This window comes from Streptomyces pacificus (genome assembly GCF_011766325.1).
Classification (GTDB): domain Bacteria; phylum Actinomycetota; class Actinomycetes; order Streptomycetales; family Streptomycetaceae; genus Streptomyces; species Streptomyces pacificus.
On the sequence record NZ_BLLG01000004.1, the window covers coordinates 288,357 to 346,027 of the forward strand.

The 57,671-nt window shown below is 71.7% G+C and carries 36 protein-coding genes and 1 pseudogene (2 of these 37 cut by a window edge); 21 read left to right on the forward strand and 16 right to left on the reverse strand.

The features are described from left to right. The 3 genes from glgX to SCWH03_RS08765 form a co-directional block, all read left to right on the forward strand. Positions 1–1,235, forward strand: the 3' portion of a protein-coding gene (glgX, locus tag SCWH03_RS08755) for a glycogen debranching protein GlgX (RefSeq protein WP_173263591.1). Its footprint begins 1,069 nt before the window's first position; the window shows 1,235 of its 2,304 coding nt (coding positions 1,070–2,304); its start codon lies off the left edge, out of view; its stop codon occupies positions 1,233–1,235. 438 nt (positions 1,236–1,673) lie between these two features. Further along, positions 1,674–3,623 carry an ABC transporter ATP-binding protein gene (locus SCWH03_RS08760; RefSeq protein WP_173263592.1) on the forward strand — a complete coding sequence of 650 codons (1,950 nt, stop codon included), beginning with the start codon at positions 1,674–1,676 and terminating at the stop codon, positions 3,621–3,623. Continuing rightward, a complete protein-coding gene (locus tag SCWH03_RS08765; protein ID WP_173263593.1) occupies positions 3,620–5,707 on the forward strand; it encodes an ABC transporter ATP-binding protein in 2,088 nt (695 codons plus the stop codon). The genes SCWH03_RS08760 and SCWH03_RS08765 overlap by 4 nt, the downstream gene beginning before the upstream one ends. Before the next feature lie 92 nt (positions 5,708–5,799). Here SCWH03_RS08765 and SCWH03_RS08770 read toward each other — a convergent pair whose 3' ends face one another. Continuing rightward, positions 5,800–5,985, reverse strand: coding sequence for a hypothetical protein (locus tag SCWH03_RS08770; RefSeq protein WP_216854724.1), 186 nt, complete (start codon positions 5,983–5,985; stop codon positions 5,800–5,802). A 532-nt stretch (positions 5,986–6,517) separates the two neighbouring features. On the opposite strand from SCWH03_RS08770, the gene SCWH03_RS08775 reads away from it, so the two are divergent. Then, positions 6,518–8,539 (forward strand): M4 family metallopeptidase, encoded by a 2,022-nt coding sequence (locus SCWH03_RS08775; protein ID WP_173263594.1) that lies wholly within the window; start codon positions 6,518–6,520, stop codon positions 8,537–8,539. Positions 8,540–8,773: 234 nt separating this feature from the next. On the opposite strand, the gene glgP is transcribed toward SCWH03_RS08775, so the two are convergent. After that, positions 8,774–11,500, reverse strand: coding sequence for an alpha-glucan family phosphorylase (gene glgP, locus SCWH03_RS08780; RefSeq protein WP_173263595.1), 2,727 nt, complete (start codon positions 11,498–11,500; stop codon positions 8,774–8,776). A gap of 925 nt (positions 11,501–12,425) precedes the next feature. On the opposite strand from glgP, the gene SCWH03_RS08785 reads away from it, so the two are divergent. From SCWH03_RS08785 to glgB, 4 genes are all read left to right on the forward strand, one after another. After that, positions 12,426–14,411 (forward strand): alpha-1,4-glucan--maltose-1-phosphate maltosyltransferase, encoded by a 1,986-nt coding sequence (locus tag SCWH03_RS08785; RefSeq protein WP_173263772.1) that lies wholly within the window; start codon positions 12,426–12,428, stop codon positions 14,409–14,411. Beyond that, on the forward strand, positions 14,408–16,183 hold the full coding sequence (treS, locus tag SCWH03_RS08790) for a maltose alpha-D-glucosyltransferase (protein WP_173263596.1): 1,776 nt from the start codon (positions 14,408–14,410) through the stop codon (positions 16,181–16,183). Before SCWH03_RS08785 ends, treS begins: the two co-directional genes overlap by 4 nt. Before the next feature lie 225 nt (positions 16,184–16,408). Continuing rightward, positions 16,409–17,821, forward strand: coding sequence for a maltokinase N-terminal cap-like domain-containing protein (locus SCWH03_RS08795; protein ID WP_173263597.1), 1,413 nt, complete (start codon positions 16,409–16,411; stop codon positions 17,819–17,821). A 126-nt stretch (positions 17,822–17,947) separates the two neighbouring features. Beyond that, a complete protein-coding gene (gene glgB, locus SCWH03_RS08800; protein WP_173263598.1) occupies positions 17,948–20,158 on the forward strand; it encodes a 1,4-alpha-glucan branching enzyme in 2,211 nt (736 codons plus the stop codon). Here the strand turns inward: glgB and SCWH03_RS08805 are convergent. From SCWH03_RS08805 to SCWH03_RS08820, 4 genes are all read right to left on the reverse strand, one after another. Then, entirely contained in the window at positions 20,145–22,427 is a 2,283-nt protein-coding gene (locus SCWH03_RS08805; protein ID WP_173263773.1) for a HelD family protein, read from the reverse strand. The two genes, glgB and SCWH03_RS08805, sit on opposite strands and share 14 nt — an antisense overlap. Before the next feature lie 252 nt (positions 22,428–22,679). Next, positions 22,680–23,369 (reverse strand): restriction endonuclease, encoded by a 690-nt coding sequence (locus tag SCWH03_RS08810; protein ID WP_173263599.1) that lies wholly within the window; start codon positions 23,367–23,369, stop codon positions 22,680–22,682. Positions 23,370–23,445: 76 nt separating this feature from the next. Next, positions 23,446–23,655: a hypothetical protein gene (locus SCWH03_RS08815; protein WP_173263600.1), complete on the reverse strand. Its 210-nt coding sequence runs from the start codon at positions 23,653–23,655 to the stop codon at positions 23,446–23,448. Between the two features lie 437 nt (positions 23,656–24,092). Further along, positions 24,093–25,466, reverse strand: coding sequence for a cation:dicarboxylate symporter family transporter (locus tag SCWH03_RS08820; RefSeq protein ID WP_173263601.1), 1,374 nt, complete (start codon positions 25,464–25,466; stop codon positions 24,093–24,095). A gap of 128 nt (positions 25,467–25,594) precedes the next feature. On the opposite strand from SCWH03_RS08820, the pseudogene SCWH03_RS08825 reads away from it, so the two are divergent. The 3 genes and pseudogenes from SCWH03_RS08825 to SCWH03_RS08835 form a co-directional block, all read left to right on the forward strand. Then, positions 25,595–26,010: pseudogene (locus SCWH03_RS08825) on the forward strand (histidine kinase); the annotation flags it as partial. Positions 26,011–26,313: 303 nt separating this feature from the next. Then, positions 26,314–26,922 carry a helix-turn-helix domain-containing protein gene (locus tag SCWH03_RS08830; protein WP_173263774.1) on the forward strand — a complete coding sequence of 203 codons (609 nt, stop codon included), beginning with the start codon at positions 26,314–26,316 and terminating at the stop codon, positions 26,920–26,922. Between the two features lie 175 nt (positions 26,923–27,097). Then, positions 27,098–27,889 carry an HAD family acid phosphatase gene (locus tag SCWH03_RS08835; RefSeq protein WP_173263602.1) on the forward strand — a complete coding sequence of 264 codons (792 nt, stop codon included), beginning with the start codon at positions 27,098–27,100 and terminating at the stop codon, positions 27,887–27,889. A gap of 74 nt (positions 27,890–27,963) precedes the next feature. Here the strand turns inward: SCWH03_RS08835 and SCWH03_RS08840 are convergent, their stop codons facing one another. Then, on the reverse strand, positions 27,964–28,989 hold the full coding sequence (locus SCWH03_RS08840; protein ID WP_173263603.1) for an ATP-dependent 6-phosphofructokinase: 1,026 nt from the start codon (positions 28,987–28,989) through the stop codon (positions 27,964–27,966). Positions 28,990–29,335: 346 nt separating this feature from the next. Here SCWH03_RS08840 and pta point away from each other — a divergent pair, with 346 nt between their 5' ends. The 3 genes from pta to pyk all read left to right on the forward strand — a co-directional run bounded on the left by pta (position 29,336) and on the right by pyk (position 34,267). Then, positions 29,336–31,417, forward strand: a complete 2,082-nt coding sequence (pta, locus tag SCWH03_RS08845) for a phosphate acetyltransferase (RefSeq protein WP_173263604.1) — start codon at positions 29,336–29,338, stop codon at positions 31,415–31,417. After that, entirely contained in the window at positions 31,414–32,700 is a 1,287-nt protein-coding gene (locus SCWH03_RS08850) for an acetate kinase (RefSeq protein WP_173263605.1), read from the forward strand. Before pta ends, SCWH03_RS08850 begins: the two co-directional genes overlap by 4 nt. 133 nt (positions 32,701–32,833) lie before the next feature. Further along, positions 32,834–34,267 carry a pyruvate kinase gene (gene pyk / locus SCWH03_RS08855; RefSeq protein WP_173263606.1) on the forward strand — a complete coding sequence of 478 codons (1,434 nt, stop codon included), beginning with the start codon at positions 32,834–32,836 and terminating at the stop codon, positions 34,265–34,267. A gap of 281 nt (positions 34,268–34,548) precedes the next feature. Here the strand turns inward: pyk and SCWH03_RS08860 are convergent, their stop codons facing one another. From SCWH03_RS08860 to SCWH03_RS08875, 4 genes are all read right to left on the reverse strand, one after another. Next, complete coding sequence (locus tag SCWH03_RS08860; RefSeq protein ID WP_173263607.1) at positions 34,549–35,973, reverse strand: hypothetical protein; 1,425 nt, start codon at positions 35,971–35,973, stop codon at positions 34,549–34,551. After that, the gene (locus tag SCWH03_RS08865; RefSeq protein WP_173263608.1) at positions 35,963–36,514 is read right to left on the reverse strand and encodes a DUF6114 domain-containing protein; all 552 of its coding nucleotides are present in this window, start codon (positions 36,512–36,514) and stop codon (positions 35,963–35,965) included. Before SCWH03_RS08865 ends, SCWH03_RS08860 begins: the two co-directional genes overlap by 11 nt. A gap of 93 nt (positions 36,515–36,607) precedes the next feature. After that, complete coding sequence (locus SCWH03_RS08870; RefSeq protein WP_173263609.1) at positions 36,608–37,264, reverse strand: DUF6230 family protein; 657 nt, start codon at positions 37,262–37,264, stop codon at positions 36,608–36,610. 741 nt (positions 37,265–38,005) lie between these two features. Then, positions 38,006–38,974 (reverse strand): tetratricopeptide repeat protein, encoded by a 969-nt coding sequence (locus tag SCWH03_RS08875; protein WP_173263610.1) that lies wholly within the window; start codon positions 38,972–38,974, stop codon positions 38,006–38,008. A 215-nt stretch (positions 38,975–39,189) separates the two neighbouring features. On the opposite strand from SCWH03_RS08875, the gene SCWH03_RS08880 reads away from it, so the two are divergent. Beyond that, positions 39,190–39,828: a TetR/AcrR family transcriptional regulator gene (locus tag SCWH03_RS08880; protein WP_173263775.1), complete on the forward strand. Its 639-nt coding sequence runs from the start codon at positions 39,190–39,192 to the stop codon at positions 39,826–39,828. 43 nt (positions 39,829–39,871) lie between these two features. On the opposite strand, the gene SCWH03_RS08885 is transcribed toward SCWH03_RS08880, so the two are convergent. Together SCWH03_RS08885 and SCWH03_RS08890 are read right to left on the reverse strand one after the other, a co-directional pair. After that, positions 39,872–41,230, reverse strand: a complete 1,359-nt coding sequence (locus tag SCWH03_RS08885; protein ID WP_173263611.1) for an MFS transporter — start codon at positions 41,228–41,230, stop codon at positions 39,872–39,874. Continuing rightward, complete coding sequence (locus SCWH03_RS08890; protein WP_173263612.1) at positions 41,227–41,580, reverse strand: hypothetical protein; 354 nt, start codon at positions 41,578–41,580, stop codon at positions 41,227–41,229. The genes SCWH03_RS08885 and SCWH03_RS08890 overlap by 4 nt, the downstream gene beginning before the upstream one ends. A gap of 945 nt (positions 41,581–42,525) precedes the next feature. Here SCWH03_RS08890 and SCWH03_RS08895 point away from each other — a divergent pair. The 6 genes from SCWH03_RS08895 to SCWH03_RS08920 are packed head-to-tail and all read left to right on the forward strand — an operon-like array spanning position 42,526 to position 54,388. Further along, positions 42,526–48,591: a type I polyketide synthase gene (locus tag SCWH03_RS08895; RefSeq protein ID WP_173263613.1), complete on the forward strand. Its 6,066-nt coding sequence runs from the start codon at positions 42,526–42,528 to the stop codon at positions 48,589–48,591. Next, positions 48,588–50,408, forward strand: coding sequence for a non-ribosomal peptide synthetase (locus tag SCWH03_RS08900; protein WP_173263614.1), 1,821 nt, complete (start codon positions 48,588–48,590; stop codon positions 50,406–50,408). The genes SCWH03_RS08895 and SCWH03_RS08900 overlap by 4 nt, the downstream gene beginning before the upstream one ends. A 33-nt stretch (positions 50,409–50,441) precedes the next feature. Continuing rightward, a complete protein-coding gene (locus SCWH03_RS08905; RefSeq protein WP_173263615.1) occupies positions 50,442–52,226 on the forward strand; it encodes a beta-ketoacyl synthase N-terminal-like domain-containing protein in 1,785 nt (594 codons plus the stop codon). After that, positions 52,223–53,464 (forward strand): cytochrome P450, encoded by a 1,242-nt coding sequence (locus tag SCWH03_RS08910; protein ID WP_216854725.1) that lies wholly within the window; start codon positions 52,223–52,225, stop codon positions 53,462–53,464. Before SCWH03_RS08905 ends, SCWH03_RS08910 begins: the two co-directional genes overlap by 4 nt. Then, positions 53,461–53,661, forward strand: coding sequence for an MbtH family protein (locus SCWH03_RS08915; protein WP_173263617.1), 201 nt, complete (start codon positions 53,461–53,463; stop codon positions 53,659–53,661). The genes SCWH03_RS08910 and SCWH03_RS08915 overlap by 4 nt, the downstream gene beginning before the upstream one ends. Positions 53,662–53,692: 31 nt before the next feature. Then, on the forward strand, positions 53,693–54,388 hold the full coding sequence (locus SCWH03_RS08920; RefSeq protein WP_173263618.1) for a formyltransferase family protein: 696 nt from the start codon (positions 53,693–53,695) through the stop codon (positions 54,386–54,388). Positions 54,389–54,713: 325 nt separating this feature from the next. On the opposite strand, the gene SCWH03_RS08925 is transcribed toward SCWH03_RS08920, so the two are convergent. The 3 genes from SCWH03_RS08925 to SCWH03_RS08935 form a co-directional block, all read right to left on the reverse strand. Beyond that, positions 54,714–55,526, reverse strand: coding sequence for an amidohydrolase family protein (locus tag SCWH03_RS08925; protein WP_173263619.1), 813 nt, complete (start codon positions 55,524–55,526; stop codon positions 54,714–54,716). Between the two features lie 198 nt (positions 55,527–55,724). After that, positions 55,725–57,425, reverse strand: coding sequence for a coenzyme B12-dependent isobutyryl-CoA mutase large subunit (gene icmA, locus SCWH03_RS08930; RefSeq protein WP_173263620.1), 1,701 nt, complete (start codon positions 57,423–57,425; stop codon positions 55,725–55,727). 123 nt (positions 57,426–57,548) lie between these two features. Beyond that, positions 57,549–57,671: the 3' end of a DUF3817 domain-containing protein gene (locus SCWH03_RS08935; protein ID WP_173263621.1), read on the reverse strand. 204 nt of this gene lie beyond the right edge of the window; 123 of the gene's 327 nt are visible here — the last part of the coding sequence; its start codon lies beyond the right edge, outside the window; its stop codon occupies positions 57,549–57,551.

Below are 57,671 nucleotides of genomic sequence, written 5' to 3' on the forward strand. Positions count from 1 at the left end.
GGCCCGGCGACGCGCGCCGCTACGCCGACTACACCGGCTGCGGCAACACGCTGCACGTGGTCCAGCCCCAGGTGCTGCGGCTCATCACCGACTCGCTGCGCTACTGGGTCACGGAGATGGGCGTCGACGGCTTCCGCTTCGACCTGGCGGCGGCGCTCGCCCGCTCGATGCACGACGTCGACATGCTGTCCCCGTTCCTCGCCGTGATCGCCCAGGACCCGGTGCTGCGCCGGGTGAAGCTGATCGCCGAACCGTGGGACATCGGCAACGGCGGCTACCAGGTGGGCGCCTTCCCCCCGCTGTGGACGGAGTGGAACGACCGCTACCGGAACGCCGTGCGGGACTTCTGGCGCGGTGCGCTGCCCGATCTGCGGGACCTGGGCTACCGGGTGTCCGGCTCCAGCGACCTCTACGCCTGGGGCGGCCGGCGCCCGTACGCTTCCGTCAACTTCGTCACCGCCCACGACGGCTTCACCCTGCGCGACCTGGTCAGCTACGAACGCAAGCACAACGAGGCGAACGGCGAGGGCAACCGGGACGGCACCGACGACAACCGCGCCTGGAACTGCGGCGCTGAGGGCGAGACCGACGACCCCGAGGTCAACGCCCTTCGCCGGCGGCAGGTCCGCAATCTGCTCACCACCCTGCTGCTGTCCACCGGCGTGCCGATGCTGGTGGCCGGCGACGAGATGGGCCGTACCCAGGGCGGCAACAACAACGCCTACTGCCAGGACAACGAGACCGGCTGGCTCGACTGGTCGCTGCCGGGGCAGCCGGGGCCGGGCGGGCTGCTGGCCCTCACCTCCCGGCTGCTGGCGCTGCGCGGCGCGCACCCGGTGCTGCGGCGCCGGGCGTTCTTCTCCGGCCGGCCCCAGGCATCCGACGGCCTGCGCGATCTGGCCTGGTTCACCGCACACGGGTCGGAGATGACCGAGCAGGACTGGTACGCCCCCTCCGCCACGCTGGCGCTGTTCCTGTCGGGCCGGGACATCCCCGGCCGGGACGCCCGGGGCGCGCAGGTCACCGACGACAGCTTTCTGACGATCCTGCACGCCGCGGGCCTGCCGACGGCCTTCCGGCTGCCGGGGCCGCCGTGGGCGGAGGAGTACGAACTGGTCGTGGACACCTCGCTGGAGGAGCAGTCGGTCGCGCCGGGGACGGTGTACCGGGGCGGGGAGCGGGTGACGGTGCCCGCGCGTTCGGTGCTGCTGCTGCGCGTGCGTGACGGGTGCTGAGTTCCGGTCGCGGGCCGGCCGTCGGACGCCCCCGCCCGTGCCGGCCGGGCCTGTCCGGGGCGGTGGTCGGCCCGTCTCCCGGCCGCTCGCGTGCCGTCCGCCGCTCGCGTGCCGTCCGCCGATCAGCCGTACCGTCCCGACGCCCGCCGTATCCTCCGCGACCCGTACCGCCCGGCCACCAGGCCACCAGGCCACCCGGCTGCCCGGCTACCCGGCTACCCGGCTGCCCGGCTACCCGGCTACCCGGCTACCCGGCTACCCGGCTACCCGGCTACGACAAGCCCGCCTCACAGCCGGCCCACCGCGCAACCCGCCCCGCCCGCCCCCTCACGACCAGCCCGTCCCAGGGCCCTTCCGCCCGGTCCGGGGCCGCGGACCGGACGGCGGCGGGAAAAACTCGGTGGGCCCTGTCAGTGGTGAACCGTAGGCTCGCTCCTGATGTCCACCACAGCTGACGCCACCGGGCCCGAACGATCCGCCGTACGCTCCCTGCTGCGGCTCTGGCCGTATGTACGCCCGGTCAGGGCCCGGCTGTTCACGGCGGCGGCCGTCGCGACCGTCGCCTCCTGCCTGAGCCTGGTCATCCCCCTGGTCCTGAAGTGGATGGTGGACGGTCCGGTCGCCGACCGGGACGTGGGCGGGGTGTGGCTGGGGGCCCTGTACCTGCTGCTGCTCGGTGTCGTGGAGGCGGCGCTGTTCGGCTTCCGGCGCTGGCTGGTGGCGCGCCCGCTGGCCGGTGTAGAGGCGGCGATGCGGGCGGATCTCTTCCGGCACCTCCAGCGGCTGCCCGTGGCCTTCCACGACCGGTGGGCGTCGGGGCAGCTGCTGTCGCGCGGGACGACGGATCTGATGCTGGTACGGCTCTTCCTGGCGTTCCCGCTGACGTTCCTGCTCGTCAACGGGGTGACGATCATCGTCGGCGCGGGAATCCTGCTGGCCCAGCAGTGGACGCTCGGTCTGGTCCTGCTGGCGCCGGTCGCCCCCCTGGTGTTCGCCGTCGCCCGGTTCGAGGTGCGCTACTCGTCCCAGGCGCGGGCGGCGCAGGACCAGGTGGGCGACCTGACCACCGTCGTGGAGGAGAGCGTCCTCGGCATCCGGGTCATCAAGGGTTTCGGACGCCACCGCAGCCAGGCCGCCGCCTTCCGTGCGCTGTCCGAGCGGCTCCGGGGGACCGAACTCGTCAAGGCCCGGCTCCTCGCCGGGATCTTCGGCGTCATCATGACCGTCCCCGAGTTGGCCATCGGCGCCGCGCTGGTGCTCGGCACGATCCAGGTGGCGGACGGCACCCTGTCGGCCGGCACGCTCGTCGCCTTCCTCTCCACGGCGCTCGCGCTGCGCTGGCCGGTGGACGCGATGGGCTTTCTGCTCGCCATGAGCCAGGAGGCGGCGACGGCCACGGACCGCTACTTCGACGTCCTGGACGCGGAGGTGGAGCGGGAGGGGAAGCACGGTCCCGGGGAGGAGAAGGCACCCGGGGGCGGACACGGGGACGGGGAGGAGCCCGGGGAGGAGAAGGCACCCGGGGGCGGCGAGGGACACGGGGAGCACTCCGCCTCACCCGTACGAACGCCGACCCCATCCGCCGCACCCGCCGCACCCGCCGCACCCGGGAAGGGGACCAGGCCGGCCGCCGGAGCGGGGCGCGGGCTCCGCTTCGACGGCGTCCGCTTCCGCTACCCCGACGCGCCCGAGCACGCAGAACCGGTGCTGAAGGTCATCGACCTGCACATCCGGTCCGGGGAGACCATGGCTCTCGTCGGCGGCACGGGCAGCGGAAAGACGACGCTGACCGCGCTCGTACCGCGGCTGTACGAGGTGACTTCGGGGCGCATCACGATGGACGGTCGGGACATCGCCGCCATGCCCCGCGAGGAACTGCGAACCCTGGTGTCGATGGCGTTCGAGGAGCCGACGCTCTTCTCGGCGAGTGTCGGCGAGAACGTGCGGATGGGCGCCGAAGGCGCCGGCGACGAGGAGGTGCGGCGGGCGCTCGACGTGGCCCAGGCGCAGTTCGTCGACACACTCCCGCACGGGCGCGCCACCCAGGTGGGCGAGCAGGGCCTCAGCCTCTCGGGAGGTCAGCGGCAGCGGCTCGCCCTCGCCCGCGCCGTCGTCGGGAAGCCGCGCTTCCTCGTGCTCGACGACCCGCTCTCGGCGCTCGACGTGCACACGGAGGCGCTGGTGGAGGCCGCGCTGCGCCGGGTCCTCCAGGACACCACCGCCCTGGTCGTGGCGCACCGGCCGTCCACCGTGCTGCTCGCCGACCGGGTGGCGCTGCTGTCTGGGGGCCGGATCGCGGCCGTCGGTACCCACCACGAACTGCTGCGGGACAACGCCGAGTACGCCTGGCTGATGTCCGGCGCCCACGCCGAGGAGCGAGACCGATGACGTCATCGACGGCCACGACGCCGCAGCCGGACGGCGGGGAGACCTCGGCCGGTACCGAACTCAGTGAACTCAGCGAACTCAGCGACCCCAAGGAACCCAACGAACTCAAGGAGTCCAACGAAACCAGGGAGCACACTGAACCCGGGAAGCACAGCGAACCCGGGGCGACCGACCCGGACGTTACGGGTCCCGGCGGAACGCCACGCGCCGCGACGGGGCCCGGGGAAGCGGGCCCGGACGCCGCCGGGACGGACGGAGCGGGCCCGGACGCGACCCGCCCGGGGACGGGGGGCGACGCCTTCGACCGGGACGCCCTGCCCGCTCCCGACGGCGCCACCGGCGCCCTGCTGCGTTCGCTGCTGTCCCCCCTCCGCGGCCGGGTGGTCCTCGCCGCGGTCCTGCTGCTGCTCCAGCAGGCCGCGGCGCAGGCCGGTCCGCTGCTCGTCGCGTTCGCCATCGACCGCGGGGTGCCCGCGCTGCGCGACGGCGACCACGGCCCCCTGGTCGTGATCGGTGCCGGGTACGCGGTGTGCGCGCTCGGTTCGGGAGCGTTCCAGTACGCCTTCATCCGTGCGTCGGCCCGGGTGAACCAGGACGCCCTGCTGGATCTGCGGGGCCGGATCTTCCGGCACGCCCAGGCGCTGAGTCTGGACTTCCACGAGCGCTACACCTCGGGCCGGCTCATCTCCCGCTCCACCACCGACGTCGAGTCGCTGCGCGAACTCCTCAGCGAGGGACTGCAGGAACTCCTCGCCGTGGCCATGTCGTTCGTCTACATCTCCGCGATGCTGCTCTGGCTCGACCTCGGAATCGGCTCTCTCGCCGCACTCAGCTTCGTCCCGCTGTACCTGCTGGTGCAGTTGTACCGGCGGCGCGCCGCGACGGTGTTCTCCACGCGGTCCACCGCCATCGCATCCGTGATCGTGAAGTTCGCGGAGACGATGAACGGCATCCGGCCGGTGCGCGCCTTCCGCCGCGAGCGCGCGAACGACGAGCACTTCCGCGCGCTCAACGACACACACGCCCGCAGCAACGGCGACGCGATGCTGGAGATGGCCCGCTATGTCGTGGGATCCCGGCTGGTGGGCAACACCGCGGTCGCGGGAATCGTGCTGTGGGGCGCGTACCGGGTGGTCGAGGGGACGCTCGCGCTGGGTGTGCTCGCGGCGTCGGTGCTCTATCTGCGGCGGCTGTACGACCCGATCGACCGGCTCGGCATGTTCCTCAACTCGTACGAGTCGGCGGCCGCGTCACTGCACAAGATCGCGGGGCTGCTCGCCCAGACGCCGTCCGTGCCGGAGCCGGACCGCCCCGCTGCACTGCCGGAGCGCGCCGGAGCCACCGGTCCGGGCCGGGAGGTCGTGTTCGAGGACGTGCGCTTCGCCTACCGCACCGGCGGAGAGGTGCTGCCGCGCTTCCGTCTGACGATCCCCGCCGGACAGACCGTCGCCGTCGTCGGCTCTACCGGGGCGGGCAAGTCCACGCTGGCCAAGCTGCTGGCCCGGTTCTACGACCCCACGGACGGGCGGGTGCTGCTCGACGGGACCGATCTGCGCGATCTGCCGGTGCCCGAACTGCGGCGCGGGGTGGTGATGGTGACCCAGGAGGCCTTCCTGTTCTCCGGCACGGTCGCCGAGAACATCGCCATCGGCCGGCCGGAGGCGACGCGCGCCGAGATCGAGCAGGCCGCGAAGGCCATCGGGGCGCACGACTTCGTCTGCGGCCTGCCGGAGGGCTACGACACCGACGTGCGCAAGCGCGGGGGGAGGATCTCGGCGGGGCAGCGCCAGCTCGTCGCGTTCGCCCGGGCGCTGCTGGCGGACCCGGCGGTGCTGATCCTGGACGAGGCCACCAGCTCGCTGGACATCCCCGGCGAGCGCGCGGTGCAGCGGGCCATGGACACGGTGCTGCGGGGGCGTACGGCGATCGTCATCGCGCACCGGCTGTCCACGGTGGAGATCGCCGACCGGGTGCTGGTGATGGAAGGCGGCCGCATCGTCGAGGACGGCAGCCCGGCCGCCCTCGTGGACGGCGCGGGCCGCTTCGCGGGGCTGCACCGGGCATGGCGGGAGAGCCTGGTCTGACGGCGGGGGAGCTGTGCTGCCCGGTACGGGACGCCCGGCTCGGCCCTCTGGCTACCGATGAAGGGCGACTACCGCCTCCGGAGCGTTCTCGGTCACTTCACCCGGAGGGCAATGCGTCGCTCGAAGACATCGCGCACCATCTCCAGCTCCCGGATCCGCTTGTTCTTCTCCCCGATCTCCCAACGCAGCCGCTCCAGCCCGGCCCGCTCGGCCTCACGTACCCGCCCACCACCGCTGGCGGCCGCCGCCTGCACGGGCCGGTCCGAAAACGGGGCCACGCGGCTTGTACCGGGTTGCCTCCGACAGGCTGGGCTCCCGTCCGAGAGCTGTTCCGCCGCCACAAGGCTGACGCCTTTTCAGTCATTCCCCAGGGCCCCGGCAGAGCCGTTCGCCGCACCCGGCACGACCGGGGGCAGCCGTACGGTTCGACGGCTACCGGCGGACAGCAGGGCCCCGCGCGGCGGCCGCACGGCCGGAACGCGCCATGCCGGGGCGTCGGCCGGGCGGGCGGCGCGTAGCATCTGCCCTCCGAGATCCCGTAGCGGATGTCTTCAGTCCGCTTCCCGCCGGCGCCGCCCAACTCGGCCCACCGCGGCCTCGGGACGGCAACCGCGGGGCGCCGGGCGAAACGTCCTCTTAACGAACACGACCTCTCACACAACGAACCCGATCCGGCCAATCTCTTGACGCGGCCCTGACAGGAACAGTTCACTCCTGCGACGCTTCCACCGAGCCACGCACGACATGCTCCTCAGATCTGCCGGGCGGCCCACCCAGCCGCCCGTGACCCCCCTCGCAGAAGGAGTCCGCGTGAGACCCATGCCCAGCCGTCGCGCGTCCGCGACCGGCGCTCTGCTGGCAGTCGCAGCCCTCCTGGCCGCCGGAGTCCAGTCCGGCTCCGCCGCCGCGGCCCCCGCGCCGACCGCCCCGAAGCAGCAGACCGCCTCCGGAGCCGACCCCGGCGCGCTACCCGTGGCGCTCTCCCCCGCCCAACGGGCCGAGCTGCTCCGCGAGGCCAACGCCACCAAGGCCGCGACCGCGGCCCGACTCGGCCTCGGCGCCCAGGAGAAGCTGGTCGTACGCGATGTCGTCCAGGACAGGGACGGCACCACGCACACCCGCTACGAGCGCACCTACGCCGGCCTGCCCGTGCTCGGCGGCGACCTGGTCGTCGCCGCGACGAAGGCCGGAAGCACCAAGGCCGTCAGCAAGGCGTCGGCCTCTGCGCTGCGGAACATCGACACCGGCGCCGACCTCGCCCCGGCCGCCGCCGAGCAGCAGGCCGTGGCCGCCGCACGCGCGGAGGGCTCGAAGGACACCGACGCCGAGCGCGCGCCGCGCAAGGTGGTCTGGATGGCGCAGGGCGAGCCGAAACTGGCGTACGAGACCGTCGTGGGCGGTCTGCAGCACGACGGCACACCCAACGAGCTGCACGTCGTCACCGACGCCACGACCGGCGCCAAGCTGTACGAGTGGCAGGCGGTCCAGCAGGGCACGGGCAACACGATGTACAGCGGCCAGGTGACTCTGGGCACCGCGCCGTCGTACACCCTGACCGACACCGCCCGCGGCAGCCACAAGACCAACAACCTCAACCGCGGCACGTCCGGCTCCGGCACCCTGTTCTCCGGGACCGACGACGTCTGGGGCGACGGAACCCCGCAGAACGCCGAGACCGCCGGCGCCGACGCGCACTACGGCGCCGCGCTGACCTGGGACTACTTCAAGGACGTGCACGGCCGTTCCGGCATCAGGGGCGACGGCGTCGGCGCGTACTCCCGGGTCCACTACGGCAACAACTACGTCAACGCCTTCTGGTCGGACAGCTGCTTCTGCATGACCTACGGCGACGGCTCGGGCAATGCCAAGCCGCTGACGTCGATCGACGTCGCCGCGCACGAGATGACGCACGGCATCACCTCCAACACCGCCCGGCTGATCTACAGCGGCGAGTCCGGCGGACTCAACGAGGCGACGTCCGACATCTTCGCGGCCGCCGTCGAGTTCCACGCGGCCAACGACCAGGACAAGGGCGACTACCTCGTCGGCGAGAAGATCGACATCAACGGCAACGGCACCCCGCTGCGCTACATGGACAAGCCGAGCAAGGACGGCAGGTCCAAGGACTCCTGGTACTCGGGCATCGGCAACATCGACGTGCACTACTCCTCCGGCCCGGCGAACCACTGGTACTACCTGCTCTCCGAGGGCAGCGGGGCGAAGACCATCAACGGCGTGAACTACGACTCGCCGACCTCGGACGGCCTGCCGGTCACCGGCATCGGGCGCGACAAGGCCTCGCTGATCTGGTTCAAGGCGCTCACCACGAAGTTCAGTTCGACGACCAACTACGCGGGCGCCCGCACCGGCACCCTCGCGGTCGCCACGGAGCTGTACGGGGCGAGCAGCGCCGAGGTCAAGGCCGTGACCGACGCCTGGGCGGCCATCAACGTCGGCTCCCGGCCCGGCGGCGAGCCCGGACCCGGCAAGGTCTTCGAGAACACCGGCGACATCAGCATCCCGGACCTCGGCACGGTCAGCTCCCCGATCGCGGTCACCGGCATCGCCGGCAACGCCCCGTCGAACCTCGCGGTCGACGTCGACATCCGGCACACCTGGCGGGGTGACCTGGTCATCGACCTGCTGGCCCCGGACGGCACGGCCTACCGCCTGAAGAACTCCAGCGGCAGCGACTCGGCCGACGACGTGATCGAGAGGTACACCGTGGACGCCTCGAGCGAGGTGGCCAACGGCACCTGGAACCTGCGGGTCCAGGACATCGCCCGCTACGACACCGGTTACATCAGCAACGTCAAGCTGACGTTCCCGTAGGCGCACCGGGCGGTTCACCCGCCCTCGGCACCGCCCCGGCCGCCCGGGGGAGCATCCGCTCCCCCGGGCGGTCCCGCGTGGGCCGCGGTCCACCGGGCCCCGTCACAAGGCCGCCTCCGGTCAGCGGACCGGCCGCGCCACAGGGTCCCTTCCGGTCAGCGGACCGGCCCCGTCACAGGGTCCCTTCCGGTCAGCGGACCGGCCCCGTCCACCGGACCGGTGTGACGGCCGGGCTCAGCGCATCAGCACCCCCGAGCCGTCGTCCGTCGCCCCGGTCGGCCACGCCACCAGACCCAGGTCCGCCCAGTGCGGCAGCAGCGGGTGCGCGGGCAGCACCCGGACCGTGTAGCCGAACGGGCCGGTGCGATCCAGGGCCAGCGGACCCTCGTAGACCAGCCTGCCGCCGGTGTCGGGTCCGCCGGCGGCAGGCTTCAGCGGGAAGGTCCCGGGATCGGTGATCGAGTCGTCCGCGTCGACCCGGCCCGCGACGGCCTGCACCTCCACGTCCTCGGGCCGGAGCAGGCCGAGCGTGACGCAGACCCGCAGGACCAGCGTCGACCCCAGCTGCACCGCGCCCATGTCCGCGCCCATGTCCGCGCCCGCACCCGTGCCCGCGCCACCACCCACACCGGCGTCCCGGACCACCCCCGCACCGATGTGCGGGACCGCGCCCGGCTCCGCATCCGGGCCCGTGCCCGCACGCACGTCCGCACCCCGGACCGCGCCCGGCTCCGCACCCACCTCGATGTGGTCGACCGAGACGCCCCGCCAGGCCGCGCGCACCCGGGCCTTCCACACGGCCAGGTCGCCGGCCGCGCCGGTGTCCAGCGCGAGCACCCGGTGGGCCCGGGCGGCCGGGGCGTACAGCCGGTTCACGTACTCGCGGACCATCCGGTCGGCCGGCACCTTCGGCGCGAGACCGGTCAGGGTGCGCCGCACCATCTCGGTCCAGCGGGCGGGAACCCCGTCCGCGCCCCGTTCGTAGAACAGCGGCGCGATGCGCTCCCCGACCAGCCCGTACAGCGCGGCGGCCTCCAGGTCGTCGCGACGGTCCTGTTCGCCGGCGTCGGTGCCGTCGGCCGTGGGCACGGCCCAGCCGAAGTCCGGCTCGTACCACTCGTCCCACCAGCCGTCGAGGACGGACAGGTTGAGGCCGCCGTTGAGCGCGGCCTTCATCCCGCTGGTGCCGCACGCCTCGAGTGGACGGAGCGGGTTGTTCAGCCACACGTCGCAGCCCGGCAGCAGCTTCCGCGCCATCGCCATGCCGTAGTCGGGCAGGAAGACGATCCGGTGCCGTACCCGCTCCTGGTCCGCGAACCGCACCAGTTCCTGGATCAGCCGCTTCCCGCCGTCGTCGGCGGGATGCGCCTTGCCCGCGACGACGATCTGCACCGGGCGCCGCGGATGGAGCAGCAGCTCCGCCAGCCGTTCCCGGTCGCGCAGCATCAGGGTGAGCCGCTTGTACGCGGGGACCCGGCGGGCGAAACCGACGGTGAGCACGTCCGGGTCCAGCACCCCTTCGATCCAGCCCAGTTCCGTCGCCCCGGCGCCGCGCTGCCGCCAGGAGGCGTACAGCCGTTCGCGGACCTCCCGCACCAGCCGTTCCCGCAGGACCCGGCGCAGTTCCCAGAGCTCGGCGGCCGGTGTGGCCGCGATGTCGTCCCCGAGGGCGAGCACCTCGGGGGCCACCCAGGTCGGGGCGTGCACCCCGTTGGTGACCGAGGTGATGGGCACCTCGTGGGGGTCGAAGCCCGGCCACAGTCCGCGGAACATCTCACGGCTCACCGCGCCGTGCAGCGTGGAGACCCCGTTGGCGCGCTGGGCGAGGCGCAGCCCCATGACGGCCATGTTGAACACCCCGGGCTCGCCGCCGGGGTAGCTCTCCGTGCCGAGTCTCAGCACCCGTTCGGTGTCGATGCCGGGCAGTTCGCCGTCCGCACCGAAGTGACGGGCCACCAGCTCGCGGTCGAAGCGGTCGATACCGGCCGGTACGGGGGTGTGGGTGGTGAACACCGTTCCGGCCCGGACCGCCTCCAGGGCGGCGTCGAAGTCGAGGCCGTACGGCAGTAGCTCACGGATGCGCTCCAGCCCCTGGAAGCCGGCGTGGCCCTCGTTGGTGTGGAAGACCTCGGGCTCCGGATGCCCGGTGAGCCGGCAGTACGCGCGGACCGCGCGGACCCCCCCGATGCCGAGCAGGGCCTCCTGGAGCAGCCGGTGCTCGCTGCCGCCGCCGTACAGCCGGTCGGTGACGTCGCGCTCCCGGGGGGCGTTCTCCTCCACGTCCGAGTCCAGCAGCAGCAGCGGCACCCGGCCGACCCGCGCCTGCCAGATCCGGGCCCGCAGCGTACGGCCGCCCGGCAGGCCCAGCGACACCCGGGCGGGGTTGCCGTCGGGTTCCCGGAGCAGGGTGAGCGGGAGCTCGTCGGGGTCGAGGACGGGGTAGTGCTCCTGCTGCCAGCCGTCGCGGGACAGCGACTGCCGGAAGTAGCCGTGCCGGTACAGCAGCCCGACGCCGATCAGCGGGACCCCCAGGTCGCTGGCGGCCTTCAGATGGTCGCCTGCGAGTATGCCCAGGCCGCCCGAGTACTGCGGCAGCGCGGCGGTGACGCCGAACTCGGGCGAGAAGTAGGCGACGGCGGCGGGCAGCGGCACCCCGTCTGCGGACTGCTCCTGGTACCAGCGCCGCCCGCACAGATAGGCGTCCAGTTCGCGGGCTGACTCCGAGACACGGAAGAGGAATTCCGGGTCGGTGGCGAGTGCGGCGAGCCGGCCGGCGGTCACCGATCCGAGCAGCCGCACCGGGTCGCCGCCGGCCGCCCGCCAGCCGTCGGGGTCCGCGCGGCGGAACAGCTCCCGCGTCGGCTCATGCCATGACCAGCGAAGGTTGCGGGCCAGCTCACTGAGCGGGGCGAGGGGCTCGGGGAGGACGGGGCGGACGGTGAATCGACGAATGGCCTTCACGGGTCCCACCTTCGGGGGCTGAGGTTCCTCCGGGGGCGCACCACGCTGTGCGCCCGTCCGACTCCTCGACCGTAGTGGCGCGCCGCTCGGCTCAACCACGGCGCGAGGAGGGCGCATCGAGCCGTGCCACCATCGGCCGATCCCGGCCGTGCCGTGTCCCTTTCCCGGGGGTGGGGTTCGTGCGGCCCGGGGCGGGCGGGGCGCGTCCGCGGTACCGCGTGCGGTACCGGGCGCCGGGCCGGGACGCCGGCGGCCGAGCCGCCGCCGCACGGTGCCCCGTCACGGTCGGCGCACGGGGCGCACCGGCCCGCCCGGCGGGACCGGCGGTCACGGCGGTCACGGCGGTCACGGCGGTCACGGCGGTCACAGTGCTGCGACGGCGCACGGTACGCGAGGGGCCGGCGCAGCCCGCGATCGTTTCCGCGCACCGCGCGATGTTTCCGGCGCACCGCGGGGCCCTTCCGGCAGAACACGCGATCATTCCGGCGGACCGGGGCGATTGGCCGGAAAGGACCCTGGCGATCGGATGTGCCTGACCGATCAGGAATTACTGAACTCAACCCGGCAATAAGAGGACCGAAGTTGACTTCACATGTTCAGGACGGTCCTCTCCCGCGCAGCGGGATCGGTTCCGGAAGCGCCCGAAACCGGCCTCCGGACGGCGTCGGCCTTGTGTCGCCCGCCTACGCCCTAGTAGGTAACGCACCACCGGATTGTCGACCCGAAGCGCGTGGGAAGGCTCCCCCGGTACGCCCGGAGTGCACTCGCGACCCTTCCATTCGAGTGAACGCGGACAGGAGCGGCCATGCCCGCAGCCCGCCAGCCGTCAACGGAGCAGCTACAAAGAACACCCGCCCCCCGTGAAGTGGGAGCGTCCGTTCGACCCGCCGAGCCCGCACAGCCCCCAGGTGATGCCGTGAAAACCCTGATTGGCCGCATTCCCGTGCTGGACGTACGCCCCCTCGTCGACTGCGGCCGAAGGCCCGCTAAATCGGTGGTCGGTGAAACGTTCCGGATCAGCGCCACCGTGTTCCGCGAAGGACACGACGCGGTGGCCGCCAACGTCGTCCTGCGGGACCCCCGGGGCCGCCAGGGCCCCTGGACCCCGATGCGGGAACTCGCGCCCGGCACCGACCGCTGGGGGGCGGAGGTCGCCGCGGACGCCGAGGGCCGGTGGACCTACAGCGTCGAGGCGTGGAGCGATCCGCTCGCCACCTGGCGGCACCACGCCGGCATCAAGATCCCCGCCGGGATCGACACCGCCCTGGTCCTCGAGGAGGGGGCGGCGCTCTACGAGCGGGCCGCCGCGGGCGTCCCCAAGCGGGCGGGCCGGGAGGCCGTGCTCGCCGCGGCCGACGCCCTGCGCGACAAGGGCAGGCCGGAGGGCGAGCGGCTGGCGGCGGCTCTCGCCCCCGACGCGCTGGCCGCGCTGGAGCGCCATCCGCTGCGGGAACTGGTCACCTGCTCGCCCCCGTTGCCGCTGCAGGTGGAGCGGACCCGCGCGCTGTACGGCTCCTGGTACGAGTTCTTCCCGCGCTCCGAGGGCGCCAGGACCGAGCGGGGAAGGCTCGTCTCCGGCACCTTCCGCACGGCGGCGCAGCGGCTGCCCGCCATCGCCGCGATGGGCTTCGACGTGGTGTACCTCCCGCCGGTCCACCCCATCGGCAGCACCTTCCGGAAGGGCCCGAACAACGCGCTCGGCGCCGGTTGCGACGACGTCGGAGTGCCCTGGGCGATCGGCTCGGCGGAGGGCGGCCACGACGCGGTCCACCCGGACCTCGGCTCCCTCGAGGACTTCGACGCGTTCGTGGGCCGTGCCCGGGACCTGCGGATGGAGGTCGCCCTCGACTTCGCCCTGCAGTGCTCCCCCGACCACCCGTGGGTGACCGGGCACCCCGAGTGGTTCCACCACCGGGCGGACGGCAGTATCGCCTACGCGGAGAACCCGCCGAAGAAGTACCAGGACATCTACCCGATCGCGTTCGACCGCGACATGCAGGGGATCGTCGCCGAGACCCTGCGGGTGCTGCGCCACTGGATGGCGCACGGGGTGCGGATCTTCCGCGTCGACAACCCCCACACCAAGCCGGTCGCCTTCTGGGAGAAGGTCATCGGCGCGGTCAACCGCACCGACCCGGACGTCGTCTTCCTCGCGGAGGCGTTCACCCGCCCGGCGATGATGCACACCCTCGCCGCGGTCGGCTTCCAGCAGTCGTACACGTACTTCACCTGGCGCACCACCAAGCAGGAGCTGACCGAGTACCTGACGGAGCTGTCGGGCGAGGCGGCCGCCTGGATGCGGCCCAACTTCTTCGTGAACACCCCGGACATCCTGCACGCCTACCTCCAGGAGGGCGGCCGGCCGGCGTTCGAGGTCCGCGCCGTGCTCGCCGCGACCCTCTCCCCGTCCTGGGGGATGTACGCGGGGTACGAGCTGTGCGAGAACACCCCGCTGCGGCCCGGCAGCGAGGAGTACCTCGACTCGGAGAAGTACCAACTGCGGCCGCGTGACTGGGAGTCGGCGGAGCGCGAGGGGCGGGGCATCGTCCCGCTGATCACCGCGCTGAACCGGATCCGACGGCGCCATCCGGCGCTCCAGCAGCTCCGGAACCTGCGCTTCCACCACACCGACAACGACGCCGTGATCGCCTACAGCAAGCGAACGGATTCGAACACCGTGGTGGTGGCCGTCAATCTCGACCCCCACCACACCCAGGAGGCGACGGTCTCGTTTGACATGCCGGAACTCGGCCTCGACTGGCACGAGACCGTACCGGTGCGCGACGAGCTCACCGGCGAGACCTACCACTGGGGCAGGACCAGCTATGTGCGCCTCGAGCCGGGCGTCACGCCTGCGCATATCGCCGTCCTGCGGCCGTCCCCGCCGATCGGAGGGTCACCCTCATCATGACCGTCAACGAGCCCGTCCCCGACACCTTCGAGGACACCCCCGCCCAGGACCGGGACCCCGACTGGTTCAAACGCGCCGTGTTCTACGAGGTGCTGGTCCGCACCTTCCAGGACAGCAACGGCGACGGCATCGGCGACCTCAGGGGCCTCACCGCCAAACTGGACTATCTGCAGTGGCTGGGTGTGGACTGCCTGTGGCTGCCGCCCTTCTTCAAGTCCCCTCTCCGCGACGGTGGTTACGACGTCTCCGACTACACGTCGGTGCTGCCGGAGTTCGGCGACCTCGCCGACTTCGTCGAGTTCGTGGACGCCGCGCACCAGCGCGGGATGCGGGTCATCATCGACTTCGTCATGAACCACACGAGCGACCAGCACCCGTGGTTCCAGGAGTCCCGGAGGAACCCGGGCGGCGCGTACGGCGACTACTACATCTGGGCAGACGACGACAAGCAGTTCCAGGACGCCCGGATCATCTTCGTCGACACGGAGAGCTCCAACTGGACCTTCGACCCGGTCCGCAAGCAGTACTACTGGCACCGCTTCTTCTCCCACCAGCCGGACCTCAACTACGAGAACCCGGCAGTGCAGGAAGAGATCATCTCCGCCCTGCGGTTCTGGCTGGACCTCGGCATCGACGGCTTCCGGCTGGACGCCGTGCCGTACCTGTACCAGGAGGAGGGCACCAACTGCGAGAACCTCCCGGCCACCCACTCCTTCCTCAAGCGGGTCCGCAAGGAGATCGACGCCCACTACCCGGACACCGTGCTGCTGGCCGAGGCGAACCAGTGGCCGGAGGACGTGGTCGACTACTTCGGCGACTACCCGTCGGGCGGCGACGAGTGCCATATGGCCTTCCACTTCCCGGTGATGCCGCGCATCTTCATGGCCGTGCGGCGGGAGTCCCGCTACCCGGTGTCCGAGATCCTGGCCAAGACGCCGCGGATCCCCAAGAACTGCCAGTGGGGCATCTTCCTGCGCAACCACGACGAGCTGACCCTGGAGATGGTCACCGACGAGGAGCGCGACTACATGTACGCGGAGTACGCCAAGGACCCGCGGATGCGCGCCAACATCGGCATCAGGCGCCGACTGGCACCGCTGCTGGACAACGACCGCAACCAGATCGAGCTGTTCACCGCCCTGCTGCTGTCCCTGCCCGGCTCGCCGATCCTCTACTACGGCGACGAGATCGGGATGGGCGACAACATCTGGCTGGGCGACCGGGACGCGGTGCGCACACCGATGCAGTGGACCCCGGACCGCAACGCGGGCTTCTCGTCCTGCGATCCCGGCCGACTGTATCTGCCGACCATCATGGACCCGGTCTACGGCTACCAGGTCGCCAACGTCGAGGCCGCCATGGCGTCCCCCTCCTCGCTGCTGCACTGGACCCGCCGGATGATCGAGATCAGAAAGCAGAACCGCGCCTTCGGCCTGGGCACCTTCACCGAACTCCCGTCGTCCAACCCGGCCGTACTGGCCTACCTGCGCGAGGCGCCGGCGACCGGGGACGGCTCCGACGACCTGGTGCTGTGCGTGAACAACTTCTCGCGCTTCGCCCAGCCCACCGAGCTGGACCTGCGCCGGTACAACGGCCGCCATCCGGTGGAGCTGATCGGCGGGGTCCGCTTCCCCGCGATCGGGGAGTGGCCCTATCTGCTGACGCTGGCCGGACACGGTTTCTACTGGTTCCGGCTGCACAAGGAGCCGGTGGCCGCGGAGAGCCCCGCACACCGGTCCGCGCGCGGGGCCCGGACGCCCGAGGGCGGCTGATCGCGGCACTTGCCATGTCGGGTGCGGGGCGGTTGGACCGCCCCGCACGGGGCACGCTCCCTCCCATATCGCAACCCGGTCCGAGTCCGTACGGACCATCCTCCGCCGACACTCCCCCTGCCTGCGGCGGGGGGACCCCCACGCACAGCCCGGACAGCTATTATTTGCCGCAATCCGGGACACTCTTCGCAAACTGTGGTGTGCCCGGGGAAAGGACGCGATGCCATGTCGGAGGCTGCATCCACCCGGACCCCCGTCGCCCTGCTGCCTTCGCTCTCGCCCCTGCTGCGCGAGTGGCTGCCCAGGCAGCGGTGGTTCGCGGGAAAGGGGCACCCGGTCACCGGCTTCGCGCTGGTGGCGGCCGTCGAGCTGCTGCCGGTCGACTCGGTCGGCCCGGGACTGCTGCATCTGCTGCTGCGCGTCAGGCAGCCCGGCCAGGCCCTGGGCCTGCGGACCACCGCGGGGCACCCACCGTCCGCGCTCTGCGAAGCGGCGGCGGGCGGCGACTGCTACCAGCTGCTGCTGGGCGTGCGCGGCGCCGTGCCCCCGTATCTCGCCCCGGCGCTGATCGGCCGCGTGGCCGAGGGGCCACTCGCCGGACGGACCGTCTACGAGGGACTGCACGACCCCCGGCTCGCCGGGCTGCTGCTGGAGCGGCTGCGCACCCCCGGCCGGTTCGGCCCGCTGCGCTTCGAGAGGGCCGCCCCCGTCCCGGGCGGGCTGCGCGCACGGGTGCTCGACGCCGAGCAGTCCAACTCCTCCCTGGTGTACGGGAACTCGCTGATCCTCAAGATCTTCCGACGGGTGTACCCGGGCATCAACCCCGATCTGGAACTCCCCCTCGCGCTCGCCCGCGCCGGCTGCGGCCGGGTGCCGGCGCCCATCGCCTGGTTCGAGTCGGACACCCCCGAGCCCTGCACCCTCGGCGTGCTCCAGCCGTTCCTCCGCGGCTCCCAGGACGGCTGGCGGCTCGCGCTCAAGGCGCTCGCCGACGGCGACGACTTCATCGGCGAGGCGCAGGCCCTGGGCCGGGCCACAGCCGAGGTGCACACCGCACTCGCCGCGGCGCTGCCCACCGTCTCGCTGAGCGGGTCCCAGACCCGGCACCTGGCGACGGCGATGAACGAACGGCTGGACGCGGCGCTGCGGGCGGTACCCGCACTGCTGCCGTACGTCCGCGGGCTGCGCGCCGCCTTCGACGCCATCGCCGGCGCCACCTTCGACGGCGACGGCAGGGCCCAGCGCATCCACGGCGACCTGCACCTCGGCCAGACCCTGCACACACCCGACGGGGGCTGGTCGGTCATCGACTTCGAGGGCGAGCCCGCCCGCCCGCTCGACGAACGCCGCCGGGTGCAGCCCCCGGTGCGCGACATCGCCGGGATACTGCGCTCCTTCGACTACGCGGCCCGCTCGTACCGCCCCTGGAACCCGGCCTGGGCGGCCCGCTGCCGGGCCGCGTACTGCGAGGGCTACGCCGACGCCTCGGGCTCCGACCCGCGGGCCGAGGCGGAACTGCTGCGCGCCTACGAGACCGACAAGGCCGTGTACGAGGTCGTCTACGAGGCCCGCCACCGGCCGGACTGGCTGCCGGTGCCCATGTCCGCCATCCAGCGGCTGGCCGGCCCCGCGGGCTGACACCCCGCCGCACCGCTCCCGCCCCTGCCCCGACCTTCCGCCCTTCCCCTCCCCTTCCCTCCCCTTCCCTTCCCTCCCCTTTCCTTCCTTCCCTCTCTTCCCCCGAGTTCCCAGGAGGCCGTCCCCGTGACTCCCCGCAACGGCGTACGCCCCGCCGCACCGCTCGACGCATCCGACCGGGAACGGCTGCTCGGCGGCACGCACCACGACCCGCACTCCCTCCTGGGGGCGCACCCGGGGCGCGGCGGGGTGGCCTTCCGGGCCCTGCGGCCGTACGCCGAGACGGTGACGGTCCTGGCCAAGGGCCTGCGCGCCGAACTGCACGACGACGGCGACGGCCTCTTCTCGGCACTGCTCCCGCTACGCCGCATCCCCGAGTACACGCTCCAGGTCGCGTACGAGGACGCCACCCTGGAGTTCGCGGACCCCTACCGCCTCCTCCCCGCCATCGGCGAGCTCGATCTGCATCTGATCGGCGAGGGGCGCCACGAGGAGCTGTGGCACGCCCTCGGGGCCCGGCCGATGACGCACCAGGGCATCACGGGCACCCGCTTCACCCTCTGGGCGCCGAACGCCCGCGGCGTCAGGGTCGTCGGCGACTTCAACCACTGGGACGGCACGGCCTGCGCCATGCGCTCGCTGGGCTCCTCGGGGGTGTGGGAGCTGTTTCTGCCCGGCATCGGCGAGGGCGCCCTCTACAAGTTCGAGATCACCCGCCCCGACGGCTCCCGCACACTCCGGGCCGACCCGATGGCCCGCCGCACCGAGGTGCCGCCCGCGACGGCGTCCGTCGTCAGCGCGTCCCACCACGTCTGGAACGACGAGGCGTGGATGGCGCACCGCGGCGCCCGCCCGGTCCACGAGGCGCCGTTCTCCGTGTACGAGGTGCATCTGCCTTCCTGGAGACCGGGTCTGACCTACCGCCGGCTGGCCGAGCAGCTCCCCGCCTACGTCAGGGACCTCGGCTTCACCCATGTCGAGCTGATGCCGGTGGCCGAGCACCCCTTCGGCGGCTCGTGGGGCTACCAGGTCACCGGCTTCTACGCACCCACCGCCAGGATGGGCACGCCGGACGACTTCCGCCACCTGGTCGACGCGCTGCACCGCGCCGGAATCGGGGTGATCATGGACTGGGTCCCGGCGCACTTCCCCCGGGACGACTGGGCGCTGGCCGAGTTCGACGGACGCCCGCTGTACGAGCACTCCGACCCGGCCCGCGCCGCCCACCCCGACTGGGGCACCCTGGAGTTCGACTACGGACGCAAGGAGGTCCGCAACTTCCTGGTCGCCAACGCCGTCTACTGGTGCGAGGAGTTCCACATCGACGGGCTGCGGGTCGACGCGGTCGCCTCGATGCTGTACCTCGACTACTCCCGCGAGCACGGCGAATGGAGCCCCAACGAACACGGCGGCCGGGAGAACCTCGACGCCGTCTCCTTCCTCCAGGAGATGAACGCCACCGTCTACCGGCGCTGCCCCGGTGTGGTGACCATCGCGGAGGAGTCCACCGCCTGGGACGGCGTGACCCGGGCGACCCACCATGTGGGGCCGGGAGGCTTCGGCGGGCTCGGCTTCGGCCTGAAGTGGAACATGGGCTGGATGCACGACTCGCTCGGCTACGTCGAGCACGAGCCGGTGCACCGCAGGTTCCACCACAACGAGATGACCTTCTCGATGGTCTACGCGTACAGCGAGAACTACGTGCTGCCCATCTCGCACGACGAGGTCGTCCACGGCAAGCGCGCCCTGGTGTCGAAGATGCCCGGCGACTGGTGGCAGCAGCGCGCCAACCACCGGGCGTACCTCGGCTTCATGTGGGCCCACCCGGGCAAGCAACTGCTCTTCATGGGGCAGGAGTTCGCCCAGGGAGCGGAGTGGTCCGAGGGCCACGGACCGGACTGGTGGCTGCTCGACCCCTCCTACTCGGCCGAGGCCGACCACCGGGGCGTGCGGGACCTGGTGCGCGACCTCAACCGGGTCTACGCCGCCACCCCGGCGCTGTGGCAGCGGGACACCGACCCCGGGGGCTTCGCCTGGGTGGACGGCGGGGCCGCCGACGACAACGTCTTCGCGTTCCTGCGCTTCGACGCCGACGGCACCCCGCTGCTCGCGGTCTCCCACTTCTCACCCGTGGTGCGGCACGAGTACCGGCTCGGCGTACCGCCGTCGGTGCCCGCCTGGTCCGAGGCGATGAACACCGACGCCGCACGCTACGGCGGCGGGGACGTCCGCAACGACGGCCCGGTCAAGCCCGAGTCCGTCGCCGCCCACGGCCACCGCACCAGCGTGCGGCTCACCCTGCCGCCGCTGGCGACGGTGTGGCTCAAGCCGGTGTGACCACGCCGAGCCGCTGGGTGGCCCTGGTCAGCGCCACATAGAGGTCGTTGGGCGGCATCCGCTCGGGCGCGACCACCAGCACCGTGTCGAACTCCAGGCCCTTGGCCTGGCGCGGGTCGAGCAGAACGACGGGCCGGGAGAGGTCGAGCGGCCCCTCGCCGCCGAGGCCGGTGAGCGCGCCGTGCAGCTCGCCGGGGGCGATGACGGCGAGCCGGCCCTCCTCCGGGGCCTCGGCGGCGGCGAGGTCCGCCACGTCGGCGAGGTCCGCGATGCGCTCGAAGGGAGCGGTCCCGGTGGACCGGATGGAGCGGGGCGGGGTGAAGTCCGGTTCGGTGCGCCGGCGCCGCGCGGCCGCGTAGTCCATGATCTCCGCGGGCGTGCGGTAGTTGACCCCGAGCCGCGCCAGCCGCCAGCGGTCCGCCACATAGGGTGCGAGGATCCGCTGCCAGAAGCCCCCGCCCTCCCCACCGGCCGCCGGCGCGGCGGGCGCCACCGGGTCCCCGCTCTGCGCGGGGCCACCGCTCTGCGCGGGGCCACCGCTCTGCGCGGGATCGCCGCTCTGCGCGGGGTCGGCGGTCTGCGCGGGATCGCCGACGAGCGTCATCGAGCGGGTCGGGCAGCGGCGCATCAGCAGCCGCCAGGCCATGGCCGACAGCTCCTGCGCCTCGTCGACGATGATGTGCCCGAACGCCCAGGTCCGGTCGGCGGCGGCCCGCTCGGCGGCGCTGCGGTGGTCCGCCTCCTCCTGGCGCTCGGCCATGCGCTCGGCGTCGATGACGTCATGGGCGGCCAGCACCTCGGACGCGTCGGCGTCGACGTCCTCCTTGTCCTCGAACTCGTAGGTGCGGGAGGCGTAGGAGACGTCCAGCACGCCCTGGGCATAGGCGATCCGGAGAGAGCGCTCGGCCTCGGCGGCGGCCCGGGCGGCGGAGTCGTCAGCGCCGATGAGTTCCGCAGCCTCGTCGAGGAGCGGCACATCGGCAGGCGTCCACGGCCCCTCGGAACGCCTGACCAGGTCCGCTTCGGCGTCGCCGAGGTGCGTGGGCTCGGCGAGGTAGCCGGCGAGGAATTCCTCCGGGTCGAGCGGCGGCCACAGCGAGGCGAGGGCGGAGTGCACCTCGGCACTGGCGGCGACGGCCTTGCCGAGCTGGGCGATGTCGTCGGGACCGAGGAAGTTGGGGCCGCCGTAGGGGTCCTCGCCGATGCGGTCGGCGAGCTGCGCGGTGAGGTCGTCGATCACATGGAAGGCGAAGTAGGGCCGGGCGAGGTTGTGCGGCAGCCCGGTCTCACGGGCCTTGTGCCGCGCCTCCACGGCGATGGCCCAGTCGAGGACCAGCTCGCCGTCGTCGTGTGCGATGACGACCGGCTCCCCCTTCGCGGGCACCCGCTGCCGGTCCCGTACGGCCTCGGCGAGCACGTCCGCCATCTCCGGGCGGCCCTTGACCGCCGCTGCCGCGGGGCTGTCCGTGCCGGTGGCGTGGACTCCGGGGTAGAGCTCCCCGACGGTCGACAGCAGGACACCGGTCTCGCCCAGGGAGGGCAGCACCTCCCCGATGTAGCCGAGGAAAGCCGGATTGGGCCCCACGACCAGCACCGCCCGCTTGGCGAGCTGCTCCCGGTGTGCGTACAGCAGGTATGCGGCGCGGTGCAGCGCGACGGCCGTCTTGCCGGTGCCGGGGCCGCCCTCGACGACGAGCACCCCGTGTTGCGGGGCGCGGATGATGTGGTCCTGCTCGGCCTGGATGGTGGAGACGATGTCCGCCATCCGCCCGGTGCGGGCGCCTTCGAGGGCGGCGAGGAGCACCTCGTCGGCATCGTGCGACTCGTGTCCGGTGCGGGTCGGGTCGCCGAGATCCATGATCTCGTCGTGCAGCGCGGTGACGGTGCGGCCCTCGGTGGTGAGGTGCCTGCGCCGGCGCAGCCCCATCGGTTCGTATCCGGTCGCGAGATAGAAGGGGCGCGCCACCGGCGCCCGCCAGTCGATCAGCAGCGGTGTGCGCTCGGCGTCGTCGGCGCGCAGCCCGAGTCGCCCGATGTGATGGGTCACTCCGTCCCGCCGGTCGACCCGCCCGAAACAGAGACCCGTGTCGGCGGCATTCAGCGCGGCGAGCGAGGCGGAGCGCTCCGCCACCTCGATATCACGCTCCATACGTGCCTGCCGACCGGTGCTGACCTGGGCCATCGTGCCACGCACGGCAGCCTCGGCCTCCCCGCGCAGCCGATCGAGCCGCTCATGGGCGAGGAAGACGAATTGCTGTTCCTGCCGCATTTCCTCAGTTGACAATTCAGCTCCTGACGCACTACGCTGCACCTGTTAAGGCTCTTCTTTGTTTTCATTCCGCTTGCATGCGGAATTTTCCAGTATATGCGAAGGAATACCCGCTCCGTGAGCCCGGACCGGGTTTTTTTGTGCCTCGGGGACCACCGGTGCCGGGGCGCCGGCGGGCGTGGGCGGGGCCATGGGCGGCACGGCGAAAGCGGGCGGGGCGCGTCGGCGGTCCCCGGTGCCCGGGGCGGCCCGTCAGCGGCGCCGTCCGGTGCCGCCACCGCTGCCGCTGCCGCTCAGCGGGATCAGGCTCTCCAGGCGAGCACCCTTGACCCAGGAGCCCAGCAGGTCGCGGTGGAGGGCCACGATGTCCTGGCGCACCGCCAGGCCGAGTGCGTCCCTCGTGAACGCGCGGCAGGTGGTGACGAACAGGGCGACGTCCGCGCCGTGCTCGAGGCGGGCGGTGCCGACGAACTTCTGCATGTCCTGCGAGGGCACGCTTCGATGCGGCGCGTACTTCTTGCACTGAATGACGAGCTTGCGGCCGTCGGCCAGGTAGCCGACGACGTCCGCCCCCAGGTCGCCGCTCCTGCCGCTGACGACGACATCCCTGCAGCCGTCCCGCCGGCACAGCTCGGCGACGTAGGCCTCGAACTCCTGCCACGTCAGGGCGTCGACCTGGGCCATGGACAACTCGCGCGCCCGGGCCTCCTCCTGAGCCCGCCACGCGAGGTCCCGCCCGACCGCCCGGCGGTGCGCCCGCAGCAGCGCCCAGCCCGCCCCGCCCAGCACGGCGGCGGCGAGTACGGCCACCAGGACGGGCCAGACATGCGACCAGCTCCCGGCGACCCAGGCGACGGCGATCGCCGCCACCATCGCACCCCAGGCCTGCAACTGCCTGCGGGTCCGCTTCTTCAGGCGCCGGCGCCGTCGACGTGCCGCCATCACTCCCCCGTCCCGCGGGTCCCTGGTCCGCAGTCCGCGCCGACGGGCGCTGCCCGGCCCACGCGGATACGCCGGCTCATCGGGCGGCCCGCGTGACACCGCTCGCCAACTGCCCCAGGATGTCCTGGATTCCCTGGCCGACCGCGGTGGGGGCGAGAAGAACGCCCAGCGCCAGGATGATGACGGCCGTGGTCCTCTCCTCGTTCCGGCTGCGGGCCTGCGTACGCCGCCGCAGCCGGAAGAAGACGACGACTGCGAGCAGCACGGCCACGTTGATGGTCAGCAACCGTCCAGACCTCCCCCGAACCTCCCCCGACGACCGGCCGAGCACCGGGGAACGGCGGCACGCCGCCCCAGCTTTCCTGTGTAGCGGCGCGTCGAGGGGGCCGGAGGCGGGTTGCCGGCGAATGGCACAAAGCCATCGGACCTGGCCGGATTCGGTGCGGTCGGTCCCGTGCACGCGTTCGGGATCAGGGCGCGCGCACTGCCCGCTGCCGTGCACTGCCCGCCGGGTACCGGAGTGCCGAGTGCCGAGTACGGAGTGCCGGAGTGCCGGAGTGCGCAGGGCGGTTCCGGCGCCGCGGGCTCCGGGGGGGGCGGAGGGCGACCGGCTTCCGCGGGGCCGCGGCCAGGCCGCCGGGGCGGCCGGCTCCCCGGGGCCTCGCCCGGAATCGGGGCGCCGGCCACCCCGCCGCCGACCACCCCGCACCCGCGGCAGCAGCCTCAGGCCGTGACGGCCGGCTCCCTGCGGTCCCCGTCCCGCCGCTCCGGTGCCTCGGCGGAGGACGCGGCCGGGGCGTGGTCGTCGACGAAGGTCTCCTCGTCGAAGGGGAGGCGGCCGGCGAGCACCTCGGCTGCGCGCTCCTTGTCGATCTCCTTCGTCCAGGTGCCGACCAGGACCGTGGCGACGGCGTTGCCCGCGAAGTTGGTGAGGGCGCGCGCCTCGCTCATGAAGCGGTCGATACCGACGATCAGGCCCACGCCGTCGACCAGGGCGGGCTTGTGCGACTGGAGGCCGCCCGCGAGGGTCGCGAGGCCGGCGCCGGTGACACCGGCGGCACCCTTCGAGGCGATGATCATGAAGACCAGCAGGGAGATCTGCTCGCCGACCGAGAGCGGGGCGCCCATCGCCTCGGCGACGAACAGCGAACCCATCGTCAGATAGATCGCGGTGCCGTCCAGGTTGAAGGAGTAGCCGGTCGGGACCGTGATGCCGACGACCGGCTTCGAGACGCCCAGGTGCTCCATCTTCGCGATGAGGCGCGGCAGCGCGGACTCGGAGGAGGAGGTGGAGAGGATCAGCAGGAACTCGCGGCCCAGATAGCGCAGCAGCGAGAAGAGGTTCACCCCGGCGACGACGCGCAGGAGCGCGCCGAGGACGAGGACGACGAACAGCGCACAGGTGGCATAGAAGCCGATCATGATGACCGCGAGCGACTTCAGGGCGTCGACGCCCGTCTCGCCGACCACGGCGGCGATCGCGCCGAAGGCGCCCACCGGAGCCGCCCACATGATCATCGCGAGGATGCGGAACACCAGCTTCTGGAGGTGCCCCACACCACGCAGGATCGGCTCCCCCGCGGGACCCATGGCCTGCAGCGCGAACCCCGCGAGCAGCGCCACCAGCAGGGTCTGGAGCACCTCGCCCTCGGTGAACGCGGAAACCAGGGTGGTCGGGATGATCCCGAGCAGGAAGTCCACGGTGCCCGCGCTCGCGCCCTCGGCCTGCTTGCCGCCCGCCGCCCTTGCCGCGTCCGTCAACTGCAGCCCGTGGCCCGGTTCGAGGAGGTTGCCCACGACCAGGCCGATGGCCAGCGCGACCGTCGACATGACCAGGAAGTACCCGAGGGCCAGACCGCCGACGGCACCGACCTTGGCGGCCTTGCGGACCGAGCCTACGCCGAGCACGATCGTGCAGAAGATGATCGGGGAGATCATCATCTTGATCAGGTTCACGAACCCCGTGCCGACCGGTTTGAGTTCGACGGCCGCGCCGGGGGCGGCGAAGCCCACCACCACACCGAGCACGACGGCACCGATGACGGCGAGATACAGATGGTGGGTGCGGTCCCGCTGTGCGGCTGCTGGGGTTGCCACGGGGATTCCTCCTCGGTCTGATGTACGTCCACGTCCTGGTGGACGCACGTGACTATGCAGCACCCTGTGAGCCCGGTCACCGTTGCGTACGTTTCGTTCACGCGAAACCGACCGGGCAGACTCGGGCGATGCGCATTCCCCGCCCCCGGAGCCTCGCCGGCCGGCTCTTCGCGATGCAGCTCGTGCTGGTCGCCGCGGCCGTCGGCGGCTTCGCGCTCTTCTCGTACGCCATGGACCGCACAGGGGCCGAGGAGACCGCGCGCCGGCAGACGACGGCCACAGCGGCGGACCACCCGTCGGTGGCGACCGCCGTCCGGTCCGCCGACCCGACGGCGCTTCTGCAGCCGTACGCCGAGCGGCTGCGGAAGGACGCGGGGTCGACTTCGTGGTGATCATGGCGCCGGACGGCAGGCGGTGGACCCATCCCGAACCCGGACGGTTAGGACAGGTCTGTCTCGGTCACATCGACCAGGCGCGGAAGGGCCGCACCATCTCGGAGACCTACACGGGGACGCTCGGGCCGTCGGCGCGGACCGTCGCACCTCGGGAGCGAATCCCGGGTCGACGGGGCCTTCCACGGCGGTGATCGACACGGCTGACTACCCGTTGGTAGGCTGCCGCACGTCCTGACGCTCCCGGTGCCGCACCCGCACCGCCCGCAGCACCTGGACCACCCCTTCGGAACGGCAGACCGCCGCCACGGCCTCCCACTGGACCTTCCTACGAGATCACACCTTGTGCGAACGCACCGTAGGCGGCGGTGACTCTCCGCTCCTACGGTGTGCGCGTGCACTCCACCCCGCCTTTCAACGCTCCCGCCGCCCGCCGACTGCGCGAGGCGCTGGGTATGGCACCGGGCCATGTCGCCTACGGGCTCCAAGCCCAGTACGGCCTCCGGATCGGCCCGGAGACCGTGGTCGCCTGGGAACGGGGGCTCAGGGCGCCCGAGTCCCGTGAACTGACCGCGCTCGCGGGAGTGCTGTGGTGCTCGCCCGGCGAACTGCTCGGCATCCCCCACAGCCTGCGCGAGCACCGGATCGCCCGCGCCATGGGCGCCGACGAACTGGCCCGCCGCGTGGGCATGGACAGCTCGACGTACCGGCGCATGGAGGACGCCGGCCGCTGGCGCGGGAACGAGCGGCAGACCGCCGCGCTCGCCGAGGCGCTGTCCCTGACCCCGCGCGAGCTGCTGACCGCCACCGGGCGCGGGCAGGAGCTGACGGAGCTGCTGCGGAGCGCGGCGACGACCCGCTGGCGGGCGTATGTGCGTCCGCTGGCGAAGATGCTGCCCCTGCCGCGGCGGCGGCTCGAGGACGTACTGCAGCGGCTGCACTCGGACTACCATGCGCGGATGGCCGCCACCTCCAGCTGGGGTGCTTCGGCGGGATCCGGCCAGTCGGGCCGGGACTTCCTCGACCGGATCGAGGAGCACTTCTGGGCGCTCGTCTCCGGGTAGCGCGGCCGGCGCGCGGCACCGGCTGCCCGGATCCGATTGCGCCTTTCGCCATCGCATGGTTACCAAGGGGTGGAGAGAACGCTCCGTTCCGTCCATCGTTAAACGCGAACATGCCAAGGCCCCCGGCTCCCCGGCCGACGGGCGTCCATCGGACCTCCCTCAGGAGCGACCCCCCATGCATGTACGCAAGTGGACCACCCGCGCCGCGGTCACGGCGGGTGCGCTGGCCCTCACCACCGCCATGGCCGCCACGGCCTCGGCCGGCACGGTGAACGCCGCGCCGAGGACCTCGTCCGCGGCTTCCTCCCAGGGTTCCGGGGTTCCCCCGGCTGCCGGAGCCTCCGCGGCTTCCGCGGCTTCTGCTGCTTCTGCTGCTTCTGCTGCCTCGGCGACGACCCCGGTCGCGGCCCTGGCCGCGGAAACCAGCCGCACACCGAGGACCGGCGGACTCACCGCAGCCGGCCTGGCGGGCGTCGACTACGCCACCTGGCAGCGGGACGTCACGGCGGCGCTCGCCACCGCCCGCCCCTATGTCGAGCAGCGCACGGCGGGAGCCTCCGGCCAGCGGCTGGCGATGGTGCTGGACATCGACAACACCTCGCTGGAGACGGACTTCCACTACTTCTGGGAGTACCCGACGCCGGCGGTCGGGCAGGTCCTGGACCTCGTCCGCTACGCGGACTCCCGCGGGGTGGACATCTTCTTCGTCACCGCCCGCCCCGGCATCGTCGAGGCGATGACCTCGTACAACCTCAAGAAGGCCGGCTTCCCCGTCGACGGTCTGCACGTGCGCCGCCTGCCGGACCTGTTCGACGAGGTCAGTGCGTACAAGACCGGCAAGCGCAAGGAGATCGAGGGCAAGGGCTACACGATCATCGCCAATGTCGGCAACCGGTCCAGCGACCTGGCGGGCGGCCACGCCGAGCGGACGTTCAAACTGCCCGACTACGGCGGCAAGCTGTCCTGACCGGAGCCCCGCCACGCCCGAGGACAGCGTCCACCGGCCGCCTCGGACAGGAGCCGGTATTGCCCGCCGCCGGTTCAGAAGACCGACTCGGCCTCGTGCATCCGGCTTTCCGGCACGGTCTTCAGCCGGGTCACCGCCTCCGCGAGCGGCACCGTGACCACCTCGGTGCCGCGCAGCGCGGTCATCCTCCCGAACTCGCCGCGGTGCACGGCCTCCACCGCGTGCCAGCCGAAGCGGTTGGCGAGCACCCGGTCGTAGGCGGTCGGCGTGCCGCCGCGCTGCACATGACCCAGGATGACCGGGCGGGCCTCCTTGCCCATCCGCCGCTCCAGCTCGGCCGCCAGCCGGGTGCCGATGCCGGTGAAGCGCTCGTGCCCGTACTGGTCGATCTCGCCCTTCCGGTACTCCATGGAGCCCTCGGCCGGGTGTGCGCCCTCGGCGACGCAGATGACGGCGAACTTCTTGCCCCGGGCGAAACGCTCCTCGACCATCTTCACCAGGTCCTCGACCTGGAAGGGCCGCTCGGGCAGGCAGATGCCGTGCGCGCCGCCGGCCATGCCGGACTCGAGCGCGATCCAGCCGGCGTGCCGCCCCATGACCTCCACGACCATGACCCGCTGGTGGGACTCCGCGGTGGTCTTGAGCCGGTCGATCGCCTCGGTGGCCACCGTCACGGCGGTGTCGAAGCCGAAGGTGCGGTCGGTGGACGAGATGTCGTTGTCGATGGTCTTCGGTACGCCGACCACGGGCATCCCGGCGTCCGACAGCATCCGCGCCGCGGTCAGGGTGCCCTCGCCGCCCACCGGGACGAGTGCGTCGAGTCCGTACGTCCGCGCCAACTCGAGGCTGCTCTCGGCGGCTTCGCACAGCCGGGAGCGCTCCAGCCGGGCCGAGCCGAGGATCGTGCCGCCGCGAGCGAGGACGCCGCTGACGGCGTTGAGGTCCAGGGTGCGGTAGTGGCCCTCGAGCAGGCCCTTGAACCCGTCCTCGAAGCCGATGACTTCGTCTCCGTAACCGGTCAGCGCGCGGTGCACGACCGACCGGATCACCGCGTTGAGGCCGGGGCAGTCGCCCCCCGCGGTCAGAATGCCGATGCGCATGGTGCCGTGTCTCCTGCTCGCTGGTGGGGCCGGTGGGCCTCGTCCCGATTCTCACACGCGGGGCCGGGTCCACGCCGGTCAGACGGGTCCCCGACGCCCCCGCGACCCGGCGGGCTCTTTACCTGGCCTTAGAGGTATCGTCAAGAAGATATTGCCAGCCTATCGGGTTTTCTTGAGCACTCGAACGCAGTCGTCGCCTCGTGCCCGACCGCGGCCCGCCGGGCCCCACCGGCGCCCCGGCGGGGGCTCACCGGAAGCCCGGCGGGAACCCGGCGGGAACCCGGCAGAAACCGGGCCGCAACCCGGCAGGAACCCAGCAGCACCCCAGCAGGACAGGAGAGCACGCGTGACACGCAGCGTGTACGTGACCGGGATCGACCGCGGGGACGGCCGCCAGGTGGTGGACCTGGGAGTCATGGAGCTCCTGACCCGCCAGGTGGACCGGGTGGGGGTGTTCCGGCCCCTCGTCCACGACGACCCCGATCGCCTGTTCGACCTGCTGCGGGTGCGCTACCGGCTCTCCCAGGACCCGGCGACCGCGTACGGCATGGAGTATCACGAGGCGGCGGCGCTCCAGGCCGAGAAGGGCACGGACGAGCTGGTGTCCCGGCTGGTCGACCGCTTCCACGAGGTGGCCCGCGACTACGAGGTCGTCCTGGTGCTCGGGACCGACTTCCGCGCCACCCAGCTCCCCGACGAGCTGGCCCTCAACGCCCGGCTCGCCAACGAGTTCGGCGCTTCGCTGATCGCCGTCGTGGGCGGCAAGGACCAGCCTGCCGAGGCCGTACGGGCCGAGGCCGGCAACGCCCACCGCGCCTACGAGGTGCTGGGCTGCGACATCCTCGCGGTGATCGTGAACCGGGCGGCGGCCGAGGACCGCGACGAGATCGCCGGGCGCCTCACGGCCCGGCTCCCCGTCCCCTGCTACGTCCTCCCCGACGAGCCGGCGCTGGCCGCGCCCACGGTCACCCAGGTCTCCCAGACCCTGGGGGCCGCGGTGCTGCTCGGGGACGACTCCGGGCTGGCCCGTGACGTGCTCGACTTCGTCTTCGGCGGCGCGATGCTGCCGAACGTGCTCAGCGCCCTGAAGCCGGGGTGCATGCTGGTCACCCCGGGGGACCGTGCCGATCTGGTCATCGGCGCGCTGGCCGCCCACTCCGCGGGCACCCCGCCCATCGCCGGTCTGCTGCTGACCCTCGACGAACGCCCGGACGACTCGGTCCTCACCCTGGCCTCCCGGCTCGCCCCGGGGACCCCGGTCATCTCCGTACCGGGCGGCTCCTGGCCCACCGCGGCCGAACTGTTCTCGCTGGAAGGCAGGTTGAACGCGGCCACCCCGCGCAAGGCCGAGACCGCCCTCGGCCTCTTCGAGCGCCATGTCGACACCGCGGGCCTGCTGGCGCGGGTGGAGGTCGCCCGCACCGGACGGGTCACCCCCATGATGTTCGAGCACGACCTGCTGGAGCAGGCGCGGGCCGACCGCCGCCGGGTGGTGCTGCCGGAGGGTGCCGAGGAGCGGGTGCTGCGTGCCGCGGACGTGCTGGTGCGGCGCGACGTCTGCGATCTGACGCTGCTCGGGGACCCCGACGTGATCCGCAGGAAGACCGCCGACCTCGGCATCGACCTCACCGGCGTCCAGCTGATCGACCCCGCGTCCTCGGAGCTGCGGCAGCGCTTCGCCGAACTGTACGCGCAGCTGCGCGCCCACAAGGGCGTCACGGTGGAGCTGGCCTACGACGTCGTCTCGGACGTCAACTACTTCGGCACGCTGATGGTGCAGGAGGGTCTGGCGGACGGCATGGTGTCGGGCTCGGTGCACTCCACGGCCGCCACGATCCGCCCCTCCTTCGAGATCATCAGGACCAGGCCGGGTGCGTCGGTCGTCTCCTCCGTGTTCTTCATGTGCCTGGCCGACCGGGTGCTCGTGTACGGCGACTGCGCGGTCAACCCCGACCCGGACGCCGAGCAGCTCGCGGACATCGCGGTGCAGTCGGCGGCGACCGCCTCCCGGTTCGGCGTCGAGCCGCGGATCGCGATGCTGTCCTACTCCACCGGCACGTCCGGCTCCGGTGCGGACGTGGACAAGGTGCGCGAGGCGACCAAGCTGGTGCGCGAGCGCCGTCCCGAACTCCGGATCGAGGGGCCGATCCAGTACGACGCGGCGGTCGAGCCGTCGGTCGCCGCGACCAAGCTGCCGGACTCCGAGGTCGCGGGCCGCGCCACCGTCCTGGTCTTCCCCGACCTCAACACCGGCAACAACACCTACAAGGCCGTGCAGCGTTCGGCCGGCGCGGTCGCCGTGGGGCCGGTGCTCCAGGGGCTGCGCAAGCCGGTCAACGACCTCTCGCGGGGCGCGCTCGTCAGCGACATCGTCAACACGGTCGCGATCACCGCGATCCAGTCCCAGGGGCAGGAGCCCACCGCATGACCGGATCCCACCGCACGACCGCCCCCGCCACCGCCCCCGCCACCGCCACCCGTGTCCTGGTCCTCAACTCCGGCTCCTCGTCGGTGAAGTACCAGCTCCTCGACATGGCGGACGGCACCCGGCTCGCCTCCGGACTCGTCGAGCGGATCGGGGAGGGGGCCGGGGAGGGGACCGCCCGGATGGTGCACACCCCGCACGCCGGCGAGGCCGGAAGGCGGGAGCGCGGCGGCCCGGTCCCGGACCACGCCGCCGCGCTGAAGGCCGTCGCCGAGGAGCTCGCCCACGACGGGCTGGGCCTTGACTCCCCCGCGCTGGCGGCGATCGGCCACCGGGTGGTGCACGGCGGGATGCGGTTCTCCGCCCCCACCGTGATCACCGACGAGGTGCTGGCCGAGATCGAGCGCCTGGTGCCGGTCGCGCCGCTGCACAACCCGGCCAACATCACCGGCATCCGCACGGCCCGGGCGCTCCGCCCCGACCTGACCCAGGTCGCGGTGTTCGACACCGCGTTCCACACCACCATGCCGGAGTACGCGGCGCGCTACGCGATCGACGTCGAGACCGCCGACGCGCACCGGATCAGGCGCTACGGCTTCCACGGCACCTCGCACGCCTTCGTGTCGCGCCGGGCCGCCGAGCTCCTGGGCAAGGCCCCGGAGGAGGTGAACCTGATCGTGCTGCACCTGGGCAACGGCGCGTCGGCGTCCGCGGTCCGGGCCGGGCGCTGCGTGGACACGTCGATGGGGCTGACCCCCTTGGAGGGGCTCGTCATGGGTACCCGCTCCGGTGACGTCGACCCGGCGGTCACGTTCCATCTCAGGCGGGTGGCCGGGATGTCCGTGGACGATGTCGACGTGCTGCTCAACAAGAGGAGTGGGCTGGTCGGCCTCTGCGGCGACAACGACATGCGGGAGATCGGGCGGCGGATCGAGGAGGGGGACGAGCGCGCCCGGCTCGCCTTCGACATCTACGTCCACCGGCTGAAGAAGTACATCGGCGCGTACTACGCGGTGCTCGGACGGGTGGACGCGGTGGTGTTCACGGCAGGGGTCGGTGAGAACTCCGCTCCGGTGCGGGAGGCTGCCGTCGCCGGTCTGGAGGAGCTGGGACTCGCGGTGGACGCGGGCCTCAACGCCGTACGGTCGGACGCGCCGCGGCTGGTCTCGCCCGCCCGTGCGCGGGTGGCGGTCGCCGTGGTGCCGACCGACGAGGAACTGGAGATCGCCGAGCAGACGTTCGCGCTGGTCGCCGCGGGTCGCCGGGGCGGCGGCCGGGAGTCCTGAAAGATGCCTGAGAGACATGCGAAAGGGGCGCGGAAGAGGCGTGCGACAGCAACGGCTGAGCGGCCAGGCGCCCATTTGTACATTCCACCAGACGGAATATTCCGCGTAGAAACAAACCGATAGGATCCGCCCTATGCGCCGTTCCAAAATCGTCTGCACGCTGGGCCCCGCCGTCGACTCCTATGAGCAGCTGAAAGCGCTCATCGAGGCCGGCATGAACGTGGCCCGTTTCAACATGAGCCACGGGACCCGGGCAGAGCACCAGGAGCGGTACGACCGCCTCCGCCGCGCGGCGGCGGAGACCGGCCGCGCCGTAGGCGTACTCGCCGACCTCCAGGGCCCGAAGATCCGTCTGGAGACCTTCGCCGAGGGGCCGGTCGAGCTGGTCCGCGGCGACGAGTTCACGATCACCACCGAGGACGTACCGGGCGACAAGTCGACCTGCGGCACCACCTACAAGGGGCTGCCCGGCGACATCTCCAAGGGCGACCAGATCCTGATCAACGACGGCAACGTCGAGCTGCGCGCGGTCGAGGTCGAGGGACCGCGGGTGAAGGCGGTCGTCATCGAGGGCGGCGTCATCTCCGACCACAAGGGAATCAACCTGCCCGGTGCGGCCGTGAACGTCCCGGCCCTGTCGGAGAAGGACGTCGAGGACCTGCGCTTCGCCCTGCGCATGGGCTGCGACCTGGTCGCGCTCTCCTTCGTGCGGGACGCCGACGACGTCAAGGACGTCCACAAGGTGATGGACGAGGAGGGCCGCCGGGTCCCCGTCATCGCCAAGGTGGAGAAGCCGCAGGCCGTGGAGAACATGGCGGACGTCGTCATGGCCTTCGACGGGGTGATGGTGGCGCGCGGCGACCTGGCCGTCGAGTACCCCCTGGAGCGGGTCCCGATGGTGCAGAAGCGGCTGATCGAGCTGTGCCGGCGGAACGCCAAGCCGGTGATCGTCGCGACCCAGATGATGGAGTCGATGATCACCAACTCCCGCCCGACCCGCGCCGAGGCGTCCGACGTCGCGAACGCGATCCTGGACGGCGCCGACGCGGTCATGCTCTCGGCCGAGTCGTCCGTGGGCGCGTACCCGATCGAGACCGTCAAGACGATGTCCAAGATCGTCACCGCGGCGGAGGAGGAACTGCTCTCCAAGGGCCTCCAGCCCCTGGTCCCCGGCAAGAAGCCGCGCACCCAGGGCGGTTCGGTGGCCCGCGCCGCCGCCGAGATCGCCGACTTCCTCGGCGGCAAGGCCCTGGTCGCCTTCACCAAGTCCGGCGACACCGCCCGCCGCCTCTCCCGCTACCGCGCCGAGCAGCCGATCCTGGCCTTCACCACGGACGAGACCACCCGCAACCAGCTCACCCTGAGCTGGGGCGTCGAACCCTTCATCGCCCCGTTCGTGGAGACCACGGACGCGATGGTCGACCTCGTGGACGCCGCCCTGCTGAAGCTCCAGCGCTACAACCGGGGCGACACCATGATCATCACCGCGGGCTCGCCTCCGGGCGTCCCCGGCACCACCAACATGGTGCGGGTGCACCACCTGGGTGACGGCCACAGGTCCGCCTGACCCCGCTCGGCCTTCCGCGTGTGCGGGCCGCACCCTGCGGATCCTCGCGGGTGCGGCCCCCATGCGTGCGGAGGCGGGTTGCCGGGGGCGGACCGGCGCCGCATCGGGCGCGTGGTTCCGCGTTCGTGCGGGCGGTCCCGGGCGGCCCGGCCCCGTGGCGGGACCGCGGCCCGCGCCCTCCTACCGCGGCTCTGGAGGCCCTGCGGCCCTGCCGCCCTCAAACGCGAAGACGCGAAGACGCGAAGACGCCGCGGTGGAAGCAGCGCCGCAGCGCCGGCCGGTTATCCGGTGAAGTAGTTGTGCAGTCCGGGCACGGTCAAGGTGCCGCCGAACTGGGCGGCCTGGGTCACCTTGACATCGGTGAACATGGCGAACGGGACGTTCAGCGGCGGTGGGGTCTTCGGGCTGAACGTGACGGGGATGATGCCGAAGAGGTTGCCCTTCAGCTCCTCCGTGTACATGGTCACCGTGCCGTCGCGGATGGTGGAAGTGGAACCGCGCCGCGCCTTGACATGGATCGTGGTGCCGTCGGGCCCCTCCACCAGCTGGTGGAGGTCCTTGATGTCCACGCCCGACGCGGTGAACTTCAGGACCTTCTTGATGCTGCCGCTGCCGGTACGCACCTCGACGATGCCCTGGTAGTCGAGTCCCTTCAGGGTGAGCCGGGAACTCTCCAGCACCCACGGCTCGTCGGGGAGCGCCGGGATGCCGGGCTCCGCCTCGGCGTTGGCGAGTGCCTCCGGGTCGGCGGTCGGGCACGGGAAGCGCGGCTTGCCGTCTGCGCCCTCGGGGATGTCCCCGTCCTTGACCGGGTCGAGACCCTTGATCTCGTCGTCCAGCTCCGCCACCTCGACGCCCGCCTTCTCGGCGGCGTCCCTGATGGCGTCCTCGGTCTGCCCCACGGCCGCGTCCGTGGCCTCGGCCGCGTCCGTGGCGTCTTCGGCGGGCAGGGCGGGCTTCCCGGAGAGCCTGTCCAGGGGCTTCGAGAGAGTGCCCTCGACCGGCGTCGACGGCCTCGACGGTTCTCCGGCCTCCTCCGACCGCTCCTCGGCGGACCCGGCGGACCCGGCGGACCCGGTTGCCGACTCGCCGGTCGCCTGGGCGGGTTCCGGCTCCCTGCCGGGGCGGTCGAGGCCGAACCCGCCGAAGAGGTCCTCGACGGCGTCGCCGACACCCAGCGGGTCGAGCGGTTCGCGGATGTCGGGCGTGCTCAGGGCGGGCTCCGGGGACGGGTCGGCCCACTCGTCCGGGGCCGGGGCCGGGTCCTCGTCCGGGTCCTCGTCCGGCTGGGCGGGCGCGGAGGCCGACGGGCGCTCGCCGGGCTCCGGCCCGTCGGCCCGCAAGCCGGCTGAACCGCTCGGGGACGGCTCGGGTCTGTCCGCCTCCGCCTCCTCGTCGGATGGCTGCTCCGCCTCCGACGCGGACGGCGACTCCTCCGGCCCCCCCGGTTCCCCCGGCTCGTCCGAACGCGTCACGCACGGGCCGGGGGCGAAGGGTATGTCCTGCTTGTCGTCGGCGAGCGCCAGCCTGGGGGTGAGCCCCATACCGACGAAGACCGCCGTGGGCATCGCCGCGAGAGCCATCGCCTTGCCCGCGGGTATCTGCAGTTTGGTCAGCAGGGACTTCCTCGGGGCCGCGTGTCGCGGCCCCCTCGGCCGGCCGGGCTCGACGTCGGCCGCGGTCAGTGATGTCTCGTCACCCGGCACTGCTACCCCCGCCTTCGGAGTGGATGGGCTTCTTCGTCGTGCTCACGGTGTCCGGGTACGGCCGGCCGGGCACCGGCGGAGCCTCGGAGTGGCCGCCCGCCGCCCGGGCGGGCGGCTGCGCCGCATCCGATTCCGGTTCGGCGGGCTCGCCCGGCGCCCAGGAGATGGAGAGCGCACCACCGACCAGGGCGAACAGGAAACCGAACACGAAACCGCCGAAGTTGGCCACGGGAATCGAGATCAACGCCAGCAGAATCGCCGCAACACCCGCGAAGACCCTGACGATGTGGTGGAACCACATCGTCAGCCCGAGCGTGACCAGCAGCACTCCGATGATCAACGCGCCGGCGCCCCCGGTCGTCGCCATGGAGACCGTCATCTGACCGAGGTTGAGGCTCGCGTACGGAAAGTAGGCGATCGGAATGCCGCCCAGCAGCGTGAACAGCCCCGCCCAGAAGGGCCGCTGTCCCCGCCAGTCGCGGAACCGCCGCTTCAGGACGCGGACATAGTGCTCATTCTGCCCCGGTGACTCGGCGCTCATGAAAAGCTCCCTGGAACTGGCTTGCTGGAGAGAGAGGGAGACGTGCGGGCGGGGCCGCCTCGGGCAACCCCGCCCGCCCGCACGGACCAGGGGTCAGTAGCACTCGACGCCGGAGCCGGCGCCCTTGTGCAGGCGCATGCTCAGACCGCTCAGCTTGAAGGTGCCCGCCGTGGTGGCCCACGCCTTCTGCTTGACGCCCGTCAGCGTGACCTCCTCGGCCTGCTGGGCGAACCCGTTCTGCATGATGGTCTTGTCCTTGACCGCCGGGCCCTTGCCGATGCCGGGGTCGTCCGTGTTCTTGGCCGCGACGCCGATGTCGATGTTCTTGAACTCGGCGTCCGCGTCGAGCTCGGTGACATCGAGGTACAGGTTGGTGGCCCGGACGGGCTCACTGCCCCCGCCCGCCTTGAGCTTGAGGGTGATCTTGCCGAGCAGCGGCACGTCGGTGACCACCGACTGGCACATGCCCCGGATCGACGCCGTCTTGAACGCCGAGATGGCCACCGGGTGGAGGACCTGGTCGTCCCCCTCGGCCACGTTCTTGTAGCCCATGTCGACGCCGCCGTACTGGGCGAAGCCCTTGCCCGTCAGCGAGTCGGTCGAGACCTTGAACTCCTGGCCCGACACCGCGAACGAAGCCGCCAGCGCGCCCTGGGCCAGGCCCACGCCGATCGCGGCCGTCGCGGCCACGGACGGCACCATGACGACGGCGAACCGCTTCCATCTGGTCCCACCACGAACCTGGGACATAAGTTTCCTCCTTCTCGGACGTACATCTCCGGCGCGGACCGTCGAGTCCGGCCTGGGATGGGAGAAGTGCTACGTCCTCGGGAAGGAGAGCGCCTGTGCGTCTGGCGCGAGCAGCGTCCGGCTCACCGGCGATCACCCCCGAGCGACAACCACTGGCCACGCCTTCGCGAGGCCTCGTCGGACAGGCCCTGCCGACGTGGCAGGAACCCCCCTGTCCGCGGCCGGCGCCTCTGCCGCCGACCGGCTCGGTGGGGACCCAGGACCGCGGTACGCGGCTGGCTGCCGGGCGGGATGCGGTGATGGACCGAGCGTGGCCGATCGTGGTGCATGACGAGCCGGGGCACAAGAGGGTTCGTTACTCGCTAGTAACGGACTGATAACCACCCGGCGGCGAGACGGCGCCGCCCGGACACCCAGGGTGCCACGAAAGAGCGCGGGGGAAAGGGAGTTTCACCCAGATAAGAGGACAGAACAATGCGGCCGATCCCCTGCGGGTAACTGCGAGTAACAGCGGCCCCGCTTTACCAATTTTCGGTAAAGCGGGGCCGCCATCCGCCACTGCCCGGCCAACCCGGTCCACACCCCCGCCTCCCCGTGCCGCCGCCCGCCCGGGGGCCCGGCGGGCGGCGGCACGGGCGCGCCGCCCGGGCCGGGAACCCGGACGCCGGGGCCCCGGGCACGGGCACCGCTCCGTCCGGGCCGCCCGCCACGCCGATGCGCGGGGCCCCGGCACGGGCACGGTCAGAACAGGACTCTGGCGAGCGCCGTGCGCGCCGCCGTGACCCTCGGGTCGTCCGGGCCGATCACCTCGAACAGCTCCAGCAGCCGCACCCGCGCGGCGTCGCGGTCCTCACCGGCCGTCCTGCGCACGGCCTCGACCAGCCGGCCGAACGCGTCCTGCACATGGCCGCCGGCAAGGTCCAGATCCGCGGCGGCGATCTGCGACCGAACGTCGCCGGGGTGGTCGGCGGCGTCCTGCCGCACCTTCTGCGGGTCCATCTCCCGCACCCGGGACAGCAGTTCCGCCTGTGCGAGGCCGAGCTTGGCCTCGGAGTTGCCCGGGTCGTCGGAGAGGACGTTCCGGTACGCCCGGACGGCGCCGCCGAGGTCGCCCGCGTCGAGGGCGTCGACCGCCGCCTGAAGCGCGGCGTCATACGGGCCGGCAACAGGGGCGGGGGCGGGGGCCTGCTCACCGGCGTCCGCGTCGACGGTCAGACCGGTCAGACCGAAGCGCTGCTCACCGACCTGGATCAGCTGGTCGAGGGTCTCGCGGATCTGGGGCTCCGGCGCCATCCCCTGGAAGAGCGGCAGCGCCTGGCCGGCGACCACCGCGAACACGGCGGGGATTCCCTGGATCCCGAACTGCTGCATCAGCATCTGGTTGGCTTCGACGTCGATCTTGGCGAGCACGAAGCGGCCGTTGTACTCCTGGGCCAGCCGCTCCAGCACCGGGCTCAGCTGCTTGCAGGGCTCGCACCACTCGGCCCAGAAGTCGAGGACGACCGGCACCTCGGCGGAGCGCTGGAGGACGTCGTCCTCGAAGCCCGCCTCGTCGACATCGATCACCAGGGCGGACGGGGGCACCGCACCGCCGCCGCCCTGCCGGGCGGTCTCCGCGCGCGTCTGCTCGGCCTTGGCCTTGGCCTCACCGGCCGCCTTCACCGCGGCGAGGTCGACGACGCCGCTCATGGACATGTTCCTAGGCTGCATGAGTACATCCTCCCCCCTCCACGCGCACGAGCGAAAAATTCGGAGCGCCGGGCCGGTACAGCGGTCGTGCGTACGGCCCCGCACGCCTGCGCCGGGTCCCCACCCGGCGTCAGTGGTTGTCGCTTTCGCTACGAGTCGTAGCGTAACTGGTCCGATACGGCGCCGGGGCTCCCGCTCCGGTGAAGTGGCTCACAGCGATCTTCCTACTGGCCGGTATGGTCGCCTCCATGCGCAGTCACCCCCGCCGGGCCCCGGCCCGTACCGGCCGCCCCCGCAGCGCCGAGGCGGACGCTGCCATCCTCGGGGCCACCAGGGCGGCACTGGTGGAGCTGGGCTGGTCCAGGCTGACGCTCGGCGATGTGGCGACCCGGGCGGGGGTGGCGAAGACGACGGTCTACCGGCGCTGGTCGGGCAAGAGCGAGTTGGTCGTGGACGCGGTCGCGGAGCTCTTCGACGAGCTGGAGCTGCCCGACCGGGGCAGCCTGGCCGCGGACATCGAGGGCGTGGTCCTTCAGTTCGCAGCGCTGCTGGAACGCCCCGAGGCCAGGACCGCGCTGATGGCGGTGGTCGCGGAGTCGACGACCGACGTCCCGCTGCGCGAGCGGATCAGGGTGTCGATCGTGGACCGGCAGAAGCGGCTGGTCCTGGAGGGCCGCGCCCGAGCCCGGGCACGCGGGGAGCTGCCGGTGGAGACCGACCCGGTCACGGCCGCCCGGGCGGCCGATCTGATCTTCGACATGATCGCGGGCGCGGTCGTCCACCGCGCGCTGGTGAGCTGCGAACCCGTCGACCGGCACTGGGTAGGCCGCTTCACCGCGGTCCTGCTGGGCGGACTGGGCGCGGCGGAGTCCTGACCGCGCCCCCGCCCCGGTGGACCGTGCGGCGCATGAGGGTTCTTCAGGACGCGCTTGCCCGGCGCCCCGACAGAGTGATGATCGCCGCTCCGAGCGCACAGCCGATGCCGGCTGCGAGATAGGCGAGGTGGTAGCCGGTGAGCCGGTCATCGCTGGTCGCTGCGACCAGGACCAGGAACGCCACTCCGACGCTGGCGCCGATCTGCTGTGCCACGACATTCACCGCCCCGGCGACCGCATGTCGTTCCGGGTCGACACCGGTGAGCGCGGCGGACGTCATCGAGGGGAAGTTCAGTCCTTGGCCGATGCCGCTGATCACCAGGCCGGGCAGCACATACAGCAGATAGCTGCCCTGGTGGGGTGTGCTCGTCCACAGCGCTGTCCCTCCGCCGATCAGGACGAGCCCGACGGCCATCAGCGTGCGCGGCGTGTACTTGGCAAGCAGGCGTCCGGTGACGAAGTTGGCGGTGAGGAAAACGCCCGCCGACATCGGTACCAGCGCGAGACCGGACTCGAACGGAGAGTACTCCAGCATCCCCTGCAGATAGAGCGGCGCGAAGAACAGCATCCCGACCGAGCCCATGTACTGGAGGAACGCCGCCAGGCTCGCTGCCCGCACCGATGCCACCCGGAAGAGGCCGAGAGGAAGCACCGGGTCGGCATTGCGGTGCTCGCACACGACGAAGAGCAGCAGGAACACCACTGCGACGCAGAAGGAGCCCCATGCCAACGCGCCGCTGCTGCTCGCGCCTACGACCAGCAGGGTGAGGCCGATTGTGCCCGAGATCGCACCGGGCAGGTCCAACTGGCCGCCGCGCCCTGCACCACCGGGCAGCCCAGCGCGCGTCGCGGCCAGCACGGCCACCCCCACCACCACCGAGAACCACAGCACCGACCGCCAGCCGAGGAACTGGGTCAGCACACCGCCCAGCAGCACCCCGCCGCTGAAGCTCGCCGCGCCGACCGCCGCGTACACGCTCAAGGCCCGGTTGCGGGCCGGGCCGGCCGGAAACACCTCGGTCAGCAGGGCCAGTGCCGCCGGACCCGACAGGGCCGCGCCGATGCCCTGGACCGCACGCGCACCGAGCAGCACCCAGGTGCTCGGCGCCGCAGCCCCGACCAACGCGGCCACCGTGAACAGTGCGACACCGAGTTCGAACACCCGCCGTCGGCCGAACACATCGGCCAGGCGGCCGCCTACCAGCAGGAAGCCGGCGAACGTCACGGCGTAGGCAATCATGACCCACTGGAGCGTGCTGTCGTCCAGGTCGAAACGGGCTCCGACGGACGGCAGGGCGGCGTTGAGCACCCCGAGACCACTCACATCCAGTGCGAGCGCCCCGGCCAGCACCCCGAGTGCCAGTCCCGGCCGGTGCCTTGCCCTCACCTCTGTACCGGTCATGCGGGCATCCCGGGGAACTCGCCGCCGGCCGACCGGCGGTTGCCGGGGTGCACCCGGATGACACTGCCGGAGCCGGACAGCCCGGTGGCCGACCCGCCGTCGCGTATCCGGTCGGCGGCAACCGCCCGAAGGAAGGGGTGGCTGAGCCGTGATCGGGCGAACGCTCCGCCCGCAACTGCTGCAGGCGTGCGGGGTTGCGCGGCCGCAAAGCGATGTGCGGAATGGCCGGATAAGGCATCGTCGGCACCGCCTGTGCGCTGCTGCCGTGTTGTGGCGAATTCTATCCGTCCGGTGCCCATTACCAGGACGTCTGCGCCAGCCGACGTCGACTCGTCGTTCATGATTCTCATGCCGAGCAGCTTGCAGTGCCGCTCGCCCGCTGTCCAGGCCGGCCCTGCCCCCTACGTGTACGCCGCCGGAGCATGTCCCGCACATCCGCTGAGCATCAAGAGAACTCCGTGGTTTCCCACTCCGCTCAAGGCTCCCCCGGGGACGGCCGCCGCCGGCTTCCGCTGCTGCGACTGCACTGGGTTGCCGATACAGGCCGGTGGCACGTCGAAGTCGGCTCGCGAAGGAGAACGCCCTCTATAACCCACTACGCCCGAATCGCTCGCCGTCGTCGCCCAAGGAGCGAGTGAACCAGTCACTTCGGGCGGCAAATCACGCCAGTACACCTCATGACCCACTGCTCACACTTGTATCACCCTGAACAAGGTGGCAGCCTGAAGTTGTCGAGCAAGGGCCTCATGATGCCGCCAGTGCCTTGGGCATCGGGGCGGTGCAGTGGTTGTGCAGACGGAGAGTTGCGAGTGTACGTCCCCGCCGGCAGTGCAGTCGCGAACCAGTGCGATCAGGAGGCATGATGCACGCCGGCGGCCGGACTACCGGGCAGCGATTCTCCAGCAGAGCGCGATCTGTTTCAGCCACGATGCATTGACGGGGGTCAGGGGTGCGAGTACCGGTTCTTCTACCGCCATGCCTTTCTGTTCGGGAGGGGACAGCCTGCCCGGCAAGACGAGGGCACCCTTTTGACCTGAACGGGCCTTGTCGCGTTCGGCGCCCCCGCGGCACTCGCCACGGCGAAGAGAAACCTCCCTGTCATCAACCATTCTCACGACCAGCCGCCTGAGCGCTGACCCGCCAGGTTGGGAGTCATCGACCCTGGTCGTTTCCATCGGATCGGCATCATACGTGCCGCAGCTTCCTCATCACATGGCCGGCTCAATTCCTGAGCCCTTCATCAGCTGGTCGCAAGCTCTGTCAGTTCATTCCGTCCGCCCTGACGAGGAGCCGAAATGCCCCAAGAGCGCGCAGCACGAGATTCGCATGCCGTAACCAAGTTTCTGATTGCGCGTGTTGCTGAGCTGATGGACTTATCCGAGCATGCGGTGGACCGCCGGACACCGATGCACCAGTACGGTTTGGACTCGTTGAAGCTGTCGGCCCTTGCCGCCTCGTTGTCCGAATTCCTCTGCTGGAAAGTTCCGGTCACCTGGATGTGGCAGTATCCGACCATCGACCAGCTGTCCCGTGCGCTTGCCGAAGGTCCTCGTGCCGCGGAGACCGCCGCCCCGGGCAATGCCCGCCGTACGGCATCGCATGAGCCCATCGCGATCGTGGGCATCGGCTGCCGGTTCCCCGGAGGACCGGATCCCTCCTCGTTCTGGCAACTGATGGTCGAGGGCGGCGACGCGGTCGGCCCGGTGCCGGCCGGGCGACGCGAGCTCCTGAACGACAGGGTGCGGTGGGGCGGTTTCATCGACGGCATCGACCGGTTCGACCCGCTGTTCTTCGGCATCTCCCCCCGCGAAGCCGTGCAGATGGACCCGCAGCAGCGCCTCGTCCTGGAGCTGTGCTGGGAGGCGCTGGAGGACGCGGGGGTCGCGCCCGACAGCCTCGTCGGCAGCGACACCGGCGTCTTCATGGCCTCCTGCTGGGGCGACTACGCGGCCCTCGCGCACTACCGCGGGCCCGACAGCCAGATCACCCCGCACACCGCGACGGGCATGCACGACGGCATCATCGCCAACCGCGTCTCCTACACCCTCGGACTGCAGGGCCCGAGCATGGCCATCGACGCCGCCTGCGCCGGGTCGCTGGTCTCCGTACACGTGGGATGCCAGTCGATCTGGCTGGGCGAGAGCGATCTGGTGCTCGCCGGCGGCGTGAACCTGAGCTTCGTCTCCGACTACTACACCGCGATGGACGCGATGGGCGCGCTCGCCCCGGACGGCCGCTGCAAGTCGTTCGACGCCCGCGCCAACGGCTACGTACGCGGTGAGGGCGCCGGCGTCGTCGCGCTCGCCCCGCTGAGCGCAGCACTGGAGCAGGACCTGCCGGTGTACTGCCTGATCAAGGGCAGCTCCTCCCACAACGACGGTCTGAGCAACGGCATGACCGCGCCGAACCCCCAGGCGCAGGAGAAGATGCTCCGCACCGCCTACCAACGGGCGGGCATCGCCCCGCACTTGGTGGACTACATCGAGTGCCACGGCTCCGCGACGCCGCTGGGCGACCCGATCGAGGCCAACGCCATCGGCGCGGTCCTGGGCGGCGACCGGGCGGAGCCGCTGCGGCTCGGGTCCGTCAAGTCCAACGTCGGGCACCTGGAGGCGGCCGCCGGCATCGTCGGCCTGGTCAAGCTCGCGATGTCGATGCGCAACGGCGTGCTGCCGCCGAGCCTGCACTACACCGCGCCGAACCCGCAGATCATGTTCGACGAGTACCACCTCACCGTCCAGGACCGGCTGACGCCGTGGCCCCGACGGTCCGACGCGCGCCGCGGCGGGGTCAGCTCGTTCGGCTTCGGCGGCGCGATCTGCCATGTCGCCGTCGAGGAACTGCCCCGCCCCGAGGCCTCGCTGCTCCTCCTGGCCGCCGACTCCCGGGAGGCGCTCGCCGAGCGGGCCCGGGCGCTGCGGGACGAGAGCGACCTGCGCGCGGCCTGCCGCCGGGCGCCCGGCGACGGCGCGTTCCGGCTCGCGGCCGCCGCCCGCGACATGGCCGAACTCAGGACGCAGCTGGACGCCTTCGGCACCGGTGAGACGGCCGCCGGACTGAGCGTCGGGGAGACGACCGGACGCACGCCGCGGGTGGCGTTCCTGTTCTCCGGCAACGGCTCGCAGTGGGTGGGCATGGGCAGGCAACTGCTCGCCGGCATGCCGGTGTTCCGACGGTCCATGATGAGGTCCGACAAGCGGATGCGGGAGTTGCTCGGCTTCTCCATCGTCGAGCAGATGCTCGACCCCGAGGGCCGCATCGACGACATGGACGTCTTCCAGCCCCTGCTGTTCTCCCTCCAGGTCGCGCTGGCCGAGGCCTGGCGCTCGCTGGGCGTGGAGCCGGACGTCGTCCTGGGGCAGAGCGTCGGCGAGTTCGCCGCGTCGCACATCGCCGGTGCGCTCGACTTCGAGGACGCCTCCCGCCTGGCCGCCCACCACGGCAGGCTCCTCCAGCAACTGGCCGTGGGACGCGGCGAGGGCATCGTGGTGATGACCGCCGCGGACGAGGTCAAGCGGCATCTGAGCGGCCAACTCACCGTGTCCGGATACAACGGCCTCGGCTCCACCCTGGTCACCGGCACCCCGCAGGAGATCGACGGCCTCGTCCAGCGGCTGACCGACGCGGGCGTCACGAACCACCGGGTGCGGATGGGCCACGCCCCGCACTCGCCGCTGGTCGACCACGTCCTGGCCCCGCTGAAGATCGAACTCGACGGCATCACGCCGCGCACCGCACGCATCCCGATGATCTCGACGGTCACCGGCGAACTCGTCGACGGCGCGGAGCTCGGCCCCGACTACTGGGCGAAGAACCTGCGCCAGGAGATCCGGGTGGTCGACGCCCTGACGAACCTGCGCGACCACGACATCGACGCGGTGGTCGAGCTCAGCCCGCACCCCGTCCTGCTCAAGTCCGTGTCGGAGATCCTGCCGGCTGCCACCCTGCCCTCGCTCACCCGCGGCGCCGACGCGGCCTCGACCCTGCTGGGCTCGCTCGGCGCGCTGTACACCGCCGGACTCACCGTCACCCAGAGCCCGTTCCTCCTGGGCGACCGGGGGCGGCACGCCAGGCCGAGCGGGGGCGACATCGCGGCCGACGAGCAGGTGCATCTGGTCCCCGTCACGGCGCGTACGGCCGACGCGCTGACCGACACCTGCCGTGAGCTGTCCAACCACGTCGAACGTGACGCGGGCCTGCGGGTCTCCGACCTCTCCTACACGCTCGCGGCACGGCGCACCCACCACAGCCACCGCATAGCGCTGTTCGCCCGCAACCGCCAGGACGTCCTGGACGGACTCGCCCGCGTCGCCGCAGGGCAGCCCCACCCCGACGTGCTCACGGGCACAGTCTCCGGCAGCGTCGACCGACGCGTTGCGCTGGTGTTCTCCGGCGGCGGAACGCAGTGGGTCGGCATGGGCCGGGAGCTCCTGCGCTCGCACACCGGATTCCGTACGTGGATGAACGCCTGCGACGCCGCCGTGCGCGCGGCGGGCGGCGGCCCGGTGCTCGACCAACTCGCGGCCCCTGCCGACGAGGCCAGGTTTGAGGAGATGGACGTCCAGCAGCCGGTACTGTTCGCCCTGCAGGTCTCGCTGGCGAAGGTCTGGCTCGGACTCGGCGTCCGGCCGGCCGCCGTGGTCGGTCACAGCCTGGGCGAGGCCGCGGCTGCCTGCGTCGCGGGATCGCTGTCGCTGGAGGACGCCGCCCGCGTCGTGGTCGCCCGCTCCCACCTGCTCGAACGCAAGGCGGCGCCCGGCGCCATGATCTCGGTCGACCTGCCGGAGGACGAGCTTGGGCCGAGACTCGCGCCGTATGCCGGGCACGCGGCGATCGCCGTGGTCAACAGCCCCACCAGCGCGGCGGTCTCGGGCTCGCCCGAAGCCGTCGGCGCCCTGGAGGCCGACCTGGAGCGGGAGGGGATCCCCACCCGGCGGATCCGCGTGGAGCGGCCGGTGCACAGCCCCGGCATGGACCCGCTGCTCGAACCACTGCGCGAGGCCATCGACGGCATCACGCCGCTGCCGAACACCGCCGAGTTCCGTTCCACGGCACTGGCCGGCGCGGTGAACCCGGTCGCCGACGCCGACTACTGGGTGCACAACCTGCGCAACCAGGTCCGGTTCGCCGAGACGATCGGCACGCTGGTCGACGAAGGCGTCTCCACCTTCATCGAGATCGGGCCGCACGAGACGCTGCGCGGCGCGGTCGAGGAGATCGCGCTGAGCCGTGGTGCCCAGGTGCACGCGGTCAACTCCCTGCGGCGCGGCGAGAGCGACGTCCGCTGTCTGCTGGGGGCCGCCGCTTCCCTGTACGTCAGGGGCCTTCCGCTGACCTTCGCCTCGTTGTTCGCCGACGACGTCGAGGTCGTGGAGACCCCGCTCGTGCAGTGGCAGAAGGACCGCTACTGGCTGGACACCACGCCGACGCCTCGCCGTGACGTCGCGCAGATCCCCGGGCCTGCCCCCGCCGCGGCGGTGACCGTGACCGAAGCCGCGGTCGCCCCGGTGGAGGACGGGGCCGCGGGGAAGGAGGGCAGACCGGTTGAGGAGATCGTCCTCGGTGAACTCGCCGACGCGCTGGGCGTCCCGGTGAGCAGGTTCGACGTCAAGGCAGGTCTGCGCGAGTTCGGTCTGGACTCGATGCTGGCGATCCGCCTGGTCAACAGGATGCAGGCACTGTTCGGACAGCGGGTGTCGCCGGTCGTCTTCCTGGACGGGCGGACGATATCCGAGGTCGTCGACCACTTCGTCGAGATCACCGGCGGGCCGGCCACTCCCCCGGCCACTCCTCCGGCCGCCCTGCCGAAGCCCGTCGCGGTGGCGAAGCCGGAGCCCGAGGCGGCGGCCGAGCCCGCACCCGGGGCCGGGCCCACCCAGCCGGCCTTCCTCGACGGCCTCTCCGAGCTGGACGCCGAGGAACTCGTGGAGGAGCTGGAGGCGCGCGGCCTCCTCGACCCCGCCGACGCACCGGCCCTGGACCAGCTGCGCGCCGAAGGACTCGGTCTCGAACTGGCACCGGCCTCGCACGGCCAGGCCTCGCTGTGGTTCATGCAGATGGTCTCGCCGGACGCCGTGCCCTACAACTTCATGGTCGCCGCCCGGATCAGGACCGAGGTCGACGAGAGGGCGCTCGACCGCGCCGTACGGGCCGTGGTCGAGCGGCACCCCGCGCTGCGCACGATCTTCGTGGAGGCCGGGGGCCGTCCGTACCAGGTCGTCCTGGACGAGCCGCTGTACGAGTTCCAGGTGGTCGACAGCACGGACCTGGACGACGAAGAGGCCCGCGAGGAGCTGGCGCGCCTCGGGCATCTGCCGCTCGACATGGACAACGGACCGCTCGTGCGGGTCGTCCTCATGGCGCGTGGGCCCGCGGACCACTACCTGCTGGTGCTCGTCCATCACATCGCCTCGGACGCGGCATCGGCGGACGTGATGATCCGCGAACTCCAGGAGTACTACGCGGCTGCGGACGCCGCCGAGGGCGCGCCGGCCGCCCCGTACACGGAGTTCGTCGAGTGGGAGCGGCAGTGGCTTGCCGGCCCCGCGGCCGAGGCGGCGCTGGACTGGTGGTCGCAGAAGCTGGCCGACCCGCCCGCGCACCTCGACCTGTCCGCCAAGGAGCGGCCCCCGGGCGTCACGTACGAAGGACGCGACATCGCGTTCCGCTGGAGCGCCGAAGAGTCGCGCCTGCTCCGGGAGTTCGCGGTGCGCGAGGGTGTGTCGATCAGCACGGTCGTGCTTGCCGGTTTCTTCGCCACGCTCAACCGCGCGGCGAAGACCGACGACGCCGTTGTGGCCACCGCCATCGCCCAACGCGGCCAGCCCGGCTGGGAATCCGCCGTCGGGTACTACCTCAACACGGTGCTCGTGCGGGCGAAGCCCGCCGGTGACCGCAGCTTCCGCGACCTGCTGCGCGAGGTGCACACCTTCTCGCTCGGCCTCCTGGAGCACATGGACTACCCCCTCGACCTGCTGGCGTCCCAGCTGAAGCCGCCGCGGGCCGAGGGCCGGTCCCCGTGGTTCGACGTGGTGGTCAACTGGCTGTCCTCGGACGCCTTTCCGCGCTCCGTCAAGCTCTTCCACGGCGTCGGCGACACCGTCTCGCCGGGCGGGACCCTGCCGCTCGAGCCGCTCCAGGTCCGCAGGCACCTCGCCAAGTTCGACCTGGAGATCTCGATGGCCGACATCGACGGCGAGGTCGCGGGACACGTCCAGTACAAACCGAGCTACCTGGAAAGGCAGACCGTGACGGCACTGATCGCGCTCTACCGCACTGTGCTCTTCGACTCGATCGCCCGACCTGACCTGGCCCTCGAGGACATCGCGTCCGGCGGGCTCCCCGAGGAGGCGGACCGGTGACCGTGACCCTGCACTCCGAGTTCATCGAGCAAGCGGTCAAGAACCCCGACGCGACGGCGGTCTACTCCGACGCCGGCGTCCTGACCTACGGCGAACTGGACGAGCGCTCAGGCCTGTTGGCCGAGCGGCTCGTCGCCGACGGCGCGGGGCCGGGTGTCCCGGTCGGCATCTGCATCGAGCGCACTCCCGACCTGCTCGTCGGCATCCTGGCGGTGCTGCGGGCCGGCTCCTGCTATGTACCCCTGGACCCCGGCTACCCGGCCGAGCGGCTGACGTTCATGGTCCGGGACAGCGGCACCCGTCTGCTGCTGACCACGCCCGCGTCCCGGGCCAGCTGCCCGGCGGGGCCGACCGTGGTCGTGCTCGACGAGACGGTGACGACCGAGCCCGGCGAGGAGCCCGTGCCGGTCGTGCCCGGCGACACCGCCTACATCATCTACACGTCGGGGTCCACCGGCCGGCCCAAGGGCGTGGCCATCCACCACAGCGGCTGTGTCGCCATGCTGTCCGAGATGGACCGGCTCTTCGAGGGCTGCGACCTGAGCGGTGTCTCGGCCGCGAGTTCGGTCTGCTTCGACATGTCCGTGATGGAGATCTTCGCCGCGCTGTGCCGCGGTGGCGCCGTCGTGCTCGTGGAGAGCGCCGTCCACCTGCCGGAGAGCCGGTACGTCGACAAGGTCACCCACCTCAACGTCATCCCGTCGGTGATGAACAGCCTGCTGGACGCCGGGTATCTGCCGCCGAACGTACGCACCGTCGTGTTCGGCGGCGAGCCCTTGCGGCGCAAGCTGGTGGACCGCGCCTACCGCGAGACCAACGCCGACCGGGTCTTCAACGCCTACGGCCCCACCGAGGGAACCGTCTTCTGCTCGTTCGGACTTGTGCCGCGGCACGCGACGGACGAGCCGACGATCGGCCCGCCGTCGGCCCACGCCCGTGCCTATGTGCTCGACGAGAACCTGAACCGGCAGCCGGTCGGCGTGCCCGGCGAGTTGTACATCGGCGGTGTCGGCCTGGCCCACGGCTACGTCAACCGGCCCCGCACCACGGCCGAGCGGTTCGTGCAGGACCCGTTCGTGGACGGCGAGCGCATGTACCGCACCGGCGATGTCGTCACATTCACCACCGACGGCGAACTCCAGTTCGTCGGCCGCACGGACCACCAGGTCAAGCTGCGCGGCTACCGCATCGAGCTGGAGGAGGTCGAGGCCCGCCTCACCGGCTGCCCCGAGGTACGGGAAGCCGCCGCCGCCGTACGGGGCAACCGGCTCATCGGCTACGTCGTGCCCGAGGGGAAGGCCCGGGACGGCGTCTGGGTGGACGCCGCGCTCCAGACCGCCGTCAACGGCAGGCTCGCCGCCGAGCTGCCCGACTACATGGTGCCGGGGACGATCGTGTCCCTGACCGCGCTGCCGTTGGCACCGGGCGGCAAGCTCGACCGGGCCGCGCTTCCCGAGCCGCCGGCCGCCGGCTCCGACGGTCCCATGACGGCCGCCAGTACGCCGACCGAGGTGGCGGTCTCGGAGATCTGGGGCCAGCTGCTCGACCTCGAACCGGCGAGCATCGACGTCCGGGCCGCCTTCTACGACCTGGGCGGCGACTCGCTGCTGCTCATCCGCCTCGCCCGGCTGATGACCCGGCGGTTCGACCGCCGGGTCCGCGTGCCCGACCTGTTCAGCTTCCGTGACATCTCCTCCCTCGCCCGCTGGCTCGACGAGGAGAGCGGCGCCACCCCGGAGGTGGTCCGCACGGCCCGCCGCCGTGCGGGCGCCCGCCGTGCCGCGCTGCGCGGCCGCGCCGCCCCCGGCAGCAACTGAATCATCACCTCGACCTGAGGCAGGAGCCCTTCCATGACCAAAAGCCCCGAGCAGGACCACGACCCGGGCGATGTGGCCGTCATCGGCATGTCCCTGCGCGCGCCCGGTGCCCGCACCAAGGAGCAGTTCTGGGACAACCTCGTCCACGGCAGGGAGTCCGTGTCGTTCCTGGCCAAGGACGACATCCACGTCGACGAGACCCTGATCCACAGCCCGTTCTACGTGCGGGCCTGCGGTGTGCTCGACACATACGACACGTTCGACCCGTCGGTGTTCGGCATCAGCGACCGGATGGCGGCCGCGATGACACCGGAGAACCGGCTGTTCCTGGAGAGCGCATGGGAGACACTCGAGGACGGCGGCTACGACCCGGACCGGCTCAACGCCGAGATAGGCATGTACGGCGCCAACAACCCGCAGACCGCCGCTCTCTACAGCTCCCCGCCGGACCGCGTGTCGGTCGGTCCCGAGGCGATCGAGGCGAGCCTGGCCTGGTCGCCGGACACCATGACGTCCAACGCCCTGTACTACATGGGTCTCACCGGTGAAGCCGTCACCGTCGCCGCGGTCTGCGCGGGCTTCCACTACTCGGTGCATCTGGCCTGCCAGTCGCTGCTGCTCGGCCAGACCGACATGGCGATCGCCGGCGGCTCGATGGTCCGTCTGCCGCACCCCCGCGGTCACCTGTGGGAGGAGAACCGCATCCTGTCGAAGGACGGCCACTGCCGCCCGTTCGACGCGCGCGGCACCGGCACCGCACTGTCCAGCGGCGTCGTCACGGTGCTGCTCAAGCCGCTGGGGCAGGCGGTCGCCGACCGCGACCACATCTACGCCGTGGTCAAGGGCTCGGCCGTGAACAACAACGGCGTCAGCGTGATGGCCTACGGCCTGGCCCAGCCCGAGCGGATGAGCGCCTGCATCGCCAACGCCATGGAGGTCGGCGGCGTCACCCCGGACACCGTCTCCATGTACGAGGCCAACGGTCTCGGCATGCCGATGACCGACGAGCTCGAAGTGCACGCCGCGAGCATGGCCTTCGGCAAGCAGACCGCCACCACCTCGCTCGGCGGTGTCAAGGGCAACGTGGGCCACGGCGGCGTGGTGTCGGGCGGTTTCGGCGCCGTCAAGGCCGCGATGTCCCTGTACCACAGGACACTGCCGATGACGATCAACCTGACCGAGGTCAACGAGGACCTCGACCTCCCCAGCACCCCGTTCGTGCCGCAGCTGGAGACGGCGGACTGGGAGACGGAGTCCGGCATCCGCCGCGCGGGCATCACCTCGATCGGCGGTGGCGGCTACAACGCGCACCTGGTCCTCGAAGAGCCACCGTCCCTGACCGGGCGTGCTCCCGAGGCCGAGGGCAGGCCGCGCCTGGCCACGCTGTCCGCCCTGGACGACGAGGCGCTCGCCCGGCAGCGCGCACGGCTGAAGGACTGGCTGGCCGCCCGCCCCGACCTGCGTCTGGACGACATCTGCTTCAGCCTCAACCTGGGCCGCAAGGTGATGGCGCGCCGCTGGGCGGCGGTGGTCCGCAGCCGGGGGGAACTGGTCGCCGCGCTGTCCGGCGACTCCGCCCACGGCCCGGCCACCGAGACCGCCGCAGCGCCGCGGGTGGACATCGACGCGTTCCAGCGCAGCGAGGAGGGAATCGTGGGGACCGGGAAGGACGCGCAAGAGCTGTCCGAGCTGGCCGCCGCCTGGGTGACCGGCCAGCAGGTCGACTTCGGCTCCCTGCACCAGGGGGAGACCAGCCGCCGGGTGCCGCTGCCCACGTATCCGTTCCAGCCGCGCCGGTTCTGGCGTACGGACTGGTGACCATGAGTTCACCGGCACTGGACACCCTGGACCTGGGCGACCCGGACACCTTCGCGGACCACGACCTCGACGCGTTCTGGCGCCGCCTGCGGGACACCGCACCCATGCACTGGAACCCCCCGGCCGACGGCCGCCGCGGATTCTGGGTGCTCTCCCGCTACGACGACATCGTGGCCACCTACCGGGACAACGCCAACTTCACGTCCGAGCGCGGCAACGTGCTGGTCACGCTGCTGGAGGGCGGTGACGCCGGGGCCGGCCGAATGCTGGCCGTCACCGATGGGCACCGCCACCACGAGCTGCGCAAGATCCTTCAGCGGGTGCTCTCGCCGAGGGTGCTCAACGAGGTGGCGCAGACGGTGCGGGCCAACACCCGGCAGTGGATCCGCGAGGCGGTCGAGTCGGGCGGCTGCGACTTCGCCGAGCAGATCGCCAGCCGGATCCCGATGACCACGATCTCGAACCTGCTCGGCGTGCCCGAGCAGGACAGGGAGTTCCTGCTCTCGCTCACCAAGACCGCGCTGTCGACCGACGACGAGGACGTCGACGAGGTCGACTCCGAGATGGCCCGCAACGAGATCCTGATGTACTTCATGGAAGTCGTCGAGGAGCGTCGCGACTCCCCGGGCGACGACGTGATCAGCATGCTGGTCGGCAGTTCCATCGACGGTGCCCCGCTGTCCGACGAGGACGTCGTGCTCAACTGCTACAGCCTGATCATCGGGGGCGACGAGACCAGCCGGCTCACGATGATCGACTGCGTCCGCACACTCGCGGTCGAGACCGGCCAGTGGCGGCGGCTCAAGCACGGGGAGGTCGCGGTCGACACCGCGGTGGACGAGGTGCTGCGCTGGGCCTCGCCCACGATGCACTTCGGGCGCAGCGTCGTCCGCGAGACCGAGCTGCACGGTGTGACGCTGCGTCCCGGCGAGATCGTCACGCTGTGGCACGCCTCGGGCAACCGGGACGAGCGGGTCTTCGAGCGGCCCGGGGATTTCGACCTCGGCCGCACCCCCAACAAACACCTGGCCTTCGGGTACGGACCGCACTTCTGCCTCGGCTCCTACCTGGCCAAGGTGGAGATCTCCGAACTGCTGCAGGCACTGCGGGACTTCACCACAGGCTTCGAGCAGACCGACGAGGCGCTGCCCATCCGGTCCAACTTCCTCACCGGGTTCTCGACGCTCCCGGTGCGGTTCCTGCCCGATCACTCCGGACTGAAGGAGGTCCTCCAATGAGCGGCAACCCCTTCGACGACGGCAGCGAAGACGGCGGGCCGGTGGTGACGGGCGCCGCCGGGCGGTACACGCTGCGGCGCCCGCGCCCGGACGTGCCGAAGGGCCGGCGAATCGTCCACTCCTGCCCCGACCGCGACGGCGCCCGCAACCACGCCGGACGGCACTTCACCGCGGCGGTGGGAACGCAGGCGGCCTGACGCTGACAGACACCCGACCGCAGGAGTGCGCATGAACATCTACATCTCAGGACAGGGGGCCTTCGCGGTGCAGGTCGCGGAAGCTCTCCTCGATGAAGGGCACAAGATCGCCGGTGCGGCCGCGCCCCGGCTGCGCAAGGGGTGGTCCGACGAGAGCAACGCGATGTCCTGGGACCGCCTGCGCTCCTGGGCGTTCCCCCGGGACATCCCGTGGACGGACTCGGCCGAACTGCGCGCGATGCATATCCCCGACGGGGTGGACATCATCGTCGCCGCGCACTCGCACGCCTTCCTCGGCCGCTATACGCGGGCCAGGGCCTCCGTCGCCACCATCGGCTACCACCCCAGCCTGCTGCCGCTCCACCGCGGCAGGGACGCAATCCGGTGGACGATCCGGGACGGCGACAAAGTGACGGGCGGGAGCGTCTACCACCTCACCGAGCGCACCGACGCCGGTCCGCTCGCCGCACAGGAGCACCTGTTCGTTCCCCCGGGTTCGACCGCGCAGAGCCTGTGGCGCGAGCATCTGGCCCCGCTCGGCGTGCGGTTGCTGCTGAAGGTGGTCGCCGACCTCGCCGGGGGCAGGCGGATCGAGGTCCCGCAGGACGAGAAGATGGCGACCTGGGAGCCCGCGATGAACGCACAACCGCTGTTCAAGCCCGAACTCATCGCACTGCCCGGAACAGCGTCCGTCGACGGCAGCAGGTGGGCACTCCACGCGCAGTGAACCTCTCCTCTCTCACCCCGGTCGGCAGGCGATCCCGACGGGGTGGAGGGCGGCGGACCGGCTGGTGCTGCAGCGGGTCCTTGCGGGACACAGCAGAGCGGCTGCCACGGGCCGACAGCCCCGTGGCAGCCGCTCCGCTGTCTCGTGCGGCCTCAGGCGCCCCTCGCCTGAATCAGCGACCTGGGCCTCAGATCGATCCAGTCGGCCTCCACACCCTCCGGGCACTCCCGCTTGCCGCCCTCGGCCCGTACGGTGGTCCGGCCCCCGAGTCTCGCCGGGCCCGGCACCCGGCTCACGCCCCGGACGGCAGGCGCCGAGCCCCTGTCTACAGGGCGAAGACACGGCGCGCGTTGCCGGACAGGAACAACGCCTCCGCCTCCTCGTCGAGTTCCAGCCGGTCCAGATGCTCCAGGGCACGGGCGGGGGTGATCATCGGGTAGTTCGTGCCGAAGAGGACCTTGCGGCGTCCCCGGCCGCGCAGATAGTCCACGAGTTCGGGGGGGTAGCGGCGGGCGGTGTAGGCGCTGGTGTCGATGTAGACGTTCTCGTGCTTGTCGGCGACCGCGATCATCTCCGTCGTCCACGGGTAGCCGATGTGCCCGCAGACGATGGCCAGTTCCGGGAAGTCCAGCGCCACCTGGTCGATGTAGGGGATCGGCCGCCCGGTCTCCGACGGCCTGAGCGGGCCGGTGTGCCCGACCTGGGTGCAGAAGGGGATGCCGAGTTCGACGCATTCCGCGTACAGCGGGTAGTACAGCCGGTCGGTGGGCGGCAGCTGCCACAGCCACGGCACCACGCGCAGGGCCACGAACCCCAGCTCCCGCACCGCCCGGCGCAGTTCCCGCACCGCCTCCATGGGCCGGGCGAGGTCGGCGCCCGCCACCCCGCGCAGCCGACCGCCCGACGCGGCGACGAAGCCGGCCACCTCGTCGTTGCTGATCAACGCACCCTGCGGCCCGTACCAGGCAGCGGACAGGCCGATCTCCACGTCCGCCGACTCCAGCGCGGCCACCGTCAGCTCCACCGGCAGCGCCTCCTCCAGGAGCCCGAGGCCGGTCCATCTCCGCAGGGACTCGAACATCTCATGACGTGAGTGGCGCAACGTCGGATGCTGCATCCACACATCGATGACCGGCACGGCTCAGGCCCCTCCTCCGGGCCGCTGCGGCGAACAGACCCCGCCGGCGGCTGAGCGAACGCTTAACCGGACTCTAGCGGGGGCCCCGGCCGACGGGCTACCCGTCAGTAGGGATATGTCGGCACCGGCCGTCCGGCACCGGACCGCGGGCCCGGCCCGGAAACCGGCGGCCCCGGCCGGGAAACCGGCGGCCCCGGCTCAGAAGCCGGCGGGCTCGGTGTAGGTGCCCCACTCGTCCCGCAGCGCTCCGCAGATCTCGCCGAGCGTGGCCTCGGCGCGGACCGCGTCCAGCATCGGTCCGATCATGTTCGAGCCGTCCCGGGCGGCGACCAGCATCCTCTCCAGTGACGCCTTGACGCGGGCGTCGTCGCGGCGGTCCTTGCGGTCGCCGAGAATGCGCACCTGCTCCCGCTCGACCTCGTGGCTGACGCGGAGGATCTCCAGGTCGCCGGTGACCGACCCGTGGTGGACGTTGACGCCGACGACCCGCTTGTCGCCCTTCTCGAGCGACTGCTGGTAGCGGAAGGCCGACTCGGCGATCTCGCCGGTGAACCAGCCGTCCTCGATACCGCGCAGGATGCCGGAGGTGACGGGTCCGATGGGGTGCCTGCCGTCCGGGTGGGCGCGCAGTCCCCGCTCCTTGATCCGGTCGAAGATCTTCTCTGCGTCGGCCTCGATGCGGTCGGTGAGCTGCTCCACGTACCAGGCGCCGCCGAGCGGGTCCGCCACGTTGCCGACGCCGGTCTCCTCCATCAGCACCTGCTGCGTGCGCAGGGCGATCTCGGCGGCCTGCTCCGAGGGCAGCGCCAGCGTCTCGTCCAGGGCGTTGGTGTGCAGCGAGTTGGTGCCGCCGAGGACGGCCGCCAGGGCCTCGACGGCCGTCCGCACCACGTTGTTGTACGGCTGCTGCGCGGTCAGCGAGACACCGGCGGTCTGGGTGTGGAACCTCAGCCACTGCGCCTTGTCGGTCCTCGCCCCGTAGACCTCCTTCATCCAGCGGGCCCAGATCCGGCGGGCCGCGCGGAACTTGGCGATCTCCTCGAAGAAGTCGAGGTGCGCGTCGAAGAAGAAGGAGAGGCCGGGCGCGAACACGTCCACGTCCAGTCCCCGGCTGATGCCGAGCTCGACGTACCCGAACCCGTCGGCCAGTGTGTACGCGAGCTCCTGCGCGGCCGTCGCGCCCGCCTCGCGGATGTGGTAGCCGGAGACGGACAGCGGTTTGTACGCCGGGATGTCCCGGGCGCAGTACTCCATGAGGTCGCCGATGAGCCGCAGATGGGGCTCGGGCTCGAACAGCCACTCCTTCTGGGCGATGTACTCCTTGAAGATGTCGGTCTGGAGCGTGCCGTTGAGGACGCCCGGGTCGACGCCCTGCCGCTCGGCGGCGACCAGGTACATGCAGAAGAGGGGGACGGCGGGGCCGCTGATCGTCATCGACGTGGTGACGTCGCCGAGCGGGATGTCCCCGAAGAGGACGTCCATGTCGGCTGCGGAGTCGACGGCGACCCCGCAGTGGCCGACCTCGCCGAGGGAGCGGGGGTCGTCGGAGTCGCGGCCCATCAGGGTCGGCATGTCGAACGCCACGCTGAGCCCGCCGCCGCCGGCGGCCAGGATCATCTTGTACCGCTCGTTGGTCTGCTCGGCGTTTCCGAACCCGGCGAACTGGCGGATGGTCCAGGTGCGGCCGCGGTAGCCGGTCGGGTACAGCCCGCGGGTGAACGGGTACTCGCCCGGCCATCCGATCCGCTCGAAGCCGTCATAGGTGTCGCCGGGCCGGGGCCCGTAGACCGGCTCGACCGGATCACCGGAAAGCGTGGTGAAGTCGGCGTTCCGCTTCTTCGCGGAGTCATAGCGGGCCTGCCAGCGGCGGCGGCCCTCCTCGATGGCGTCAGCGTCCATACCGTCGAATTTACTAGGACGTCCTAGTACATGTCGATGGCAGACCGCCGTACGCGTACGTGCGGCGGTGCGGACGCTCCCCGCTGCCGGCGCGGGACGAGGAACCGAGCAGCCGGGCCGCTCCTAGGCGACCGCCGGCCCCGGCTCGCCGACCAGCGGCGCTACCGAACGGGTGACACCGCGCTCGACGAAGAAGGCGACGAAGGGGATCGTCCCGGACAGCAGCACCCACAGCAGCCGGCCGAA

Bases quoted from the DNA above. Each gene is read 5' to 3' on its own strand.
- SCWH03_RS08760 (WP_173263592.1), top strand. From the start codon at position 1,674: ATGTCCACCACAGCTGACGCCACCGGGCCCGAACGATCCGCCGTACGC.
- SCWH03_RS08765 (WP_173263593.1), top strand. From the start codon at position 3,620: ATGACGTCATCGACGGCCACGACGCCGCAGCCGGACGGCGGGGAGACC.
- treS (WP_173263596.1), top strand. From the start codon at position 14,408: ATGACCGTCAACGAGCCCGTCCCCGACACCTTCGAGGACACCCCCGCC.
- SCWH03_RS08795 (WP_173263597.1), top strand. From the start codon at position 16,409: ATGTCGGAGGCTGCATCCACCCGGACCCCCGTCGCCCTGCTGCCTTCG.
- SCWH03_RS08805 (WP_173263773.1), bottom strand. From the start codon at position 22,427: ATGCGGCAGGAACAGCAATTCGTCTTCCTCGCCCATGAGCGGCTCGAT.
- SCWH03_RS08810 (WP_173263599.1), bottom strand. From the start codon at position 23,369: ATGGCGGCACGTCGACGGCGCCGGCGCCTGAAGAAGCGGACCCGCAGG.
- SCWH03_RS08830 (WP_173263774.1), top strand. From the start codon at position 26,314: ATGGCACCGGGCCATGTCGCCTACGGGCTCCAAGCCCAGTACGGCCTC.
- SCWH03_RS08835 (WP_173263602.1), top strand. From the start codon at position 27,098: ATGCATGTACGCAAGTGGACCACCCGCGCCGCGGTCACGGCGGGTGCG.
- SCWH03_RS08840 (WP_173263603.1), bottom strand. From the start codon at position 28,989: ATGCGCATCGGCATTCTGACCGCGGGGGGCGACTGCCCCGGCCTCAAC.
- SCWH03_RS08850 (WP_173263605.1), top strand. From the start codon at position 31,414: ATGACCGGATCCCACCGCACGACCGCCCCCGCCACCGCCCCCGCCACC.
- pyk (WP_173263606.1), top strand. From the start codon at position 32,834: ATGCGCCGTTCCAAAATCGTCTGCACGCTGGGCCCCGCCGTCGACTCC.
- SCWH03_RS08865 (WP_173263608.1), bottom strand. From the start codon at position 36,514: ATGAGCGCCGAGTCACCGGGGCAGAATGAGCACTATGTCCGCGTCCTG.
- SCWH03_RS08870 (WP_173263609.1), bottom strand. From the start codon at position 37,264: ATGTCCCAGGTTCGTGGTGGGACCAGATGGAAGCGGTTCGCCGTCGTC.
- SCWH03_RS08875 (WP_173263610.1), bottom strand. From the start codon at position 38,974: ATGCAGCCTAGGAACATGTCCATGAGCGGCGTCGTCGACCTCGCCGCG.
- SCWH03_RS08880 (WP_173263775.1), top strand. From the start codon at position 39,190: ATGGTCGCCTCCATGCGCAGTCACCCCCGCCGGGCCCCGGCCCGTACC.
- SCWH03_RS08885 (WP_173263611.1), bottom strand. From the start codon at position 41,230: ATGACCGGTACAGAGGTGAGGGCAAGGCACCGGCCGGGACTGGCACTC.
- SCWH03_RS08890 (WP_173263612.1), bottom strand. From the start codon at position 41,580: ATGAGAATCATGAACGACGAGTCGACGTCGGCTGGCGCAGACGTCCTG.
- SCWH03_RS08895 (WP_173263613.1), top strand. From the start codon at position 42,526: ATGCCCCAAGAGCGCGCAGCACGAGATTCGCATGCCGTAACCAAGTTT.
- SCWH03_RS08905 (WP_173263615.1), top strand. From the start codon at position 50,442: ATGACCAAAAGCCCCGAGCAGGACCACGACCCGGGCGATGTGGCCGTC.
- SCWH03_RS08915 (WP_173263617.1), top strand. From the start codon at position 53,461: ATGAGCGGCAACCCCTTCGACGACGGCAGCGAAGACGGCGGGCCGGTG.
- SCWH03_RS08920 (WP_173263618.1), top strand. From the start codon at position 53,693: ATGAACATCTACATCTCAGGACAGGGGGCCTTCGCGGTGCAGGTCGCG.
- icmA (WP_173263620.1), bottom strand. From the start codon at position 57,425: ATGGACGCTGACGCCATCGAGGAGGGCCGCCGCCGCTGGCAGGCCCGC.